This is a genomic window from Paenibacillus sp. SRL342, from assembly GCF_984798905.1.
In genome coordinates this window covers 5880508-5938178 of the sequence record NZ_OZ481790.1, presented here as the reverse complement: position 1 = coordinate 5938178, position 57671 = coordinate 5880508, and the positions used below count along the sequence as shown (strand labels likewise).

Here is a 57671-nt window from a genome sequence, read left to right as displayed (position 1 = left end):
ACAACGATCTGTTTTGCCAAGCATTTTGGTTAACTTCCCGCATTCCGGACAGTCGACTTGTACTGCACTGGTGGAGAGCATACCCGCCCAGAAATAAATGGCTAGACTGGCCATCATGGCAATCAGTCCGATGACGAGCCCTACAGCTGCGAAAACTTTGCCTGCATGTCCCCAGAAAACAATCCCGGCTGTTCCCAGTATCATTAGGCCCATACCTAGCATGGTCAGTAGTAATCCCCAAGTGCGAAAAGCATTAATTTTTGCTGATTTAAAAATCATGAAAAATGCTCCTATCGTATGAGTAGTATCGGACCTGGAAAAGAAGGAAACTTCAGTCTGGATGTAGAATTACATTATAACTGACTTGGCGCTTATCTGCCATGAAATGTATGGAGGGAATCGTGGAATTAAAGAACCTTGCTTTTTTGTCCGAACAGTCGGAAGAGACAGGGGCAGTTGGGGCTATCGCTTATTCCCACCCGGGAGAGCGATTCCACGGCTCCCTAATTCAAGATTTCGAATTATTAGTACTTGTTGTTCATAATGATGATCAATTGAAGTCGGCAGTGGGACATTACAGATATGGTGATCTTCGTTATCAGATGATCTATGCGAGCCGTCATGAATTAAAGAGTAGTGTAGTTACCGGGAATCATAATAATCTCACCCAGTGTCTGATTGAAGGTGAGATTATCTGGGAAGCGGACAGCGCCTTAAGTGATTTGCGAGAAGAACTGTCTACCTTTGGGGCAGAATTGCGTGAGCAGAAGTTGCTTCATGAATTCACCAGTTTCTTGAGAATGTACGTGGAGGCCAAACGTCATATTCAGGAAGGTCATGTTGTAGACGCCTATTACAATGTATTAGAGGCTCTGGGGAACTGGGCAAGAATTGTATTGATTGAACAGGGGATATACCCGGATCATGCCGTCTGGACACATGTGCAGAATCTGGATCGCGCTTTATGGAAACTATATCAAGAGCTTACCGTAAGCTCGGAGACGCTGGAGCAGCGAGTAGAGCTTGTCCTGCTTGCCTGTGAGTTTTCCGTAATGTCCAAAATGAGTGAATGCTCAGAATTGCTGCTGCGTGTGTTAAGAAGTCGCAAGGAGCCGTGGAGCATGAATGAGCTTGTTCATCATCCGCAGTTAAGATTTGTTCGAGAAGATCTGCCTTTGGTGATACGTAAGCTGGTCTTTCGTTCTATTGTAAAAGAATCGGCAGGATGGCCATCGATCGGAGGAGAGGGCCGGGAGATTCGGTATTGGATTGAGGCATAACCTTCTCCAGAAGCCTGACATTATATTGATCACATAAGGGAGGGGAAACCTTCCTTTTTTGTTTGTTTAATAATTTATAAAAAGATGTTGACTCTCATTCACGATATATGATACATTATATTTCGTTCCCCAAACGAGATTATCGCCAACAAATGATAATTTCTTCAGAGGAAAAGTGAAGAACTAAAGCTTCAAAAAAGAAATTAAAAAAAGTTCTTGACGAAAACAAACGAAATGTGTTACATTATTTAAGTCGCCGCCGAAACTTGGTTGAGACGAAAAAGAAGTAAAACAAATCGTGTTTGATCTTTGAAAACTGAACAACGAGTGAGTGAACATTCTGCTTGCAGAATGAACGCGAAAGTTGAGAAGGCCTTGGCTTGGATCGACTGGAGCACAAATGAGATTTTTAATCTCGTCAGATTCAAAATGAGCTTATCGCTCTTTTCAATACTTTATTGGAGAGTTTGATCCTGGCTCAGGACGAACGCTGGCGGCATGCCTAATACATGCAAGTCGAGCGGAGTATCAAGGAAGCTTGCTTCCTTGATACTTAGCGGCGGACGGGTGAGTAACACGTAGGCAACCTGCCCTCAAGTTTGGGACAACTACCGGAAACGGTAGCTAATACCGAATAATTGTTTTCTTCTCCTGAAGGGAACTGGAAAGACGGAGCAATCTGTCACTTGGGGATGGGCCTGCGGCGCATTAGCTAGTTGGTGGGGTAACGGCTCACCAAGGCGACGATGCGTAGCCGACCTGAGAGGGTGATCGGCCACACTGGGACTGAGACACGGCCCAGACTCCTACGGGAGGCAGCAGTAGGGAATCTTCCGCAATGGGCGAAAGCCTGACGGAGCAATGCCGCGTGAGTGATGAAGGTTTTCGGATCGTAAAGCTCTGTTGCCAGGGAAGAACGCTTGGGAGAGTAACTGCTCTCAAGGTGACGGTACCTGAGAAGAAAGCCCCGGCTAACTACGTGCCAGCAGCCGCGGTAATACGTAGGGGGCAAGCGTTGTCCGGAATTATTGGGCGTAAAGCGCGCGCAGGCGGTCATTTAAGTCTGGTGTTTAATCCCGGGGCTCAACCCCGGATCGCACTGGAAACTGGGTGACTTGAGTGCAGAAGAGGAGAGTGGAATTCCACGTGTAGCGGTGAAATGCGTAGATATGTGGAGGAACACCAGTGGCGAAGGCGACTCTCTGGGCTGTAACTGACGCTGAGGCGCGAAAGCGTGGGGAGCAAACAGGATTAGATACCCTGGTAGTCCACGCCGTAAACGATGAGTGCTAGGTGTTAGGGGTTTCGATACCCTTGGTGCCGAAGTTAACACATTAAGCACTCCGCCTGGGGAGTACGGTCGCAAGACTGAAACTCAAAGGAATTGACGGGGACCCGCACAAGCAGTGGAGTATGTGGTTTAATTCGAAGCAACGCGAAGAACCTTACCAGGTCTTGACATCCCTCTGACCGGTACAGAGATGTACCTTTCCTTCGGGACAGAGGAGACAGGTGGTGCATGGTTGTCGTCAGCTCGTGTCGTGAGATGTTGGGTTAAGTCCCGCAACGAGCGCAACCCTTATATTTAGTTGCCAGCACTTCGGGTGGGCACTCTAGATAGACTGCCGGTGACAAACCGGAGGAAGGTGGGGATGACGTCAAATCATCATGCCCCTTATGACCTGGGCTACACACGTACTACAATGGCCGGTACAACGGGCTGCGAAATCGCGAGATGGAGCCAATCCCAACAAAGCCGGTCTCAGTTCGGATTGCAGGCTGCAACTCGCCTGCATGAAGTCGGAATTGCTAGTAATCGCGGATCAGCATGCCGCGGTGAATACGTTCCCGGGTCTTGTACACACCGCCCGTCACACCACGAGAGTTTATAACACCCGAAGTCGGTGGGGTAACCGCAAGGAGCCAGCCGCCGAAGGTGGGATAGATGATTGGGGTGAAGTCGTAACAAGGTAGCCGTATCGGAAGGTGCGGCTGGATCACCTCCTTTCTATGGAGAATCGTTTCCTGCAACGGAAACATTCAAATACGCAGCTTAGCTGCAAAAACACTCACTCGTTGTTCGGTTTTGAGAGCTCAAACTCTCAAACAGCTTGCTTTTGCATGGAGCTTGTTCTTTGAAAACTAGATATCGAAACGAAACAAACGCGAATTAGAACATTCCTTTTTAGCTGAACTTGTGTTAAACAAGTTTCAATAAAAACGGTAGTCAAATTGCTTTTGTGATGGTATCGGGTGAGAGCGACTTTTGGCTTTGCGCAAGCAAAACAAGGGAAGCGAGCAGTCAAAACCGGAACAAAATGGTTAAGCTACTAAGAGCACACGGAGGATGCCTAGGCGCTAGGAGCCGATGAAGGACGTGGCGAACAACGAAACTGCCTCGGGGAGCTGTAAGCAAGCTTTGATCCGGGGGTGTCCGAATGGGGAAACCCAGCTGGGGTAATTTCCAGTTACTCATAACTGAATACATAGGTTATGTAGAGGCATACCAGGGGAACTGAAACATCTAAGTACCCTGAGGAAGAGAAAACAATAGTGATTCCGTCAGTAGCGGCGAGCGAACGCGGAGAAGCCCAAACCAAAGAGCTTGCTCTTTGGGGTTGTGGGACGTCTCACATGGAGTTACAAAGGAACCGGTTAAGCGAAGAGGTCTGGAAAGGCCCGCCAAAGAAGGTAAAAGCCCTGTAGTTGAAAGTTGGTTCCCTCCGAGACGGATCCCGAGTAGTGCGGGGCACGTGAAACCCCGTATGAATCCGGCAGGACCATCTGCCAAGGCTAAATACTTCCTAGCGACCGATAGTGAAGCAGTACCGTGAGGGAAAGGTGAAAAGCACCCCGGAAGGGGAGTGAAATAGAACCTGAAACCGTGTGCTTACAAAAAGTCAGAGCCCGTTTTAGGGGTGATGGCGTGCCTTTTGTAGAATGAACCGGCGAGTTACGTTCCCGTGCAAGGTTAAGGTGAAGAGCCGGAGCCGCAGCGAAAGCGAGTCTGAATAGGGCGACTTAGTACGTGGACGTAGACCCGAAACCGGGTGATCTACCCCTGTCCAGGGTGAAGGTGCGGTAACACGCACTGGAGGCCCGAACCCACGCATGTTGAAAAATGCGGGGATGAGGTGGGGGTAGCGGAGAAATTCCAATCGAACTCGGAGATAGCTGGTTCTCCCCGAAATAGCTTTAGGGCTAGCCTCGGAAAACAGAGTCGTGGAGGTAGAGCACTGATTGGGTGCGGGGCCCGCAAGGGTTACCAAGCTCAGTCAAACTCCGAATGCCATAGACTTACTTCCGGGAGTCAGACAGTGAGTGCTAAGATCCATTGTCAAAAGGGAAACAGCCCAGACCATCAGCTAAGGTCCCCAAGTGTGTGTTAAGTGGGAAAGGATGTGGAGTTGCACAGACAACCAGGATGTTGGCTTAGAAGCAGCCACCATTGAAAGAGTGCGTAATAGCTCACTGGTCGAGTGACTCTGCGCCGAAAATGTAACGGGGCTAAACACACCACCGAAGCTATGGCTTGATGCTTTGCATCAGGGGTAGGGGAGCGTTGTATAAGGGTTGAAGGTGTACCGTAAGGAGCGCTGGACATTATACAAGTGAGAATGCCGGTATGAGTAACGAAAAGATCAGTGAGAATCTGATCCGCCGAAAGCCTAAGGGTTCCTGAGGAAGGCTCGTCCGCTCAGGGTAAGTCGGGACCTAAGGCGAGGCCGAAAGGCGTAGTCGAAGGACAACAGGTCGAAATTCCTGTACCACCGTAAGCCGTTATGAGCAATGGGGGGACGCAGTAGGGTAGTGACGCGGACTGATGGATGTCCGTCTAAGCAGTGAGGCTGATGTGTAGGCAAATCCGCACATTGTAAGGCTGAGCTGTGATGGGGAGCGAAAATTATAGTAGCGAAGGTCATGATCTCACACTGCCAAGAAAAGCCTCTAGCCAGGTGATGGTGCCCGTACCGCAAACCGACACAGGTAGGCGAGAAGAGTATTCTAAGGCGCGCGGAAGAACTCTCGTTAAGGAACTCGGCAAAATGACCCCGTAACTTCGGGAGAAGGGGTGCCCCGGTAGTGTGAATAGCACGAGGGGGCCGCAGTGAAAAGGCCCAAGCGACTGTTTAGCAAAAACACAGGTCTGTGCGAAGCCGTAAGGCGAAGTATACGGGCTGACGCCTGCCCGGTGCTGGAAGGTTAAGGGGAGTGGTTAGGGAGTAATCCCGAAGCTGTGAACCGAAGCCCCAGTAAACGGCGGCCGTAACTATAACGGTCCTAAGGTAGCGAAATTCCTTGTCAGGTAAATTCTGACCCGCACGAATGGCGTAACGACTTGGGCGCTGTCTCAACGAGAGATCCGGTGAAATTTTAATACCTGTGAAGATGCAGGTTACCCGCGACAAGACGGAAAGACCCCATGGAGCTTTACTGCAGCTTGATATTGAATTTGGGTACGATCTGTACAGGATAGGTGGGAGCCTTTGAAGTGTGAGCGCCAGCTTGCATGGAGGCAACGTTGGGATACCACCCTGATCGTATCTAGGTTCTAACCTGGTACCGTAATCCGGTGCGGGGACAGTGTCAGGTGGGCAGTTTGACTGGGGCGGTCGCCTCCTAAAGAGTAACGGAGGCGCCCAAAGGTTCCCTCAGAATGGTTGGAAATCATTCGAAGAGTGCAAAGGCATAAGGGAGCTTGACTGCGAGACCTACAAGTCGAGCAGGGACGAAAGTCGGGCTTAGTGATCCGGTGGTACCGCATGGAAGGGCCATCGCTCAACGGATAAAAGCTACCCTGGGGATAACAGGCTTATCTCCCCCAAGAGTCCACATCGACGGGGAGGTTTGGCACCTCGATGTCGGCTCATCGCATCCTGGGGCTGAAGTAGGTCCCAAGGGTTGGGCTGTTCGCCCATTAAAGCGGTACGCGAGCTGGGTTCAGAACGTCGTGAGACAGTTCGGTCCCTATCTGTCGTGGGCGTAGGAAATTTGAGAGGAGCTGTCCTTAGTACGAGAGGACCGGGATGGACGTACCGCTGGTGTACCAGTTGTTCCGCCAGGAGCACCGCTGGGTAGCTATGTACGGACGGGATAAACGCTGAAAGCATCTAAGCGTGAAGCCCCCCTCAAGATGAGATTTCCCAGTATGTAAGACCCCTTGAAGACGACGAGGTAGATAGGCTGGGGGTGGAAGTGCAGCAATGCATGGAGCTGACCAGTACTAATCGGTCGAGGGCTTATCCAATAGCAAGTGATAATTCGCATGTTTCGTTTCGAATCTAGTTTTCAGAGAACGATCTCTGAAGCATATTCCCTGATAGCTCAGTTGGTAGAGCACTCGACTGTTAATCGAGTTGTCACAGGTTCGAGCCCTGTTCGGGGAGCCATATGGAGAGGTGTCCGAGCTGGCCGAAGGAGCACGATTGGAAATCGTGTAGGCGTCACAAGCGTCTCGAGGGTTCGAATCCCTCTCTCTCCGCCATAATATTAAGGCCCGTTGGTCAAGGGGTTAAGACACCTCCCTTTCACGGAGGTAACAGGGGTTCGAATCCCCTACGGGTCATAATAACTTCAAAAAAAGAAGTTGATTTTTACAACAAGATTATGATATGATCATAAATGTGTTGTTCGGAGGCTTAGCTCAGCTGGGAGAGCATCTGCCTTACAAGCAGAGGGTCGGGGGTTCGATCCCCTCAGCCTCCACCATATAAACTTTATAACGACGCGGGGTGGAGCAGCCCGGTAGCTCGTCGGGCTCATAACCCGAAGGCCGCAGGTTCAAATCCTGCCCCCGCAATTATACTTTCCTTTGAGAAAGTGATCTGGAACCGTGGTGTAGTTGGCCTAACATGCCTGCCTGTCACGCAGGAGATCGCGGGTTCGAATCCCGTCGGTTCCGCCATTTAATCTTTACATGAGGCAAACTGTTCACTACATCTGCTGTATGGCACTGGTGCCCTATATAAAGTGTAAGGAATTAAGATTAGACTTTATTATGGCTCGGTAGCTCAGTCGGTAGAGCAGAGGACTGAAAATCCTCGTGTCGGCGGTTCGATTCCGTCCCGAGCCACCATTTTTAAAACAATTTAATATGCCGGTGTAGCTCAACTGGTAGAGCAACTGACTTGTAATCAGTAGGTTGGGGGTTCAAGTCCTCTCGCCGGCACCATGTAATCCTGGAGGATTAGCGAAGTGGCCAAACGCATCAGACTGTAAATCTGCTCCCGTACGGGTTCGGTGGTTCGAATCCATCATCCTCCACCAGTTTTTAGGGGCATAGTTTAAAGGTAGAACAACGGTCTCCAAAACCGTTGGTGTGGGTTCAATTCCTGCTGCCCCTGCCAATTAACTTTTTAGAAAATAACCTTTTGTGGCGATCGTGGCGAAGTGGTTAACGCACCGGTTTGTGGATCCGGCATTCGGGGGTTCAATTCCCCTCGATCGCCCCTTTGTTTTTTTATTTTTTATTGGGGATTAGCCAAGCGGTAAGGCAACGGACTTTGACTCCGTCATGCATAGGTTCAAATCCTATATCCCCAGCCATTATGCGGACGTGGCTCAGCGGTAGAGCATCGCCTTGCCAAGGCGAGGGTCGCGGGTTCGATTCCCGTCGTCCGCTCCAAAATATGGCGCCATAGCCAAGTGGTAAGGCACAGCTCTGCAAAAGCTTTATCCCCAGTTCGAATCTGGGTGGCGCCTCCAGCATATGCCGGCGTGGCGGAATGGCAGACGCGCTCGACTCAAAATCGAGTGGGAAACCGTGGAGGTTCGAGTCCTCTCGCCGGTATATTGAATAGCCCTACATGTTGCTTATGCAATGTGTAGGGCTATTTTTATTTTATATAAATTGCTTTTTTGTATTGTAAGGATAGTTGGACGTTAATAAAGATTGACGTATGATTATATTCAGTATATTGTAGATAAGTAAAGTCTTTAATATAAAGGAGTGAAGTAGAGTGACTAATGGAAAAAATGTATCGGATACCGATCTCTTATTTGATCTTTCTGTATGGGAAGAGGCATGGAAGAATCGTCCGAGAAATTCAAAATATAAGAAGAATAGTACCCCCGTTAATACAGAAGAAGTTTTTGAGCGCTGGGCCAGGGATTATCATGCACAGTCGTTCACTGAAGAAGGAAAGCAGCATTCTGAGCGCATTATGGGCTGGATTGAGAATCAGGGTGTGGAATTCGCAGGGTTATCCATTTTGGACATTGGAGCCGCTTCAGGCATATTTACCATTCCTTTTGCGGAGAAGGGTGCAAGTGTGACCGCAGTTGAGCCTTCTGAGTTGCTTGTCTCCCTTATGAAAGAGACGATACCTTCAGCTCTGGAATCCAAAATCGAAATCGTAAACGAACGATATGAGGAAATCTCTATTCAGGATAAAGGCTGGGAGAAGAAATATGACTTTGCATTTGCATCCATGTGTCCGGCGATGTCGGATTGGGAAACGATCGAGCAGGCGATCAATTGTGCCCGGAAGTATGTGTATATAAGTACTATGGCGGGACAGAAGGAACACACACTAATGGATGAACTTAAGGATATACTGGGGGTAACTTCTTCATATAAGGCCGGTGATATGGGTTATATTCAACAATTGTTGTATTTGAAGGGGTATTCATACACCATGATCATTACGAGAGAAGTTAACTCATTTGAAGTACCGGTGGAAGATGTTGTAGAGAAGCTGCCAGAATGGCTTAATACGTATGAGTTACCATCGGATGAAGATTCTCTCAGATTGGCTGAGAAGTATATCCGAGATACATACAAGGATAGTACGGTGACCTTCTCACACGGAGCAAGGTTTGGTAAAATTCTAATTCAACTTGAGCAGCCCAATATGAAAACAGTTTGCACTAAGGATAAACGATAAATCGTATAAGCTGCGTACGGTCTGAGGATCAGGAATAGAGACGTGGCAACTTAGTCTTACGTCTGAGGTAACGCTAGCAAGCATTGCACCGCCACCACAAGAAGATGCACGTGTGAAACATATGAAGTTAAGATTATAGAAATGAAATTGTAAGTGAAGGGAGCAGATATGTGCTCCCTCTTTTTTTGAAGCGAATAATTAATTGACTATACTAAACAACATCTTCGGTTACTTGAAGATGTTAAGCTGCTTCATGAGACTGCACATGGCTAAAGCCAATCTTTATTCAAACATCGAGACAACGAAAAGCAAAACACAGACCTAGTTTTCAGAGAATGATCTCTGAAGCATATTCCATGATATTTCAGTTGGTAGAGCACTCGACGGTTAATCGAGTTGTCACAGGTCCGAGCCTTGTTCGGGGAACCATATGGAGAGGTGTCCAAGCTGGCCGAAGGAGTACGACTTACAATCGTGCTCCTTTTTCTAATTTCTGTTCGACACTTCTGCTTTTTGCTTACGCTCCCGATACTGACCGGGGGTGATTCCTTCCCATTTACGGAATGATCGGATAAAGTTTTGCGGATTGTTGTACCGAAGTCGTGCTGCGATATCTTTAACGGTTAGATCACTTTCGTCCAGCCATTTTTTAGCGATATTAAATCGGTACTTGGTCAGATATTCACTAAATGCACAGCCTGTCTCTTTGCGGAAGACACTACTTAAGTAGTTGGCATTGTAGTGAAGCTTCAAGGCACATTCCTCAAGCGTCAGATCCTTATCATAATCTTGATGAATCATGGCAATCATCTTCTCAGATATATGCTGATACTGGGCATACTGTCTTGCTTTAAAAACCTGGATGATGGGCAAGATGACTTGATGTTTAAACCAATCCTCAACTTCAGCAGCGTACTGCAAACTATGAAGTTCATGAAACATCGAGCCACGACCTTGGGAGATCTGTCCGAGTCGTATGCCGGATTCCTGAGTCATTTGCAAAATATGTGTGAGTAGCCTCGTAAGAGCCACCTCATACTCCTCGGGTGTAACCTCCATACCAAAGATCACTTCAAGCAGTTGTTGCAAAAGAGCAGAGGCCTGGACTTCGTCCGCATTTTGAATAGCTTGGATCAACGAATATTCCAATGATTCCGGGTAGGTCATGGACCAAGTGGGAGCGTAATGATCTATGTTCTCATATTGAAAAATAATGCCTGTTCCCAGCTTCATCCGATGCCTCAGTGCTTCCATGGCTTCTGTGTAAGCTTGAGGGATGTGATGTAGAGAGCTGTGCGGCTGGCTGAAACCTATACTGACTTGAAGAGCCAGAATCTTATCCATCTGTTGTTGTAACTGCTCTGTTAATACATATAGCTGCTGTGAAAAAATAAACTGATCCTGTTCAACGGTCCCAATCACCGTGACTACCGTATGTTCCAGCACAATGGGAAGCAATTGTTGGTTATGCACAACCGTTTCCTCCAATATATTTTGAATAGCGAATAATAAGAGGTCACGATCACTAGCTCTATATTTTGTATGATTAACAAGATCGGCCTGTAGTGTAATAACAGCAATTTGTTGCCATTCCCGAACCTGATGCGTGTAGCCATATTCATTCAGGGTGCCATGAAGAGTATGAACAGGGATCTTACCCTGGAACAGATTCATCATAAAATGATTGCGAATCTGCAATAGATGCACATTAAGTGTGTTCTCTAATTGGGAGCGAGAAGCAGATAATTGTGAGACCCCTGCTCTGATCTGTTCGAACTCATCAGAAAATGGTGGTGATTGCTGAGCTACCGTGTTTCCTTCTTTGGACAGGTGGTTGTCACCAAGTTGGGTTAAAAGTATACGAATCGGGACATGCATTCGCTTGGAGCCGAGCCAGGCGAGTAATAATGAAAGTAAAAGTAAGAAGATACTGATATACAAGGTGTGTAATCCGATATCGATATATTCTTGTGTCAGAATATTGGTAGGTGAGATTAGAATATAAGTCCATCCTTTTAAGGTAGAAGGGCTATACGTCAGAGAATAATGTGTATCGGCGATCTTAACTTCCCGTTTTTCAAAACCCGTTGAAAATGTGATGGGTGATAGCTTGGTTATGTTGGCTTCCGTATCCCGATCCTGTAATCCAATGGCAGACAACGGTTGTCCAATGTATACAGGATCGGGATGCACCAAGATACGTTGTTCCCGATTCAAAATGATCAGTCCTGAGGCAGCATTGCCTAAGGAGGCTTCGCCTAGTGTATTTTGCAAAGAACATGCAGGAATTCCCGCAATCAGGGCAGCATCGGAAGACGTATTCAGATTCGGAATAGATCTCGCAAGGGCAATATGATAGATACAGCCTGTACCGGGTGAACGCTCATCATTACTGAATACCGATGAAGGGGAGAGCTGCCATCCAGAAGTTAACGTATCCGAAATCAATTCCTTCATGGGAAGAGCCAGTGGAAAATCCGTATTACGATATAATCCGGCATGATCAATAAGCCAATTCTGAGATTGATTCACCAGAGTAATATCCAGCAAAGGTTCCCATGACCTCATATTCTGAAATTCGCTCTGCAGCTTGTCGGCAAGCAAAGGTCCTTTCCCTTCTAGTGAAGAAGAAGCAGACAGGGAACGAAGGGTTACTGGAGAGCGAACGGCCTGATCAAGCATATAACTGACTGTAGCGAGTTTGTGTTCTACGTTGGATTGCATTTGTTCCAGCAACTGTCTGTTGGCCTGCATACGATGCAGCTCAGTTTGGTTTGATGAATAGATAAATGCGGCAATTCCCGTTAACAAAATGGGCAGGGTGCTTAACAGGATTCCGAAGATGATCATTTTATGGAGATAGCTGATTGGTCGCACAGTTTCAGTTCCACCCCTGACATTAGAAATAGTAACACTTTCTATTTTAGTAAACGCTTACATATAGAACAATCTAAATTTTGTTTATTTGGATAAATAAGTAATTTTATGAGAGGGTATAGAAGTGGAGATAAGGGATTGCTGATAGATGATTTTGCAGAAAAGGTTAGAGAAACGGCTTGGACTGACTATCCAATACGGAATCATGAGAAACGAAATTGCAGTGTGAACGTAAATAGAGACATGGACATCATTCTCTCTACCTGGTGATATCGGGTGAAGTAGAGCCTGAATACGGGGAATAGAAGCTATCTGGAGTGCTATTCAGCTTAGGTGGAACGTTGGTCTTATATAGGGACAGTCAAAGGTCCAACTAGATCCCCGACCTGAGTCTAGGATGAAAAACCGTCCACGGTCTGTTTTGAAAAGTCGCGGAATCCCCTAGAATAAGGACATAAGGTTAAACAAGAAACACAGAAGCAAAAAACAAGAAACAAACGAACAAATGACTCAACACATTAAAACGAACGAATGGAAGGGCGGTGAACAACAATTATGAGATTGAATAAGGGAAATGGCTGGGCGATTGTATTGATTGCGCTGGGAGCACTACTCCTCTTCGGAAAGTTAACTCCACTTCTTGGACACTTAATGGGTTATCTGATTCCGGTCCTGATGATTGCACTGGGATATTACGGAGTTAAACGAGGGAATGTGATGCTTGGCTGGATTGTTCTCATCATCGGTATCATCTCACTGATGGGTAAACTGGCATGGTTGATCGGACCGATCATCGCGATCGGGTTAATCATCTTTGGTATCTCAATGCTAAGCAATAACCGCAGTCGTCGTGGTCGGTACTAAGCTTTCACGATTATGAAAAGGAGGGACAGAACATAATGAGTGTATTTCGTCGAATGCGGGATATTACCGTAGCCAATCTGAACGAACATTTGGAGCAAAGTCAGGATCCAGTCAAACTGATTGATCAGTTCCTGGTCTCGACCCGCCAAGACATCGGTGAAGCCGAGAAACTTCGTCATCAATATGCAAGCCATACCAGACAAATGAAACAACAAGCCGATCAGGCAGCAGGTATGGTGAACAAACGGGAAGAGCAGGCTTCCATGGCTCTGAAAGCAGGGGAAGAACATCTCGCTAAGCTGGCCTTGCAGGAGAAAATCCTCCACGAGGAAAAAATGGAACAGTACAATGAATTGTATGCACAAAGTTATGCGGCATTACAGGAGCTGGATGAACAGATCGACCAGCTGAAGGTTGAATATCAGAATGTATACAGCAAACGCCAATATTACTACGCTCGTATGCAGACGATTCAGTTACAACAACGTATGAACCAGAGAGGCAACCACAACGGTCAGAATGTACCCCGTATGTTTAACCGACTGGATGATCAAGTCTCTGATCTCGAATATGAAGCACAAAGTCTCCGCGATATCCGGCGGATGAATCAAGATGGTTCAGGAGTGACTGGCAGCATGTCATCCTCTACGCTGGATAAGGAACTGGAGCGCTTAAGACAGAAATTGAACAATGACAGAAAGGAGTAGTCACATGAGTAAATTATACCGCTCGGCGCGTAATCGAATGCTAACAGGTTTGATCGGCGGCATTTCTGAAAATCTCGGATTGAGTACCACGCTGCTACGTATCATCTTCTTCATCAGTATTTTCGCTACGGGAGGTACATCATTGTTGATCTACTTCATCGCTGCATTGGTCGTACCAAAGGAATCCAATCACGTTGATCCATATGCTTATGATTCCAACGTAAGAGGATATAAGTAAACGAAAGGAGCAAGCACATGAGCAAATTATACCGCTCAACGCGTGACCGGATGTTAACCGGCTTGTGCGGCGGAATTTCCGAAACCATCGGAATGGATTCCACCCTGCTGCGTATCATCTTTGTTATCAGTATCTTCGTAACTGGCGGCACGTCGTTGTTAATATACTTTATTGCAGCACTGGTGGTACCAAAAGAACCGTATCCGCCTTATGATCCATATGGCTACGGTCCGGGCCCAGGCCCTGGTCCTGGCAGAGGATACAACAACTATGATCACCAGCCACCAAGAGGTCCTTTTCAAAATAATCACAACCAACAAGGTCCTGGTAACTTCGGTCCCGGCCCTGGATACAACAGCAGACCCCAATCTGGTCCGCGTTCTTATGACAACAACGCCTACGGAGCAGGTGCACCGCAAGAAAGTGAACTTGATTCCATGATGAAAGATATCGAGAAAAAAGCACTGAAAAAAGAAGTTGAAGAGCTTCGCCAAAAATTATCTCGTTACGAGAAGGGAGAAAAGTAAAATGGGAGTATTTAAACGGATTAAGGATATGACGAAAGCATCGGTAAATGATATGTTGGATAAAGTAGAGGACCCGATTGTAATGTTGAACCAGTACTTGCGTGATATGGAGGCAGAGATTCATGAGGCAGAGGTAACTGTTGCCAAACAAATGGCAAATGAGCGTCGCATGAAACAACGTTTGGATGAAGCAGAGCGTACTTCGGTACAACGTGAGTCCCAAGCAGAAGCTGCTCTGTCTAACGGTCAGGAAGAAGTGGCACGCAAGTTGTTGGAAGAGAAAATCTACTTTGATCAAAAAATTACGGAGTACAGCGAACTGCATGCACAGTCCGAAGCACAAGCAAAAGATCTGTTGCAACAGTTGCATGATATGAAAGATGAGTTCTACAAAATGCGTAACAAACGTAATGAACTTGTATCCCGTGCACAAATGGCAAAAGCCAAAAAACAAATGTCTTCCATCAACAGCTTGCATTCGATCGAAAGTGGCGGCGCATCACTTGGATTCCACCGCATGGAAGAGAAAATCATGCAGCTGGAAGCTGAAGCTGACGTAGCTCGTGCACCTTATCGCAACACATCATCCACGTACACAAATCCTGTAGATGTGGAAAAACAGTTCAAAGTGGACCAGCAATTACAAGCCCTCAAGAACAAAATGGGCAATGGTTCCAAGAATGAAGCGAACGGAACTTCAAAAGAATAACTGTTCGCTTAGTGGACAATATGATATTCTATAAATCGTGTATAATGTACGGTTGGTAGAACAAAAGTTAAGCCATACAGGACTTCATTGCCTGGTATGGCTTTTCCGTTGAATAAAGAGAGATTAACTTACAGAGGAGGTGCGGCGGGGATGAATCAAAAGAGTAAATGGCTTGCAGTTGTCATTATGATTATTGGCACAATGATGTTATTGAATGACAATATTAATTTCCTGACCGCTGCCGCACTGATTCTGTTAACGGTTGGAATGCTTCAAGTCCGCAATGGGGATACCCGCAAAGGTCATCGGTATCTTGGCATTGGTGCGGCACTGTTATTGCTGGATAATTTAATGATTGTATTTTTGATTGTACTGGCATCGTTAGCTTACTTTTATTCAAAAAACAAAAAGATTCATCTGGACGAAGGCGTTATGAAGAAACAGAATTTCATGGCTCGGTACTACTGGGATCAATCATCCTGGACGTTACGTAGTATGAGTCTGTGGCATGCCATAGGTGAGGTTAACGCCGATCTATCTCTTTCGATTCCGGAGGAGAAACAAACAATTGTGCTGCTGCAAGGAGTTATGGGTAATGTTCGCCTTACGCTACCAGAAGATTATGGTGTGGAGATTGAAGCATCGGTTCTTTTCGGCCGGATTAATCTTCTTGGAGAACAAGATAGCGGTATGATGAACAAATTAGTATGGAGAACACCTGGATATGAATCCAGTGAACATAAAGCAAAATTTGTCATTTCTTATATAGTTGGCGACCTAAGCATCAGTAATCCGTAGTAATATAGATGAAGAGAAGGAGGAGACCCCGATGAAGACAAAACGACATACCGACATGGTAACCCGAAGTATGGGTGAAGGGATCCTCCTGGTTTTCATTGTGCTCGCTGTTATTTTGTATGTATTGTATACATATGGTTATCTTGCTCCGTTTACAGGCTGGCGCCATCTGATTCAATCGGGTCTGGCCTTATTGCTGCTTCTGATTGGAATCGGTGCGGTCTTTGGGTTCTATCAGAGTTACCGGGTTAAACGCCGGCTTGAACTGCTGCGGGAAACACTTCTACTGTGGGAGAAGGGCTCTCTATCACGCACTGTACCTGATCTGGGCGATGATGATGTGGGTCGTCTAAGTGACCAACTCGGACGAATCGGCAAAAAGTGGGAAGATCAGGTATCTTCGCTCCAGCGATTGTCTACTCATAATGCACAGCTTGCTGAACAAGCCAGAATTACGGCTATTGTGGAAGAGCGGCAGCGTTTGGCACGGGAACTGCATGATGCGGTATCGCAGCAATTGTTCGCGATATCCATGACAGCAACGGCCGTTGGACGGAAGATGGAGAAGGATTTTGAACGTGCTCAGCGGCAGGTGGCTTTGATTGAGGAGATGGCTTCGGTAGCTCAGTCCGAGATGCGTGCGCTACTGTTACATCTGCGGCCAGTCTATCTGGAGGGTAAACATCTCGAACAAGGTCTGCGTGATCTGGTGATGGAACTGAAAACCAAAGTACCCATGGACATTGTGTTCGAAATGGACGAAGACATTGATCTGATCAAAGGCATCGAAAATCATCTGTTTCGAATCGTCCAGGAGGCTATGTCCAATACATTACGACATGCAAAAGCGGAAAAAATGGAGATACGGATCCAGCGCCGTACTGATGCGATCCGGGTATTGATTCGTGATGATGGGCAAGGCTTTGATCTGGATGAGAATAAACAAGCTTCCTACGGTCTGGCTAACATGCGTGAACGTGTTACGGAGATTGGCGGAGCCATACAATTTGTAACAGCGCCTGGTAAGGGAACGCGGATTGAGATTACGATACCTTTGATGAACGATGAAAGCGAGGAAGAACATGTCAATGGAACCGGAAGTCGAAACGGAGACGGAAACGTCGATCAAAGTATTGCTCGTGGATGATCATGAGATGGTACGTATTGGTCTTGCAGCGGTACTGGATACCGAAGATGGAATTGAAGTTGTTGGTGAAGCAGGTAGTGGAGAAGAAGGCATTCGGCTCGCACAGGAATATAAGCCTGATGTTGTTCTGATGGACCTGGTTATGGAAGGAATGGATGGCATTGAGGCTACTCGTCAGGTACTTAAAATGTATCCGGAGTGCAAAGTCATTGTATTGACCAGTTACCTGGATGATGAAAAAATGTATCCTGTCATTGAAGCAGGCGCATTCAGTTATCTGTTGAAAACATCAAGAGCCAATGAAGTGGCAGATGCGATTCGCGCAGCCGCTCGCGGACAATCCGTTCTGGAGTCACAGGTGGCTTCGAAAATGATGAATCGGTTCCGGCAGCCACAGGCAGCAGCTCCTTTGCATGATGAGTTGACAGACCGTGAAATGGATGTGCTCCGGTTGCTCGCCAAAGGTAAATCGAATCAGGACATCGCTGATGATCTGATCATTGGTATCAAGACGGTCAAATTCCATGTTACCAACCTACTGGCAAAATTGGGCGTAGACGACCGTACACAGGCTGCGATCTATGCTTATAAAAACGGACTTGCAGAGTAATAACAAGAACTATATGCTATAACATCATTAAGCCAAAGAACCGTGCATTAATGTGCGGAAGTTATAGAGAATGGAAAGCTCCGATCTGCCATGCATGTGGCGGGTGGGGCTTTTTTGTTGTGTTCAGAAGAAGTATAGGTAATGTGGGAAAGGGGCATGCTGTTGATAGATTCATAGAATGCAAGAAAGAGCGGGGGATTCGAATGTTAAATCGTTGGATAACAGCAGGTATATTGGCAATAGCAATCATTATTCTTATCGGTGTGACACAGGTATACGCAGAGAAAAACGAACCCAAAGCAGCCCAACTGGAACAGTTAATCGATACTGCTGACAGCATGATTGATAATGTTGATCGTCTGGTTATTAAATGGCAAGGAGAAGGCAAGGGAGATGCACAAGCGCAGGCCGTGTTACTGGCAAGTCACTTGGGGCTTGAACCACCTGTGCGGGTACGCCAGACGGGCCATGATGTGTATCGCAGTGAGATGGTTGTCAATGAGGCTACTGGAGCAACAGGGATGTTGGTTAATGTCGTCGAGACAGGAGATAACGGCTACTACGCCATCGTACAACTTTCAGGGGATGCCCACACGGATCGGAAGGCATTAATGACAGTACATGAACAGATCGGCCAACTGCTTGTAGATTCAGGCATGAAGGCAACCTGGAATATGTCTGTGCAAGGTACAGCAGGTACTGCTACTGAACATGATGCGAGTCAGCAATTGGAACTGATCGAAGAACAGCTGTCCATAAAGGTGGATATCACCTCCGTCGAACGTTATACAGATGCAGGCACTGCAAGTGTCTCTTATAAGGCGGCTGAGCTGCCATTGTCGATCAAGAGTGGCTCGCATATGTTGAATATGCAACTGGCAGTTCACCAAGTTGGGGAAGAGGTCGATAATCGAATTACAGTGGGGTTTCCGGTGATTACGATTGAATATTAAGGGATGAATTTTTCATGAATTGGGACCCAATATTGAGAATCTTTATCAGAAAAATGAGTTTGAAATAGTGCATCCATTCAGTTGATATGCTAAAATGGCATCACATCCAAGAAGGAACTTGCTGGTAATTGACAGTTGTATGTCGTGCATATATAACACCATTACATAGCTCGGGGAGAGCATGAAGGTTATCTTCCCGGAAGAAAGAGGAGCCCATGGTTGAAAAACAATTGCAAGATGAAGTACAGACACCAGGCGCAGTATTTTTCATTTTTGGAGCAACGGGTGATTTGGCCCGCCGGAAGCTGTTTCCGGCTATCTACAGTCTTTACCGCGAAGGCAAGCTTGCAGAAGACTTTGCGGTTATTGGCGTAGCACGTCGTCCGAGGTCCCCAGAAGAATTCCGGGAAGACATCTATGAATCCATTAAGGAATTCTGCCGTTATCCAGCGGGGGAACCTGATGAGTGGAACGCTTTTGTCGAGCATTTTGAATACAAAGCACTGGATATCAATAATGTGGAAGGGTTCAAAGAGCTGCGTGCGCAGACGGAGCATCTGGAATCAAAGTTTAACACGCCGGGGAACCGGCTGTTCTATCTGGCACTGGCGCCTGAGCTGTTTGGCAGTGTCTCGTACAGTTTGCGGGACGGCGGTATGCTGGACAGTCAGGGGTGGAACCGTTTGGTGATCGAAAAACCATTTGGTTATGATCTGCAATCCGCTGAACATCTGAATGAGCAGATTCGTGAGGTATTCCGTGAAGAGGAAATCTATCGGATTGATCATTATCTGGGCAAGGAGATGGTGCAAAATATCGAAGTGATCCGCTTCGGGAATGCTTTTTTTGAACCGCTCTGGAATAACAAACATATTGCCAACGTTCAGATTACGCTCGGTGAAACAGTAGGCGTGGAAGAACGTGGCGGTTATTATGATCACTCCGGTGCACTGCGTGATATGGGGCAGAATCATATGCTTCAGATGCTGACGATGATTGCGATGGAGCCACCAAGTCGCCTGTTCCCGGAGGATATTCGGGATGAGAAGGTGAAGGTATTGCGCTCATTGCGAGCCTTTACTTCGGATGATGAAGTGAGCAACAACGTTGTGCGGGGACAGTATTCCGAAGGGGAGTACCGTGGCAAGCAGCTTCCGGGGTATCGCCAGGAAGACAAGGTTGATCCACAGTCGAATACGGAGACTTATTTTGCAGCACGTGTATTCGTGGATAATTTCCGCTGGGCGGGTGTTCCATTCTACATTCGGACAGGCAAGCGTCTTCCGGTGAAAACAACCGAGATCGTAGTTGAGTTCAAGTCGATGCCAAACAACGTGTACCTTGGGAAAAAGTATAAGCTCGAACCGAACCTGCTGGTTATTCGGGTGAATCCGATGGAAGGCATATATATCAAAATCAATGCCAAGAAACCAGGCTCAGATTCCGAGATTCAGCCACTCGCAATGGATTTCTGTCAGAGCTGCATGATTGGAATTAACTCGCCTGAAGCATATGAACGTCTGCTGCACGATGCTGCAGAGGGGGATTCTACGTACTTTACCCGTTGGGATGAAGTGGCAACAGCCTGGTCCTTTGTGGATCGGATTGCAGCAGCCTGGGGACAGAATCAGGGAGAGCTTCATACGTACCCTGCTGGAACATGGGGGCCAGAAGCGACAGATAAGCTACTGGAGCAGGACGGATTCCACTGGTGGCCGGTGAATGGTCAGGACGAGGACAGCGTGATCTGGCAAGTGAATGGTTAGGGTAAGGGCATTAACAATATACACAAGATGACTGAGCCTGGGGAAATCGCAAATTTTGCGGTGTACCCAGGCTTTTTAGCGGGGGAAAGGTAGGTATCCATCATAAGGAAACAAGTAATTTAAATTAAGTTGTTGACAAAAAGTAAGTATGTAACTTATACTCAACACATGAGTTAAAGAGTTACGCAAATGACAAACTTCATTCGGGCAAACGTTTCGGATAAGTTATCATTCATGAGATAAAATGTAAACCAGTTGAAGGGGTTTGCGACAAAGAGAATCATGAAAAAAATATGCATAATATCTTTAATCTAAGAATACTATTTTGTATATATCGAATGGAGGAAAAAGAAAATGATGTTGGATGTAGGGTTGTTGTTGATTCGTTTGGTGATTGGATTGTCGTTCATGGCGCATGGGGCTCAAAAGCTGTTTGGTTGGTTCGGAGGTTACGGGATCAAGGGTACAGGCGGCTGGTTTGAGTCGATGGGCATGAAGCCTGGTGCATTGGTGGCGTTACTGGCTGGACTTGCGGAATTCGGTGGCGGATTGCTGTTGGCTCTGGGTCTGCTTACACCAGTAGGTGGCATTCTGATTGCATTGACGATGGTCATTGCGATTGTGAAAGTCCATGGTGCGAACGGTTACTGGTCCACACAGAACGGATTCGAATATAATCTCGCGATTCTGGTGATTGGTGTAGCGCTGGCCCTGACGGGTGGCGGACAATACGCGCTGGATGCATTGATTTTCTAAACCCGAAAAATAAAAATGAATGAGGAGTGCCTGGATGCCATGGAAAATGGCTGAAGGGTGCTTTTTTTTGCAAGTGAAAAGAGAAGAATCTGCGGTAGTAATCGGTTATTTTCAGTACAGATTATGGTACAATAGGAGAGTTGGGTTAAGAAGCAGTTCACGGTATGCATGAAAGCACAGATTTGAGGAGGATGAACTCCATTGTAAATGTGTAAAATTAATCTAGTGAGTAAATACCTAGTACGTAAAAACTCGTGTACAATCAACCGGCCTCGCCGGATTGCATAAAGATTGAATGATGGACCGGCCATGCCGGATTAACGTGAATGAACGGACGAAAGGGATTAAACCTATGAGCAAAGCTGCAAATGAAATTCTTCAACAGGAAGTGGACAAACGCCGGACGTTTGCCATTATCTCTCACCCGGATGCGGGTAAAACTACATTGACCGAGAAACTGTTGCTGTTCGGGGGCGCGATTCGCCTTGCGGGAACGGTAAAGGCTCGGAAAGCCAGCAAACACGCAACAAGTGACTGGATGGAAATTGAGAAACAACGGGGGATCTCGGTTACCTCTTCCGTAATGCAATTTGATTATCTGGATCATCGCGTTAACATTCTGGATACACCGGGTCACCAGGATTTCAGTGAAGATACGTATCGTACACTGACGGCTGCCGATAGCGCGGTGATGTTGATTGACGTGGCAAAAGGTGTCGAGGCCCAAACAATCAAGTTGTTCCAGGTGTGTGCGAAGCGTGGCATTCCAATCTTTACGTTTATCAACAAACTCGACCGTGAGGGTAAAAGCCCATTTGACCTGATGGAAGAACTTGAAAATGTACTGGGTATTCGTTCGGTTCCGATGAACTGGCCTATTGGTACAGGTCGCGAGCTGTGCGGTGTCTATGACCGGATGAAAAATCAGGTGGAATTGTTCCAAGGGGACGATCACTCGACGATTAAAGTACAAAAGGTAGACGGCTACAAAGATCCAATTATCCGTGAGATGGCAGGAGAATACCTGCATGATCAATTGTGTCAGGATCTGGAGTTGCTGGATATCGCGGGCGACCAATTCGACATGGAGAAAGTTCAACGCGGCGAACTGACCCCTATTTTCTTCGGTAGTGCGATCAACAATTTCGGCGTACAGACCTTCTTGGAGAATTTCCTTGAACTGGCACCGAAGCCTGAACCACGTCGCAGTACGGCAGGAGAGATTCAGCCAACGAATGAGAAATTCAGCGGTTATGTGTTCAAGATTCAAGCGAATATGAACCCGGCACACCGGGATCGTATTGCGTTCCTGCGAATTGTATCAGGCAAGTTCCAACGTGGAATGAGTGTGAAGCATACTCGTGTGGGCAAAGAGATCAAGCTGTCACAGCCACAGCAATTCCTGGCACAAGACAGGGATATTGTGGAAGAAGCGTATGCTGGCGATATTATCGGTTTGTTCGATCCGGGTATCTTCCGGATTGGTGATTCACTGAGTCAAGGCAGCGAGGTGGTCTTTGAGGAGTTGCCAACGTTCTCACCAGAGATTTTCGCCAAAGTTACTGTGAAAAATGCGTTAAAACATAAACAGTACCAAAAAGGAATTGATCAGTTGACGGAGGAAGGAACCATTCAGGTGTTCCAGACGGCAAGTTTCGACGAGACAATCCTCGGCGTAATTGGTCAACTTCAATTCGAGGTATTTGAATACCGGATGAAAGGCGAGTACGGGGTAGACGTGCAATTGCAGCGCATGCCTTATCAGTTCGCTCGCTGGATTGTGGACGAGAATCTGGACCCAAGCAAATTCCGGATTAACTCTGCACTTGTAAAAGATAAAAAAGGGAATTATGTGGTGCTCTTCGAAAATGAGTACGCAATGAGAACGGCTATGGATAAAAATCCTACAGCTGAATTCCTGGAGACTGCGCCTTAAGTAAAGACAAAAGTATTTCGTGGGATTGTTAAAAGGTTAGTTAAACGTGACAAGCTCATGTGATGAGATAGAGCTTGTTAAAAATAAGATCCCTCCGCCGATTGGCGGAGGGATCTATTGCTATACACCTTACCTGGAGGCGGGTATGATCCAGCCGAATAAGGGAAAGCTTTCTTTTGCAGACAGAACAAACGTAATGATGGTTACCTTACCCTCCAATGCTTCGATTAACGAAGCGGTTGAACGGGAATGGTGTGCAGATGCTCCTGCGCGATTTGAATGAGTTCTTCCTGCTTGGCAGGTTCTGTGTTCTTCCAGATCATCTCGAAAATGGCGCCAAGTCCAGGTAATGCAGCTTCCGGTCCATCTACTGAACCTTCAATCATCTCCCGGAGCTGATCATCACTCTTGTCATGAACTTTATGAACAATCGCTTCACGCAGGCTTAATGTAATGGGCATCGCAATTCCCTCCTCGTATATTCGGCTGCTCTAATACTGTTCCCTGGGAAGCGCGAGCGCATTCAAGTTTATCGGGCTTTGTGGTATACTACGAAGGATTATTTACGTTAGCATGGGTATCCGTAATGATGCGTCATGCTGAAGTGCAGCGGGAGGTTAAGACCCTAATGGCCAAGAAACAGTATGCCGTAATTGGGATGGGACGGTTCGGATCAAGTGTTGCCAATGCACTGAGTGGCATGGGATTCGATGTGCTGGCAATTGATGCGGACGAGCAGCGGACTCAGGAAATGTCCAATGTGGTGACCCATGCGGTATCGGCAGATTCAACAGATGAAGAAGCGCTGCGTGCGCTGGGCATACGAAATTTCGACGTTGTCGTTGTGGCGATTGGTGAAGATATTCAGGCGAGCATTCTGACAACCCTGATATTAAAAGATATGGGAGTACCAGTGCTGATCGTAAAAGCTCAAAATGAGCTTCATGGTAAGGTATTGCAGAAGATTGGTGCAGATAAAGTCATCTATCCTGAGCGGGATATGGGACTGCGCGTAGCCCATCATCTGACCTCGCCTAATATACTGGATTACATCGAGTTATCTGAGGATTACAGCATTTTGGAGATGAGAGCCTCCGAGCAAATGATCGGTAAGAACCTGATGGAATTAAATATCCGTGCACGTTTCGGTTGTAACGTGATGGCGATTCGCAGTGGGAATTCGATGAACATCTCCCCGTACGCGGAGGACCGGATCGAGGCTGGAGATGTGCTGATCATTGTGGGTCACAAGGATCATTTGACGAAAATGGAGCTTGCGTATCCGAAGTGATGGATGCAGATGGGAAGGATGGAAAGATGGATATTGTATCACCGCAAAATACACGTGTAAAAGAATGGGCACAGTTGCTGGAGAAAAAGCATCGTACCCGTCAACATAAATATATCATTGAGGGCATTCATCTGGTACAGGAAGCATTACGTGCCGGAGCAGATCTTGAGTGTATTGTGTACGATGGAGAGCAAGGCGTACCGAATGAGCTTGCCGGGCTTGAAAACCCGCTTCAGCGTGTGGAGTGGGTCAGTGTATCTCCTGCGGTTATCGCCAAATGTACGGATACAATGACTCCACAGCCTGTATTCGCGATTGTGCGTAAAGGCAGTGAGCCACTGGAAAGCCTGATCGCAGGAGCGCGAGGGCTTGTTGTGGTGCTTGATGGGGTACAGGACCCAGGTAATGTAGGGACAATCATCCGTAGTGCGGATGCAGCTGGAGCCGCTGGGGTCGTACTTGGCGCGGGCTGTGCTGATGTATATAATCCGAAGACGATTCGTTCGACGATGGGCTCGCTGTTCCATCTGCCCATTGTGGAGGGCCAGTTGGAATCCTTGCTTCCCGAAGCGAAGGCTGCGGGCGTGAAGCTGGTTAGTACTTCTTTGCAGGCAGAGCATTCATGTTATAGTTATGATTTTACGCAGTCGGTATGGCTTGTCATTGGTAACGAAGGTAAAGGTATTTCAGACGCTACGGCGCGTTTGGTAGATGATGCGATTACGATTCCGATGCAGGGACAGGCTGAGTCACTTAATGCGGCAATGGCGGCGACGATTTTACTGTTTGAGGCGATGAGACAGCGGATATTTAACAAATAAATAATTCCTGTCTAATTGTATTTTTACCGTCCCTAACAAAAATTAACTGTCCCAAACCACCAAAGACTGGAGCTTGGTTGCCGCTTTTTCCCCAACCATTTCTCCAGTCTTTTATTTTCAATTGAACTCTTTTCAATTGAATTCATAAGTTGAACATGATCTTACTATTTCCATATAATTGAAGAAAACTAGAGGCCATTAGAAATGATACTAAAACTTTGGAAATGACTTAACAGTGCGTAGAATAATCGTAAGTTCATTATAGTTATTAGATCTGGATAGAAATATCATTTCAATATTTTTTCTCCATACCCAAACAGCAGTTGGGAGGAAAATAGCAAATAAGATGAGAAATATTGGATCAGACTATCGATGTTAGTGTGGTTAAACCTATTGTTTCTCAAAAAGTAATAAACTTCATCACACCGTAATGCAAAAAGAATTTCTTTATCATATGTAAGTTTTGATTTTCCAACGAGGTATGCTAGTTCCTTATATTCTGTTCGGATGTATTTTCGTGAAGATTGAATTGTGGCTAAGTGAGATAAAAGAGTAATCGTGCCTAGGCATACTAAGAAGATTCCGTAAAAGTAACCAGGTGAGTAATCCCATACTAACAATAAAACAATACAAAGTAGAAGTTGTGCCATGAGTAACGAACAAGATAATACAAATACTACCTCAAATCTACGGGCGCGCATATTAAAAAGTTTATTCCGTAGAGTTAATTCCTCGAAACAGATTTTATAGATTTGATGTTTTAATTTTTGATCAGCTACAGAATGTCTATTCATTAAATCACTCCTCTATATAGATTTTATCGGAGCGTCCCTTGGATTCTTTTAATGTTCAAGATTATTATTAAATGAATCATTTTTATAAATCGCCCGTCTAAAGAAGTATAGACTGCTTTCCATCCGGTTTTTCCTGTTTTTTTTAAAATTTAGGCGGCTACTAAAATGGCTTGTTTGGCGGCTTTCAGTCGATCACTTGCCAGCCGCGTGGCGTTGTAAATCAGTTGACTACAGACTGAAGGTGTTACTGCCAGTACTTCGTGAATACGTGAAAGGAAATCCTAATGCGCGACCTAAAGAACCGCTTAAGGTTCAAAGGATAACAAAATCTTTTTTCTCAAGAAGCGTCAATAATGCATCAGTTACATGGTTCGGACACTCTACCTCATTAATCCAACTGGATGGCAAATTATTATTGTTAGACGCGATTCAATTGGATATTTAAGCCGGACTATATGACAACAAAGGCTGGTGGCCATGGCATATGTTTCCTGAAGAAACGGTACAAGCTTATATTGAAATCCGGGGTAACCTAATACTCCCTATCACTGGGGGTCTTTACATTGGCGATCCATGATTGGGATGAACCCATTGAAGTGCTCTCAAAGCTGCTGATGAAAAGAAACGTAGCAATTGCTACAACTCGTTTAGCGGCTTTTTTTTATCTTTACAAGTTAGTTTCCCGAGCCAAGGACAAGAACTTGTACCGATTACGAATTAGTCATAAATCTAATCTTTATTAAACCTTTAAATTTATCAAAATAATGGGCAACTTTGTTTAATGACAGTTTAGCATCTCAGTCAATCTAAAAAGGATTTTACCTGATGGCTAATTTATTCCTTAGAATTCCTTTATAAAAAGCTTGCGATAATAAATGATTTGTCATAAACTGTTGATATATCAACGTTGATACATCAACAATAAAATCAAAAGTTACGGAGCAGTGAATTTAAGATTGCTCGTAATAAAAGGAGAATAACAAATGACAAAGACAGCATTAGTAACTGGTGCGAATAAAGGTATTGGATATGAGATTGCAAAACTGTTGTTAGAATCGGGGTATCGTGTTTTAGTTGGGGCACGCGATCAGGAGCGAGGAGAAACGGCAGTAGCTTCGCTCCAAGCACTTGGGGATGCACATTTGATATTGTTAGACGTTGCTGACTTACACAGTGTTGGTAATGCTGTGAAAACGATTACTGAGAATCATCCCGAGTTGTCACTCTTGGTAAACAATGCTGGTATTCCAGGAGATATGCATAAAGTGGGATGGGAATTTTCGGTAGAGGATCTGCAAGCAACCCATCAGGTTAACTTTATTGGTCCTTTTGCACTTTCAAAAGGCTTGCTTCCCCTATTGATTGCCAATAAAGGCACGATTCAAAATATCAGTATACCAATTGAGCCGTTGCCTTACTTCAATGCATTTGCCTATACAACATCCAAGGCTCCTTTGAATGTCATGACAAAGTCTTGGGGAATGAGTTTTGAGAAGGAGAATATACCTGTAGAGATTTTTACAGTGATGCCAGGGGCGGTTTCAACAGATTTGAATGGGCGTATGACAGGGGATTATGTGAAAACACCTGTTCAAGCTGCGGAATTAATCGTTAACTTTGTTCTGGATGAAGAGAATCACAATGGACAGGTTATTAATTACGACGGTACTTTATCAGTATACTGAGTTTACTTATCTATATTAATCTAATTCCAAACTTAAAAGCCCTTCTCCACTGGAGAGAGGGCTTTTAGGTATGGATGATACGATGGGAAGAACTATAACTAATAGAATATCGAGAAACCTCTCACTTACAAAAACGTTGTGTCTACGAGCCGAATTGCTTGTAAAATGAGAATTTAAGTTGTATATTGACAATACATTGCAAGCCGTTAGCAATAAATATGATTAAGAAAGATGTGATGGTTTTGAGTAAAGATTGGTCACAGGAGTCCACGTTATTATACGAGATGTATCGTGTGAATAACGCCATAAATACTACATTTGATACCTATATCAGCATCAGCCAATCTCGCTTTGAAATACTCGCATTGATATATAAAGAAATCGAAATCAGTCAAGGTGACTTACAAAAAAAAGTGACACTTGATAAGGCTGCTGTTGCTAGACATCTCAAACAGCTTGAAGACCATAAAATTGTGTCTAGAAGAAAAAAAGATGAGGATAACCGAATTATTTTAGTTCAATTAACTGATTACGGAAGAGAATTAATTGAAACTTCACAAAAGGAAAAAGAACATTTTGCACAGGAACTGTTAACTGATATTAGTGATACTGAGCTTACTTTGCTAAGAAAAATATTAGTTCAATTAAATAAGAATGTTGAACAAATGAAGGAAAAGTAATTTTCATATTTATTAATAAAAACACTGCCATCTTGATGATAAGATGGGCTGTGTTTTTATTATATATAGTGGTTCAATATTTGACCCTTCCCAATAACCGCATCATATTTAAAAGATGATTCATCAAAAATTACTACTTTAAAATGTTTTTTTTGATCGCTTTTATCTTCTCGTCAGTAAACACACCTGATTTAAGTAGATCTAAAATAGAAAGAACACCGCCACTAGAACCCCAGCTTCCATCTTCAATGACTTGAAAACTTACCCACCAGCTAGGAGAAGGTTCCGGAACCTCAAGAATGGTGGTGAGACTACGTAGAATATTTTCAATTACTTCTTTACGCACCTCGTTTGACCAGTCTCCATCCATTACCAACACATTGATCGTAATGACATCACGCTCAGGCTGATCCGACAAAAGCTTACCTCCAATAGCCATGTAATCTTTTGCACGCTCTGTGAAATGGACTTGAAAGCCTTCTCTTGCAGGGGGACAAAATTGTCCAACTTCTGGGACTAATACGGCATCAGTTAGAGCTTCAGCCAGAAGAACACGTTGTTTCTCGGAAATCCGTCCAGTAGGGAAATTAACATTAATAATAGTCATAAAAATACACTCCTTCAATGTGTTACAGAATATAAATAAGTCAGACTTGTTTACATTTGCCGGCAAATCAACTATAAACACTTTTAAAAACCTTGTCAATTAAAGTTATTAAATTAATATATATTATAATAATATATAACTCAATAATGCTAAATCACCTGGAATACGATATAATACAATTTGATTAAGAATAAGTGCAGCAACTGGATTTAGGAGGAACTGAAATGGCAAATCGATCGGGGAGAGCCAACACCAAGTTTGCTGTGTTAGGCATACTCGCCCTTGGACCACATACCGGTTACGATATTAAACAGCATATGGATCAAAGCACGAGTTATTTTTGGAATGAGAATTATGGGCAGATATATCCCAGTTTGGCAGAACTATTGGACAATTCTGATATTAATTTGGAAGTTATTCGTCAAGACGGAAAACCTGATAAAAAACTTTACAGAATAACGGATCAGGGAAGAGAGACATTGTCTCAATGGCTATCCCAGCCAAAAGATTATGTGGTGGATCTCAAAAAAAACGAGTTATTATTACGAGTTTTTTTTGGTAGTAATGGTTCATCTGAGAAGATCATCATGCATATAGAGGCATATCAACGTAAACTTGAAGAAAATTTAAAAGTATTTGAAGAACTAGAAAAATGGCTTCTTAATATGGAGCATAAGGATAATAACTACAAATATTGGATGATTACAAATCAATATGGAAAGAATCATTTCACCAGTTTAATCCAGTGGTGTAAAGATAGTATTATTATTCTTAAATCATGATGATTGGATCTAGATCAAGATCAAGATCAAGATACACTCTTGGAATAGTTCTTGGAACCTTCTCGGGTTAATCCATGATTCTATGGGGTGTATTTTTTATGTATTACACATAAATTTATTTCTCTTGCAACTGATCCTATCTTGTTATATATTTGTTGATATATCAACGTTGATTCATCAACAAATATAACACAGTTTGGGGAGGTTTATATAGTGAGCATTATTGAAGATAAGAAAAATGAGATTTTAAGCGCGTACCAATTTAGACATGCCTGCAAAGTTTTTGATACTAATCAAAAGATTTCGGATGAAAACTTTCACTTCATTCTGGAGACGGGTAGATTGTCGCCCAGTTCATTCGGTCTAGAGCCGTGGAGATTTGTTGTGGTTCAAGAACAAGAATTGCGTGAGAAGTTAAAACCGGTTGCTGGAGGTGCTCAAAGACAGCTACCTACATCAAGCCACTTGCTATTTATTTTGGCTAGAAGAGAAAGCGAGTTGAAATTTGATTCCGAATATGTAACTAAGTTAATGAAAGAAGTTCAGAAGATGCCCGAAGAAGTTGTTAAATTTGTTTCCAACATGTACAGAATGTTTACTGAAATAGAGCTTGGAAATAACGAACAACTTATTTATGAATGGGCATGCAAGCAAAGCTATATTGCAATGGGGAATATGATGACAGCAGCAGCTCAAATCGGAATCGATTCCTGTCCAGTAGAAGGTATTGATCGTGAGAAAGTGGCTTCCATATTCCATGATGAAGGAATTATGAACAAACAAGAATTTGGCGTAGCGTGTCTGGTTGCTTTTGGCTATCGTTCTGAAGAACCACACCGTCAAAAAACAAGACAAAGTATAGAGGAGATTGTTGTGTGGAGATAACTCTACATAATTAAGCAGTAATACATTCTTGGACAAAATAACTATCACTTTGTTGACTTAGAAAAACCAATTTTGAATGATATAGACGAAAAAAATGGAAATCTAATCAAATTATTTGATTCTTCCTCATAGCTTTTTTACAATTTTCTTTGAGTAAACTAAGGCTGCTTTTAAAAGCAGCTCTTTTTATGTTGTAAATTTAATCATTGGATCAAAGAATGGCGAAGTGGATTCAGTGTTAAGGAGAATTGAATCTAAAATAGCACGTAACTTCTCCAGATGTAATTTTGTATAGCCGTGCACGTGATAAAATCAAGGATATGATATGAATATTATTCAGTCAGTGGAATAATCTCATTTTATAGTATAGAAGAGATATGTTTATCTTATAATAAGATATAAAAAATATAAAATTATGATATAGAAACACGTTATTTCACGTGATTTTAGTCTCAATTGATGATATAACTCACATCCAATTTCAAATTAACTGTCCCCCAACCACCAAAGGCTGGAAGCTGGTTGCCGCTTTTCCCAACCATTTCCCCAGTCTTTTTGTCTTTGTCTTTGTCTTTGAAGCACCATAGCAGGGATTTTCCATTCAAATCCCGAATAGGTGATATAGTTTCTATTTCTTAAGCTGATGGGCAGGTGTATAAATTGGAAATGAATAATGGAAAAGGAAACACTCACTTTAGGGAATTTATGACTTGGGCCGGGGAAAAGGGCTGGGACATAATGAGTAAATCCGGTTCGCAGTCACATTTAAACAGCAACGTTACTTCAAGATATAAAGGACTTCCAGATGAATATTTAGAATTTCTAAATGTAGTTGAAAAATGCGTTGCACCGGATGAACAAACCTGGTTTATTTGTGAGGCTGAGTTCAACAATAGCACGGAGACCGCATTCCAATGGAATGAATTTGAAATGCTTAGTTTGGAGGCAGCAGAGGGGGATGCTATTTGGCAGTCAGAGATAACGGCCTGGTGGGATCATCACTTGCCGATCGTAATGTCTGTGAAGGATGGATATGCCTTCTATGCCATTGACTTAACAACCGACAGAGGAGCTATTGTCCGTGGATGTGAGCCTGAATTTGAAGAGGTTGAAAAGGTATCCGATTCGTTTGGAGAATTTCTGGCATGGATCATGTCGAATTCAGATTAGCGTAACTAGGAAAGGTTGATGGTTATACTTGTGGCCAGCAAGCCTGACATTAGATTATTCAACGAAAGAAAAGTTAATTCTACTTAATTTGAAGGAGTGAAACGATATAGGAATTCTTGATTTATGATATAAATGGTTTATATAGCGTGATTTTATTCTCATTTAAGTATGTTCCAAGCATATGTTCTACATATAAAATAATTCTTTACTGTTCGTTCTAGAAATGATATGCTAACAGCAAGTTAGTTCTAACTGCTTTTTTTTGCACAATAAAGAACGATCGTTCTCAAAAGTGAATTTACACTAATCTAAAGAATATGAGGGAGAGAATATGATGAAATACACAGTGATTACGGGAGCAAGTTCAGGAATTGGATATGAAACAGCATTGGCATTTGCAGCACGGGGCAAAAATTTGATTTTGGTAGCTAGAAGATTGGATAAGCTTGAAGAGCTTAAATCGACTATCCAGGGTATCGATCCTAAAGTGAATGTTATCGTACACACAAGCGACCTGTCTGTTACCGCAGAGGCGTACACGCTATATAACGATTTGAAGGAATATGAAATTGAGACTTGGATCAATAATGCGGGGCTGGGAGAAGGTTCGTTCATTGCTGAACAGAATTTGGATAAAGTGGAGACCATGCTACGTGTTAACATCGAATCTTTGACCATTCTCTCTACATTGTATGTGCGAGATTATGCAAATGTCGAAGGTACTCAGTTGATTAACGTCTCCTCCGCACTCGGATATGCCATTGCTGTAGGTAGTGTTGCTTATTCTGCATCGAAATACTACGTTAGCGCCTTTACAGAAGGTCTTGCCAAAGAACTGGAACTGAAGGGTGCAAAACTAAAAGCGAAGGTGCTTGCACCAGCGATCACGGAAACAGAGTTTGTACAAAAATCAATTGATGCTGAAGGATTTGATTACAAAGCGAATATGTCCAAATATCACACAGCTAAAGAAATGGCAGGCTTCATGATCGATCTGTATGATCACCACGAAGTGGTTGTAGGCATTGTAGACCAGAACTATGATTTTCAGCTGACAGGCGCAATCTACCCGGTCATTTCAGAATTGAATTAATACAGCAGAATCTAGAGGATACATCTACAAAATCTCAAATAAGAAGAGGAGTACATCCAAATGGAAAAGATATGGAGTAAAACGAAGATTGGTAACATGGAATTGTCTCATCGACTAGCGATGGCACCTATGACACGCAGTAGAGCACAAGAAGATGGTACACCTGGAGAGTTAGCGGCACTTTATTATGCTCAGCGTGCAACGATGGGACTTCTGATTACAGAAGGAACACAGCCTTCAGATGATGGACAGGGTTACTTGTGGTCACCTGGCATTTACACCGATAAGCATATTGAAGGATGGAAAAAGGTAACCGATGCGGTGCATGAAGCTGGCGGATATGTATATATCCAATTAATGCATGCGGGTCGCATGTCCCATCCGGACAATACCCCGCATCATCGTCAACCGGTTGCTCCGTCAGCAATCGCACCGGGTGTAGAAATGTTCACAGCTAAAGGAATGCAGGATATCCCTGTACCCCGGGAATTGAGTCGGGAGGATATTCAAACGACCATCGCCGATTTCCGAAAAGCAGCAGCCGCAGCGATCGAAGCAGGGGCAGATGGCGTTGAAATTCATGGAGCCAATGGTTACTTGATCAATCAATTTTTGGGAGAGAATTCGAATACACGCACAGATGAGTATGGCGGATCTATAGAAAAACGTGCTCGCTTTGCGATGGAAGTAACCAAAGCCATCGTGGAGGAAATAGGGTCAGAACGAACAGGCTTCCGTATCTCACCAGGGACACCGCTGGGTGGAATTCAAGATGGCGAACAAGGCCCTGAACTCTATCGCTATCTTGTAAAAGAATTGGCTCAATTGGATTTGGCTTACCTTCATGTTATGCATCTTGGAGATGAGAACCTACTTCAAGACATTCGTTCGATCTGGCAAAATCCATTGTTGGTCAATCGGGCTGGAAGAACGTTGGATGATCTTAGTGTAGATCTAGATCGTGGTCTCGCTGATCTGGTACCGGTTGGTGTATGGTCCTTAGCTAATCCAGATTTGGTAGAACGACTTCAACAAGGTGCGCCACTGAATGAAGCAGATCCGACAACATTCTTTGGTTTGGGAAGTAAGGGCTACACGGATTATCCTACGTTGGAAGAATTAAAGTCGCAAGAGGGGCTACACTAGCACAAGTATGGAGCATGGCGTACAACTGAATACTGCGCGCCATGTTCCTAACATAAGTTGAACTACTCATTTACACGATAACAGCGATTGGAAGGTTGTTCTGTCATCGTAGTGTCAGTGTAAATAATCTTTAGTTCAACTTTTATAGTCTATAAGTAAAGGAAGAGGAAAAATGATGAGAGCAGCTCAAATACAGAAATATTCCAAAAAAATCCAAGTGGGAATCAATAATATTGAGATACCTCAGATTCATAGCCGTGAGGTCCTTGTCAAAGTGAAAGCTGCGGGTGTAAATCCGCTGGATATCTTGAATATGAATGGCAGTGTTCGGATGATTGCCGACTATACGTTACCTTTAACTTTAGGGAATGAATTATCGGGTGTCATTGAAGCCGTTGGTGATGATGTTTTGAATTTTAAAGTAGGTGATAAGGTTTATACCAGGTTGCCTCTGAATAAAATTGGTGCTTTTGCTGAATATGCAGCTGTACATGAGGATGCCTTATCCATGATGCCTGAAAATCTATCTTTTATCGAAGCTGCTGCGATACCTCTTACAGCCTTGACCGCGTATCAAGCATTGCATGATGTACTCCGAGCTGAACCGAATAAAAAGTTGTTTATTCCTGGTGGAACGGGTGGATTCGGTGCAATGGCTATCCCGATTGCCAAGTCCATGGGATTAACGGTTATCACAAGTGGCAGTGAGAGGGGCAGAGCACGTACTCTATCCATTGGAGCAGATCAATTCATTGATTATAAGACTGAGCAGTATGCTGACATTCTGTCCGATATCGATTATGTGATCGACACCTTGGGTGCGGATGAGATCAAAGCTGAACTGAGTATTTTGAAACCACAGGGGAAATTAGTCTCTTTGAAGGCAGGACCCAATTATCGTTTTGCAGTGGACAGTCAATTCCCGTTGTGGAAAAGAGCATTGTTTGGTCTCGTAGGTGCACGCCTGGATTCCATGGCACGTAAGACTCAAGCTGAATACCGTTTTTTATTTGTGCATTCCAGTGGGATTCAGTTGCAAGAAATCACAGCTCTTGTAGAAAAAGAAGACATTAAACCTTCGATCGATTCTACGTATACGTTTGATGACATTGAAAAGGCATTGATCAAAGTATCAACGGGTCACTCGCAGGGCAAAGTCATTGTTACCTTTTAAAGGCTCGTTAAGATCATACTCATGTTATTTAATGTTCGTTTTCTGAACAGGAGGGAAGCCAATGGCGAGAAGCAAAGAGTTCGAAGAGTCTGTTGTACTGGATAAAGCGATGAGACTTTTTTGGGAACAAGGCTATGAGAAGACGTCTATGACAGATCTGGTCAATCATATGGGAATTCATCGTAAAAGCTTGTATGACACATTTGGCGACAAACACACCTTGTTCCTAAAGTCAGTAGATCTGTATGATCACAAAATCAGCTCCGCTCTTGCAACAGGCGTAAAGCGTTCTAAAACGGCAACGGAAGCACTTCAGTTTATATTTCTTTCTTTAATTCATGGAGATGAGCATCCAGCATCAGGCTGCTTCATTGTTAATTCGACGGTCGAATTGGCGGCACGCGACGACGAGATGAACAACCGATCAACGGAGATGTTTGCAAATACGGAGAAACTAATCAAGGACATTATTGTGTGGGGACAGCAAGAAGGTGAATTCACAACGGAGTACAACGGCGAAGTATTGGCGGAATATCTGCATAATGTAAGCATTGGGTTAAGGGTGATGGCCAAAACTTCGATAACCAAAGAAAAACTTCTTCGTATAGCGACGCTATCCATGGATCTCATACGGAGGTAGTCTATTTTTTTCACTATTATAGAACGTTCGTTCAAATATTGATGTTCCAGATGAAACACATTTTATAGAAAAGAGAGGCAGGCAACAACATGAGAAAGACAGTTCTAATCACAGGGGTATCAGGTGGGATCGGTAAAGAGTTAGCAGATCGGTTTGCCAAAGGTGGACATCATATTGTGCTGGTAGCACGAAGTGAGGGTAAAATACAGGATCTAGCTCAGGAGTATCGGAAAAAGTATGGCATTCAGGCGACGGTTATTGCCAAAGATGTAGCGGCACCTGGGGTACCACAGGAGATTTATCATGAGCTGAAGGAAAAGGGCATTGTTGTTGACTATCTTGTCAACAATGCAGGCTTCGGTCTGTTCGGGACGTTTATGGAAACGGATATGGAACAAGAAGTTAATATGATTGACGTGAATATCAAGGCTTTAACCGTCATGACCAAGCTATTCTTGCCGGATATGATCCAACGTAGGCAAGGCGGAGTGATGAATGTGGCTTCATTGGTAGGTTTTTTCCCTGGACCGATGATGTCGGTATATTATGCGACGAAAGCGTATGTGCTATCGTTCACTGAGGCTTTGGAGAATGAAGTAAGCGGAACTGGTGTTACGGTGACAGCACTGTGCCCAGGGCTGACATCTACCGGATTTGTGGATCGTTCGGGTATGGGTGTCTCGAAGATGTTGCAGGGCCCGATCATGGAAGCAGGACAGGTAGCGGAAGAAGGATATCAAGGCTTCTTGCGTGGCAAGACATTAATTATGCCAGGGACTCGTAACCGCTTCATTGCATTTATGCCGCGCTTGTTACCGCGTAAGATGATGACTCGCATGATTAGATCCTCACAGGACAAGACAGGACATTAAACATTTATAGAGGATAAATCAGATCTTACCCAATTCGATCGTTTCACGTTGTCCTTCATCGTCCCTTTTACGACAAACATACACAAAAACAGGAGGGAAACTGAAGGGCACAAATTGAATTTTCTCAATCTCGAATAGTTCAGCTAATCGTTTCTTCATATGAAGGGAGTACTGGTATAACACTAACGTGCCTTCAGGTCGGAGCGCTGTATGGATCTGTGAAAGGATGTTACGTCTCATTTCTCTGGAGAAATTAAAAAATGGCAGTCCACAAATGATATTATCCAATTGATGGATATGTTCTTGATGCATCTTTTTCACTAAATAGGATGCATTCGAATGGTACATGAATTCAGGATATGTTTTCTTCAGAATATTCCTCATTTTCGGGTCTCTTTCAAATAAAAAAACGGTAGCAGATTGGGGTAATTCAGCTCTCATAAGACGTGTGATGGCACCTGTTCCAGGCCCCAGCTCAGCAATGGTTCGAATTTCATCCCATCGTACAGACTGGACTATTTTTCGGGCTAGAAATTTGGAACTGGGCAGGAGACTACCTACTCGTTTGGGGTTCTTCAGAAATCCTTGCAGGAAAAGAAGTGGTTCGGATGTTTTCATTGCTGTATCCTCCATGACTGAATTCGCTGATGGTTTACTGGATGTTGTTGGAAGGCAGGCTTATCTGGAACGTAAATATGTTATGCGTATGCTGAAGTTTCAAGGTACCCTGATGTAACTCTGCAATGTTTCTTGCAATCGAAAGACCCAGACCAGACCCCGTTTGAATGCCTTCACTGCTTCTTGAATAATCTACCTTATAAAAACGATCAAACAGTTTATCTTTTTGCTCTATTGTGAGTGGCATACCTTTATTTTCGACTTCAATGGTAATGTGTTCATGACGCATACTCATTCGAATGTGGATCGTACCCGGTTTGAAGGAATACTTTAGGGCATTCATGAGAAGATTATCGATGGCGCGAGCAATCTTATCACTATCTACGATGGCCATGATTGGAGCATCGCCAATCTCTTTTACAATATGAATACTATTTTCCTGAGCCAATGGTTCAAATTCAAACAGTAACTGATCCAAGAGTTGATGTAGGTCAACCTTTTTCATATCCAGTTGGGTATCTACTGAGGTTAAGCGTGTGTATTCAAATAAATCATCGAGCAGCTTCTTTAAATGCGTTGCTTTGTTATAGGTGTTCTGTATGAAGCGGTCATACTCTGCTTTGTCTTGAAAAGATTCTGTTCTAAGAAGCTCGATATACCCGATTATGCTGGTAAGTGGTGTGCGCAGGTCATGTGAGATGCCCGTAATCATGTCCATCTTGGATTTTTCCAACTCGCGCTCCTTGATCATCTGTAGCCGCAACTGCTCAGTCATGTGATTGATGTTGGAAGCGACTCGTCCAAGTTCATCTTGTCGATTGACGGGTACACGGTAGTCCAGATTGCCCTCCGAAATGAATTGAAGCCCTTGCTCTAATGTAATGAGATCTCTCACAATTTTTCGTGTGGAAAACAAAAAAATTAACGTGAAAATTACGATGATGATTGGTGTTAAAACATAAGGGAAAATGTAGAGAAGCGAAGGCCAATTAAATCTTTCACTAATTTTTGCGGCAGCTATGATCAACATATTATTTACACCCACAGAGCCAACAAACGAAATCAATAAACTGATCAACATTTGATATAGGATGTTAATCTGTATCTTTTTTTTAAAATGTGGTAATCGTTTAATCAATTTTATAGCCCACTCCTCATACCGTTTTAATATACTGAGGTTCCCGTGGATTCATTTCCAATTTCTCACGCAGGTTACGAATATGAACCATCACCGTATTATCCGAATACCCGAAAGGTTCTTTCCATACAGTTTCGTATATCTTCTCGGAGCTAAATACTTGTCCAGGTTGGCTGGCAAGCAACACCAGAATAGAAAACTCCAGAGGCGTAAGCGAAATGTCATTTTCTTTGAGCTTCACGGAATGTTTACTTGTATCAATGACAAGGTCCTTGATCAGAATAAGTGAATTGAATTCTGCTTTGCCAATCAGTGTTTGACGTCGCAGCTGAGCCTTAACGCGAGCAAGTAACTCTAGCGGATTAAACGGTTTGACCATGTAATCATCAGCCCCGGTAGTCAGGCCCGTGATTTTATCAATGTCTTCTTCCTTGGCGGATAGCATTATAATCGGAGTGGCTGATACTTCTCTTATTTTGAAGCAGGCTTTGATTCCGTCCATAATGGGCATCATGACATCCAGAATAACGAGTTGGACCGATGTTGTTTTGATAATATTTAGCGCTTCCTCACCATTGGTTGCTTCAATGACCTGATATCCTTCGTTACGTAAATAGACATGAATGACATCCCGGATATCGGGTTCATCATCAACAACGAGAACGGTACTCATGATTCAACACTCCTTAAAAATTAGAATAACATCAGTGTAAACGATAGTCCGGAATGTTTAAATTGTTTCCTTTTTGCGACAGACATAAACGAACGCAGAAGGTATGTTCAAAGGCACGAATTCTATTTTTTCGATGATAAAGTGTTCGGATAATGTTTTTTTCATTTGGAGTGAATATTGAAAGGCGATGAATAACCCTCCAGGTTTGAGTGCCTTATGGATCTGGTCTACCAACGTATTTCTTAATTCAGGCTCAAAGTTGAAAAACGGCAATCCGCTAAAAATGTAATCCAGTTGCTGAACGCCCTCTTGATTCATGGATTCTACCAATCGAGCGGCGTCTGGATAACAGGAGAACTCCGGGTATGCCGTCTGAAGAGTATTCCTCATCGTTTCGTTCATCTCAAACAATAGGACTTTGGTGGAATTCTGTACTTGTTGATGAATATAGCGAGTGATCGGACCTGTACCCGATCCAAGCTCGGCGACTGCTTTTGCCTCTAACCAAGAGGCTTGCTTCACCATTTTGCTGGCGAGAAACCGGGAACTTGGTATGATACTGCCGACATGTTTAGGGCTTTGCAGAAAACTTTTCAAAAATAGTACAGGTTCATTGGAATTCATAGGGGTTCCTCCATAATGTGATGGTATGTTATCAGACCCAGTTAGAAATGGAATAATTGAAGCGTAGATAGGATGGGACCGCCGAAGTAGATTCCCGCTGTAAAATACGTTATGGTCCATAACAAAGCACTGGAATAGGAGATAAGAGCAAATTTTCTATACTGTACGCCATTGAGTCCCATCACCAAAGGGAGAACATAGCGCACGATTGGAATGAACAAACCGATGCACATTGCCCAATTGCCACTCTTATTCAGAATCATTTCAGCTTTAACGAAGTGTTTATGATGTTGAGATTTGTGATTTATCATTTGGAATTGGAATACCGAAAGGTCCTAATGAGAAGGCAAAATAAAAAATCAGATAACCATACTGATGAAGTAGCTCTAAGATCGTATTACTGATCATTGTTTTGCCTCCTCTCTTGTTGATATAGCAATCTTAATGAAAAAAACTAAGGAATTAATGAGCAAAATTCTGAAGAAAATCTAAAGAATACATAAGCAAAGCCAAACAACTTACGTTTAAGAAAAAAAAGCCTTGCCAACTTAATGGCAAGACTTGAATAGATGGAACTATTCAGGAACGGTGATCAAGTGGGACGAATTTCTGAGTATCAAATAAAGTTTGTCTCAAAAAGGAACGTATAAGCGAGCTCGAGTTGATTACCTATATCTTTATCTGCAAGGATGAGGATGAGCATCAAAGAAGAGCCGAGACGTCATAATGACGACTCAGCTCTTTTTTTATGCCCAAGGGGATCAGACTTCTATGAAATCAGTTTATTGTAGGAAGTAGAACCATCTGAATTTGGTACCAGCAACCAAAAACAAAACAATCCATCCCCATAAAAACAACAAACGTAGAGGTCGTGGAATCAGTAAATATTCTGAGTACAATTTGCTGAAAAGTTTCATTACAGTAGTGACCACCCCTGTTAAGTTACTCCCTATATCCGCTTTCGAAAGAAAAAGAAGTAAGTCGATATGATAACCAAAACTCCAATAAGTCTATATACCGTGGCGTAGGCCTCAAGGTGGGTTCTGGCGATTACTAATCCGATGATCGAAATAGATAATAGCAAAAGAGCAAAGGTAATCTTATAACTCAGGTTCAAAACCTCCAGTTATATCAAAATTAGGTATATTATATCATGATAAACACCAGAGGTCTTTTTTGTATCAGATTCAGCTATACCTACTCATTCAATAAATAAATCGAACGATATGATGCTGGCGTGCCAATATATAGTGTAAGGAGGAAGGGGATGGCTAATGAGTGAGCAGGATGAGTACATAGAACTTGTAACGTTAATACGTACTGGGCGTGAAGAAGCATATGGAGAATTATATGAGAAAACAGTGACGGGGATATATCGAACTGTGCGTTTTCTCATCAAGGACGAGTCTGACGCGGAGGACGTGGTACAGGAGATTTACATTCAGGCGTATCGGTCATTAGAGCGATATGATGCGGAGCGTGCTTTTCGTCCCTGGTTGATGGGGGTGACGATGCGACAGGTTCAGAGTTATCGGCGCAAAAGGTTGATGCAGTTTCGGTTTAACAAGCGGATCGAAAAATCTGACGTTGGTATGGAATATGATTTTTCCACTGATTTGATCAACAAACTGGCCAATCGTCCTCTGCTGGAACAGGTGCGCCGTTTGCCGTACAAGCTGCAGCAGGTGGTCACACTTCATTATTTGAATGAATATACGCAAGAGGAGATTGCTGACATATTGGAGATTCCGCTTGGAACCGTAAAATCGCGTATACATGCGGCGCTGGCGAAGTTGAGACAGAAAGAGAAGATGAATCCAAGATTGCGGGGAAAGGTGGAGGATCTGCATGAAACTCGATGAACAGTTGCGAAAAGCCTACCAGGAAGAGACCAAAGACTGGTCCGTTCCTGCTAGAATTAAACATAAAATGATGGATGGTATTCGAAATGATTCACACATCAGAAGAAATCGAAAAAAATGGCTGGTCACTGGGCTATTGGCTGTTGTACTCATTGTTCCCACCGGAGCCTATGCAGGGTACACCTATCTCGCAGACGGAATATATGGTTCACAGGAGAATATCGCTGCTATGGGGGGAACAGCTGAGGATTACCTGAGGTTGGAAACAAAGCTGCAGACGGCCAAGGCCCATTTCAGCGAAGAAGAATTTGTTCAATATATGGACCTGCTGAAGCAAATGGGGCAAATGGCCGTGAAGTATGCCGATTCTCAGGGCAGTATGCATCCAGAGCAGTGGAGTACAGTGGAGCAGGAACGATATAACATTCTTGTAGCTGAGTTGGAACCGTTTTTTGAGAAGCTGGAAGCTGTGAGTGTAGGGTCCTCCAAAAAACGGATGGACGACCAACAATTCTGGACGGAACAATTGGAACAGGCAGAAAAGACATTTACCAAGGAACAATATCGTGAGTTCAAGTCTGTCTATGAACAAATGAAAAAATACCAAGTTATGGTGATGGACAAGGATGGAAGTATCCATGAGGAACGCTTGTCAGCGGAGCAGAAGGATGATTTAAGGCAGCTAGAGAGACGCCTAATTCCCTATTTGAAACGGTTGGAGCTCAATGTGCGTTGAGTTGAGTGAACTGTGAAAGAGGAGCAGAAGCGGAGAAGAGATTCTTTCGCTTCTTTCTTTATGTTGTGAACCATTATTTCCTCCCCTGCACATTCAGCCGATATTGATGCGGTGTTGTGCCTGTGGCAGTACGGAATACCTTGCAAAAGTAGGAGGGACTCGTCATACCGACACGGTGACCGATTTCGGGAACCGTAAGCGAGGAACGGGTGAGCAGCACGCACGCATGACGAATGCGGGTAGCTTGAGCATAAGCGACAATCGTGGTGCCGGTCGCTTTTTTGAACAAATGAGACAGATGATAGGGAGATAGGTGAAGTGTATCTGCGATATGCTCCAAACGGAAAGGCTGTGAATAATGCTGCTCAATCCATTGCATGATGGCTTCGGCATGAGGGTGAAGAATACCTGAATTGAATGTTGCGCCCGTATGTGAAGGACGATTTGTAACATCTTTCCATAAGTAGCGAAGTTGCGTAAGTGTATCGAGCACAAAGAGACACGTATCCTCCTCAGCTTCATGAGGTAGCAGATCTGGATAAGTCTTATCGAATTGTTCCATTCGTTGAATGAGTGGGGAAGTGGTAGCAAGTCGGATGGGCTGAATGGGAGATTGCTCTCTCAACAGATCCTGTATGAAACGGTGAGTCGCGATAAAATGCGACCAGTGTGCCTTCAACAGATCAAGTTCAACCATGAGTACATTTCGAATGAAAGGCTGTTGTCGGGATACTTGAATCTGGACGTGGTGCAATTGAAAAGGTCGAAAAATCATGAGCATACCGGGTTCAAGGGAGAACACCTGGCCTTCTGTTATCAACTGACCGTATCCCTTATGTATGTACGTAATTTCCATTTGTGAATGAGCATGGAACACCTCGCGAAACGATGTGTTGGAAGTGCGACGATATGCCAAATTAAAATATTTTTCTGGAATGAAAGACATCATGAACTCCTCCCTCAACATGCGCAAGATAGTTTTATTTTAGCACATGATGAACGCATAAAAGTGCTTTATTATTGTGTATTGTGAAGGGAATAAGGGAGGTATGCAACGATGTTAACAGTGGCAATTATCGGAGCAGGTGCAATTAGTGGAGCACATATCTCAGCATATTTGGCGTTCCCTGAGCGATGTCAGATTGTTGCTGTCGTCGATATCTACGTGGAAAAAGCACAGAAGCGAATTAATGAATATGGTCTGGAAGGTGCACAAGCAGTCACGGATTACACAGAGTTACTTGCCCAAAACATTGATCTGGTATCAGTCTGTACACCACCGTACACGCATGCTCCCATTGCGTGTGATTTCATGCAAGCAGGTGCACATGTGTTGGTCGAAAAACCGATGGCATCTTCCCTGGAGGAAGCGGATCTGATGTTGAGAGCAGCGCAAGAAAGTGGCAAGTTGCTATCTGTAGTAGCACAGAATAGGTTTACGACACCAATGATGAAGCTAAAAGGTGTGCTGGACAGTAAACGGATGGGACCGATTGTACATGTGCAGGTTGATTCGTTCTGGTGGAGGGGCCACAATTATTATGATCTGTGGTGGCGCGGGACATGGGAAAAAGAAGGCGGAGGCTGTACGCTTAATCATGCGGTGCATCATATTGATGCCATGCTGTGGATGATGGGACCTCCAGTGGAATTACAGGCGATGATGGCAAATACGGCACATGATAATGCCGAAGTCGAGGATATATCCATGGCCATGCTTCGCTTCCAGGAAGGGGCGCTTGGCATAATTACCAGTTCCGTCGTACATCACGGAGAGGAGCAACAGTTAATTTTTCAGGGCAAGGAAGCCCGGGTATCTGCACCTTGGAAAGTGGTTGCTTCTACCGCGAGGAATAACGGATTTCCGGAACCGAATCGAGAGTTGGAACACCAGATTCAGAAACTCGCTGACGAATTACCGGATGTTACTCATGTCGGTCACGCTGGGCAAGTTGAGAATGTGTTAAACGCTATTGAAACAGGATCACCCCTTCTAGTGGATGGGAAAAGTGGCCGAAATACGCTTGAATTGATTGTGGGTATTTACAAATCTGCAAGCACGGGGGAAAAGGTTGTTTTCCCACTAGGAGCGGAAGACGCATTTTACACAAGAGAAGGAATTATGAAACATGCCGTACACTTTTATGAAAAAAAGACGACGGTGGACAACTTCGAGGATTCGAGTATTACGCTGGGTAGCAAGTTGGATTCGTGATATTCGAATAAAAATCGCAGAAAAAGATGCCAACTCACGTCTAGTGATTTTGGCATCTTTTACTTTTAAATGATTAAGAATAACACCCCGTCCCAAAATATTCTATTTCGGAGTGAGTTAATCATCTATTAGAGACAATATTAAAGACATGAATAATATGACGTTTATACGTGTGTTTTGCATTTCCCGTTGGTAATCCCTATTTCGCCTTTAAATTAAGGGATGCTACAACCACTTATCAGCCCAACGTTCCACGGCGCTTAGCGCTCTCCCCAGTTCCGTGCCTTTTCGTGACAACATATATTCAGTTCGAACTGGACGTTCCGTGACCACATGGCGAACCACAAGTCCCTCTTCCTCCAATTCCTTCATTCGTTCATTTAACACACGTTTGCTCAAGTCAGGGATATAAGCGTGAATCTCACTGAAGCGTTTGGGTTCCTCCATCAACGCATGGATAATGAGGGCTACCCATTTTCGGCCAATGATCTGATAAGATTGTTCCACTTTTGTACATATTTGCTTGGCATTCTCATCATCGCTCATGATTGTACTCCTTTGGTTTAGTATTGCTTGTAATATCATTAGTATACTTATTGTAACCTACTTGTCCACAGGCCATATGTGTAAAATGTCACATGCCAATTGTTCTTAATCTTACCACATAAAGCGTTATCATCAAATAAAAACCCTATAAACACTGGAGTTCACAGGTTCGACACGATTATTGACGAATTGTGACGACAGGTGTAATATGGGTAACGTTAATTCAAATGGTTACAATTTATAACCTAAACACAGGTTGTGGAGAGAAGGAATGTTCCATGGTTGAATTCAGGCGTGTTATATAAACGGAGGCAAGGCGGGGAATACACCCACTTATTCCGTCTTTTGTCATGCTTGGATTTGAACATTTTGCAACATCATATACTATACTGCACAGATCACAGGAGGCACTCCAATGGATGCAATGACATTTGTCCTGTTCGGGGCAACAGGCGATTTAGCCAAACGCAAGATTTACCCTGCATTATATAACTTGTACATGGATCAGAAAATGCCGAAATCTTTCTCCGTTATCGGATTGGGACGACGTGAATTGTCGGATACGGACTTCCAGGCGAATGTTGAAAAGTCACTGCATGAATTCTCACGTCAGACGCCGGAAGAAGCATCTCAGGTTCGTGATTTCATTGGCGCTTTCCGTTATTGTTCTTTAAATAATACGAAGCTTGAAGATTACACCAAATTGTTGGAACTGGTTCAACAGCGTGAACAAGAGCTTAACATTCCCGAAAACCGCATGTTCTACATGTCGGTGGCACCGGAATTCTTTGAGCCAATCGCATTGAACATTCAAGAAAGTGGCCTGGGTAACACCAAAGGCTGGAAGAAACTGATTATCGAAAAACCATTCGGACACGACCTGCAATCAGCTCGTGATTTGAACGAAAAACTGAGCAATACCTTCGCGGAAGAAGAAATCTATCGCATTGACCATTTCCTCGGTAAACCGATGGTTCAAAATATTGAGACGCTCACCTATGCAAATCCGGTGATTCAAGCGTTGTGGTCTAACCGTTATATTGCCAATGTACAGATTACGGCAAGTGAGACGGTGGGTGTTGAAGAACGTGCCGCGTATTACGACCAAAGTGGTGCTCTTCGTGACATGTTCCAAAACCATATGCTTCAGTTGCTGATGATGATTGGTTTGCATTTACCAAAACGTTGCACGCCGGAAGAAATTCAATTTAAAAAGCAAAAAATTGCTGAAGCACTTCGTCCGTTGACAAAAGAAAATATCGCTTCTGAAGTTGTTCGTGCGCAATATGCAGCAGGTGAGCTGCAAGGTTCCTCGGTTGTTGGATATCTGGACGAGCCTGGCATTCCAGCCGGATCTCAGAATGAGACGTATGTTGCCGCGAGACTTTGGATCGATGATCCATTCTGGAGCGAAGTTCCATTTTATATCCGTACAGGTAAACGCCTGGCTGAGAAATCCACCAGAATCGTTGTTGAATTCAAGGCACCACTGAAGACAGGTCATGAATCCGAAAATACAACGGAACCGAACCTGCTGACGATTGAAATTGGTCCTGGAGAAAGCATCTCGCTTCAATTAAATGCGAAGAATCCATTGAACCATGGTGAAGTGGAACCAATGCATATGACATTCAACTCAGGTAAACGTAACATCCCTGAAGCTTACGAGAATCTGATCTTTGATGCGATGCGTGGAGATTCCACCTTCTTTGCACACTGGAACGAAGTGGAGCTGGCATGGCAATGGGTACAACCGATTCAGGAAGCATTCGAAGCGGGCAGCGTGCCACTGGATACGTACAGTGCAGGTTCGCATGGACCTGAGTCAGCAGATCGCCTGACGGCAGCAGACGGTTACCGTTGGTGGTAAGTGAAACGAAAGAGTGAGCATAAGAGAACACAATAGTAAAAAAACAGTACATTCCATTGTGCTCACCAATGAACATTTTGCCTTTTCAAAAGACCACCTTCCGCTCAGCGGGATATAGAAAACGAAATGCTCCTATTCGTCTAGAGCCTGTACTCCAGAGCGAGTTGGGTCGTATGTTGCAATTCAATTCTGATATAAAAACAGTATTAATTACGAATCATACCGTTCCAATTTTGCATAAGTCCTTCTGGTTATGTTTGCCAGAAGGCCGTGAAAATTTTTGAATATAGATTAGCGGTTCAGTTTTGAAAATGGGTTGGCTTGAACGCTGAGAATGTAGTGTAGGGGGACGAAATCGATTCTGTAGAAGCAAAGCGTTCGCCTGTATCCCCGGATTTTCTCCTATATAGGAGATTCAAAAAATCTGGGGATAACAGCGATCAAAAGAACGATTCGTGACCGGAACGGTTACTTCACCAAACGTTAAGCACTTATTTTAAATTTTGAACGCAAATGAAATTTAAACATTGTTCATAACAGGAGGATTTTGAAATGAAACTTGGACTTGTCGGATTAGGAAAAATGGGATTGAACCTGGGTAGAAACTTGATTGATCACAAACACGAAGTGGTTGCTTTTGACCTGAACGCTGATGCAGTAAATGAAATGAAAGAATATGGCGCTGAAGGCGTATCTTCTTACGCAGAGATGGTGGCTTCGCTCGAATCCCCACGTGTATTGTGGATCATGGTTCCCCACAACGTAGTAGACGCTGTGCTGGCTGAAGTTAGCCCATTGTTGTCCAAAGGGGACATCATTATTGAAGCGGGTAACTCCCACTACAAAGAATCCATCCGTCGCTACGAAGAGATGAAAACTAAAGGCATTCACTACATGGATGCAGGTACATCTGGCGGTATGGAAGGCGCGCGTAATGGAGCATGTTATATGATCGGTGGAGACCCGGAAGCTTGGGCAATCGTTGAACCGGCATTTAAAGATACTTCCGTAGAGAACGGCTACCTGTATGCGGGTAAAGCGGGCAGCGGTCACTTCCTCAAAATGGTTCACAATGGTATCGAGTACGGTATGATGGCATCCATCGGTGAAGGTTTTGACGTATTGGAGAAAAGTGGATTTGATTTCGACTTCGAACAAGTGGCTCGCGTATGGAACAACGGTTCCGTTATTCGCTCTTGGTTGATGGAGCTGACAGAACGTGCCTTCTCCAAAGATGCAAACCTCGATGAAATTAAAGGCGTAATGCACTCTTCCGGTGAAGGACGTTGGACGGTAGAAACGGCATTTGACCTTCAAACCGCTACACCGGTTATCGCGTTGTCCTTGCTGATGCGTTATCGTTCACTGGAAACAGATACATTCACAGGTAAAGTGGTAGCAGCATTGCGTAATGAATTTGGCGGTCACGCAGTAGAGAAAAATTAATTTTATATATAACTGTTAACATATGATGAACATCGGGTAATGACTTATATCGTGTTTACGAATTCATCAAGTGGAGGGAACATATCATGAAATTTTTCTTGGATACAGGGAATGTGGAAGAAATCAAACGGATCGAACGTCTGGGTCTGGTGGATGGAGTCACGACTAACCCGTCTTTGATTGCCAAAGAAGGTCGCGTATTTAAAGAAGTCATTCAGGAGATCTGTAACGTTGTTAAAGGGCCGGTCAGTGCTGAAGTCATCGGTCTCAAAGCCGAGGATATGTTGAAGGAAGCTTATGAAATTGCAGAATGGGCACCGAATGTAGTCATTAAATTGCCGATGACCGAAGATGGGCTGTACGCTTGTCATGAGTTGACGCAAAAAGGGATTAAAACCAATGTAACGCTGATTTTCTCCGCAGCACAGGGTCTGATGGCGGCGAAAGCCGGTGCAACCTACATCAGTCCATTCGTTGGTCGTCTGGATGATATTGCGGTGGATGGTATGAAATTGATTCGTGATCTGCGTCTGATTCTGGACATGTATGATCTGCCTTCCGAGATTATCGCAGCAAGCATTCGCAATATCAAACATGTAGAGGAGGCAGCCCTTTCCGGTGCGCATATTGCCACCATTCCGGGTTCGCTTCTGCCGACACTTTGGAAACACCCACTGACGGACAGCGGGATTGAACGTTTCCTGAAAGACTGGGAATCTGTTCCGAAATAAAAGGATAGACATGGCCTGAATCTTTGGGTGGTCTAAACGTAAAGCCTTTTGCCTTGCAGAGTAAACTGCAGGCGAAAGGCTTTTTTAGTCTCTGTTTATGTAGTTTCCGATTTGAGGTTAGTTTAAACAATGAGGAGTACTTGTCCCTTTCATGTTGTTGTTACTTTCTATCCAGTGTCCACGTACTGTCCTTCTTTTTCGGGACAACGGTGCATAAGGTTAACATATAGCCTATAGCTCATCCCGTAGGGGAGGGACACTTCGATGATGAGAAGAAAATGGCGAAGCCGGAGACGCCGTAAGCCGCCAAGCGGCAAACGCAAAATGTGGTTGATCATTCTATTGGTCACCGCGTTTTGTTTGATGCAGGGCTTTGCTTATGTGGATAAAAAGATGAAGCCCCCCATCATGCACTTGGCCAAGATCAGAGTGAAGCAGATTGCGACTGAAGCGATCAACAAGGCGATTACAGCACAGGTTGCAGATGGCAAAACCAACGAAGGACTGATTGACTGGAAGACGGATACCGCCGGGAAAGTGTCCGGTTTCATGCTGAACTACAATGAGCATATGCAAATTACTGCAAGTACGATGAATATTGTGCAATCCACGCTGCAGAATGTACACATGTTAAAAGAAAAAATCCCGCTGGGGCAGGCGCTGGGCAGTCCGGTGTTGGCTTCATTTGGCCCGAGTATACCGGTTCGTATTGAGCCCCAAGGCGCTGTCAAAGTGGACCTGAACACCCGTCAGCAAAATGCGGGGATTAACATGATCTTGGTGGAAGTGTACATTCACATTATTGCTGAGGTCGCGGTCGTGGTGCCATTCGACATGGAGCCCGAAACGGTTGATACGGAAATTCCGATTTCCTACCTTCTGGTTGTCGGGGATGTGCCAATGTATTATTACGATAATCAGGGCAAGCCAGTGGGCACTAACGGCAGTAACGCCCCAGCTATTGCGCTGCCATCAGGTCATACGGGTGTATCAAGCGGTAATGGAGTAACTACGAATCCGCCTAGCCAGAACCAGCAACAGACGCCGTCAGACCCTTTGCAAGGGAATGAACTTGAAATTGAACCGGATGATCTGCCTGATGTGAATGGGGGATTGCAGCTCAATAAGGACGCGCACCCATGATACACACAATTTGAATTGTAAAACAAAGAAAGGGGCCTCTATTAAAGAGGTCCCTTTTTCGAATGCTTATCGTACTCTGAGCAGAAGAGAATCGACTTAATCCCGCCAATTTACAGGTTTGGGTCAAGACATGAGTTGTACTCAGAATGCTTCCACGTACGGAGCATATCCTCGTTTCACTTACTTTTCTTGCTCTTTTGTTTGCGTTCATCCTGTTCCCAATGTTTCAGCTGTGGATAAGGATCGAACGACCATTCGTGCAGTCCGCTGTCCCGGTAGATCCCATAGTGCAGATGAGGAGGGAATTTGCCCTGTGTCCCAGGTTTCCCGTAACCCGAACTGCCAACCCAACCTACGACCTGACCGGGGATAACCACTTCACCGATGCGTGCACTTTTGTCAAAACCCGATAGGTGGGCGTAGTAATGATAATGGTTGTTCAAATCCCGAATTCCGATGCGCCAGCCGCCAAACGGGTTCCAGCCTTTGATCTCCACGACTCCGTAACAGGTACTGCGCACAGGCAGGCCATGCGGAGCGAAAATATCTGTTCCCTCATGAATGCGATAACCGCCCCAGCTTCTTTTCGTTCCCCAGGTACTGCGATAGGAGTAGTTGGTTCCGAGCGGGACCGGAAAGGCATGTCCGAATAGATCCAGATTGTCAAAATGCTCATATAACTTCGCGAATTGCTGTATCCGTTGCACAGCACGGGAGTTGTGATAATATTCCCACAAGGCAATGTTGAAGTCCTCTTGCTTGTTTCCGTAACCTTGAATAACAGAAGCCATGCTGTACAGCACATCCTGATCATTGTTGGCATCTGCTTTACCGTCTCCTGAACCATCACGTCCATATCCTTTGAAAAAAAGAATGGATTCCGGATGTTGATCCGTCTCATCGGGATTTAACCATCCTCTCCAGGCCGGAGGGGTCATGAAGATACCTGTAAGCCGTTCTGGATGCTTGCGATCCTTTGGGTGTGCACGAGTAATCGTTCGTTCATACTGATCAATTGCGGCAAGCCTGTACCAGGGAATCTGTGTCATCTGACCAATGGTTTCATATAAATGGCGACGTGCAGCAAAAATTTCTGCGGGTTTTAACTCGGCAGCCTGTGGTTTGGGAGCGGCCTCGGCGGGTTCACTGTAAACTTCAACAGGCAAGAATGGGAGAAGCAGAGTACCTGCAAGTAATGTTTTGATCCAAAAGCGGTATGTGTGCCTGAAGGTCAAGCGTTGTTGCACTGGGAAGCAGCCCCTTTCCATTAGAATGATACAAGGTACCCGATGAACCAAGCTAAAGGTTAGCGTTCTTCAAAAGTTCTCATTTTATCCATGTAAGCTCTTGGGGGGAATCGAATTATACAAATTGTCCATATCGGGCATGAATGCACAAGATGTGACAAATGGGGGTTTTTCCAGCGCTTTCATGGTATAATATGTTCCGAGCAACAGCCTAACTTCAGTAGAAAGAAGGTTTATGCATTGGCTAAACGTGTTAAAGAACCGAAGCCGGATTGGATTCGGATCAAATTGACAACCGGCGATAACTATCAGGAAATGAAAACGATGATGCGTTCCAAAACGCTGCATACGGTATGTGAGGAAGCGCGGTGTCCGAATATTTATGAATGCTGGGCCAATCGAACGGCCACTTTTATGATTTTGGGCGATATTTGCACAAGGGCATGCCGTTTTTGCGCGGTGAATACAGGCTTGCCAACGGAGCTTGATTTGCAGGAACCAGAACGTGTGGCGGAAGCAGCAGAGCAGATGAATCTGCAACACTGCGTAATTACAAGTGTAGCCCGTGACGATCTGAAAGATGGTGGAGCTACGATTTTTGCAGAGACGGTGAAGGCCGTACGGCGACGGTTGCCATTGTGCAGCGTTGAAGTACTCATTCCAGATTTTCTGGGCGATCGGGAATCTTTGCAGATTGTAATGGATGCCAAACCGGACATTCTGAATCACAATATTGAGACGGTTGAGCGGTTGTCAGACAAAGTGCGTGCCAAGGCAAAATATAAACGTTCACTGGAATTGCTTGCTCGTGCCAAAGAAATGCAACCTAACATCCCTACGAAATCAAGTATTATGCTTGGTGTAGGTGAGGAATATAATGAAATTTTATCAACAATGGATGATCTTCGTGCGGTGAACTGTGATATTATGACGATTGGTCAATATTTGCAGCCATCGGAGAAACATCTGTATGTTGAAAAGTATTATCCGCCAGAGGAGTTTGCTGCATTAAAACAGGAAGGATTAAAACGTGGATTCAGCCACGTCGAATCTGGCCCTATGGTACGCAGCTCCTACCATGCGCATGAACAGGTGAAATCGGCTACCAAACATGCTGAACAGGCGGCAACACACGCGTGATGGAGGATACCGGATTGGAAGAAGAAAAAAACACAGAACAGATTCAGGACCAACTTCAGGAACAGATCCAGGAGCCGGCTCAGGAATCGGTTGTTGAGTCAGTTGAAGAAAAGCCCAAAGAACCGGTCATTGTACAGATCGGCGGCAAAAATTATGGAATCGTCCAGAACCACAAAGAAGGCTGGAATCCAGAGGTTTTCCGTGATCGTTACAGTGAAGTGCTGGAGCGTTATGATTATATTATCGGGGACTGGGGTTATAGCCAGTTGAGGTTAAAAGGGTTTTACCGTGATAACCATCCAAAAGCGACAAAGGATTCCACAATCGCCAGTATGGTGGATTATATCAATGAATATTGTAACTTTGGCTGTGCGTACTTTGTGCTTCAGAAGAGCAAAGATCAACCTCAAGCCAAAGCAAAAAGCGGTTCCTGAGAAGGACCGCTTTTTTGGTGTGTTTATTTTAGTCAAGAAATGCCGTGCGAACCCGGTTCCAGAATGGATAAGGGCGGAAACGTGCGAAACTGACCTTGTGACTGGATACCTGACAACGGACGGAGATCAGATCCTCCACCATCACATTCACATGATCAATGGTCATCAGTAACCGCTGATCCTTGCGGGAGAAAATATCACAATGATGATGCTTGGGCAAAATAACCGGTGAACCAAGTGTCCGATAGACCCGGTTATTAATCGATGCAATCTCCGCAATCTGAATGGCCTCGATGGTTGGATGAACCATGGCACCCCCAAGGGCCTTGTTGTATGCCGTACTGCCTGATGGTGTGGATACACAGATGCCATCCCCACGGAACATCTCAAATGTCACATCGTTAATATCGACCTGGGCCACGACGGTACCGTCTACACCTTTTAACGTAAATTCATTAAGGGCGATGTAAGAGGAATTCCCTGACTTTTTCCGGATCTCAAGCTCCAATAGCGGGTATTGTACAATGCGTGGTTTGAGACGCTCCGGATCTCCCTTGCCACTCATCAGCCTGACTAATTCCCGTAATTCTTCCTTCTTCCAATCGGCGTAAAAGCCGAGATGGCCTGTATGAACCCCAACAAAAGCAATATCCGGAATACGGTCGATGAAATTGTGAAATGCCTGTAGCATCGTACCATCGCCCCCGATGGAGATAACAATCTCCGGCGATTCTGCATCCAGCTTGAACCCTTCTTCCTTCGCCAGCGCATGAAACTGCTGACTGAGATCAATCGATAACTGGTCTCCGCGGTCTTGAACATAGTATCTCAAGATGAAAGCTCCTTTGTGGTCATTATACTACCGATGATAATCAATTCCGCGGAAGAACACAACGTTTGGGCGCATATTCCGTTAAATATAGATGAATCGTTGACTTATTTTTTGGCATGTCGTCTAGGCTTGAGAATGGAACTTAATATCGCAAGGAATAACAACAACACGATGAGGCTTACAAAAACAATCATTCCGGATAAGAAAATCAGTCCCCAGTCCGGTGTATACGTTGATAACGATGGGATGAAACCGGGCTCCATAAGAACGGGTGAAGAGGAACGCCCCATCATGGGTGTCCACAACAGCAGGACCAGCACAGGTGCGATTAGGGCATGAATTGCTCTGGCAAATAGAAATGGACCGTATCTCATGGGTGTGTTGCTAAGAACACTCATGATCTGTGCATGGACGGATAATCCGCCCCAGGAGAGAACAAAGGCTGCAGCTGCTACTTTATAGACGAGTGGGATGGATGCCCCGGCACTCCCAGCCTCTTTGTTCCCCAGCGTTACTTCAAACAGCCCACCGACCAAGCTAGGAGATAGGGATGGAGGCAGTCCGCTATGTCGTAACAATTGCTCGGTTATCCCGTATAATCCGCCAAGCCAACCGGTCTGTACAAGCAGCTCCATCATGACCGAGAAGAATACAACCAGCCCTCCTACGATAATAATAAGGCGAAGGGATGAGGAGACTGCCTGGCGCAGCAGTTCACCGAATGCCCGTCCGTCAGCCTTTCTTGCTTCATGCATCGCATAGATGGCCCGGACCAGTCTGTTTCTAGGTATCTCCTCCGATGGAGATCCAGAAGAGATGTCTGGCTGTGAGCCTTTTGCTGTACCCCCGTAAAAACGCATGAGCATACCCACCAGAAAAGCTGCAGCGTAATGGCTCGCAACCAATACTGGAGCAATGGCGACATTATGGAAGAACCCAACCGATACCGCTCCAATCATGAAGATCGGATCGGATGATGTAGTGAAGGCAACGAGCCGTTCTCCTTCTTCCCGGGTAACCAGCTTTTGTTCCCATAACTGAGCGGTCAGTTTCGCCCCTGTAGGATAACCGGATGCACAGCTCACGGCAAATACAAAACCACCGCTTCCGGGAACACGAAACAATGGACGCATCAGTGGATTCAGCAAGGTACCTAGAAAATGAACAATGCCAAAGCCGAGCAGCAGCTCGGACAGCACCAAAAAAGGAAAAAGGGAGGGAAACAATACGTCCCACCAGATGGACAGTCCGCGTACACCCGCATGCCAGGTTTCCGCTGGATACAAGACCATTAACACACAAAGGATCAGGAGAGCGAGTGTGACCAGGACATGGGTGAGTCGTTGTGAAGCAGCCATGAATTCTTCTCCTTTATTTTTGGAATGGTCGATGTGCGGAAGTCTGTGATGTTATTGCCATCAATATATGAAAAAAAGTGGACAAACAGTACAAAATTATACGTAGAAAGCGCTTGCAAAAGTGGCTGTGTTTTTGAGTGATGTGTGCTAAAATGAGAAAAACGCCTGAACGTCACCTAATTGTCTCCAAGGTGGAATTCAATTCGGATGGAGTGATGATCATGAGTCTTGTCACCGGAATCCTGGTCTGTGCTTTTGTATATGTGATACGTGCCTCGCTTGTACGCTCTGAGGAAGAGGACTGGCGGAGTTATTAATGAAATATCTAGTGCGCCAACCCAAGCGGTTGGCGTTTTTTTGTGCTATTTTTGAAAAGGGTCCTATATACAGATGGCAGGTTACATGTCCTGATGATTTCATGTTATATAGGACTTTTTGGTTTTTTTTGATAGAATGGAGATAAAGGCTTTTGTGGCCTGGATATTGTTACTGTTTTCACAATGTTCACGGAACGTGTAATATATGGCAAAATTCGACATCAGAAAGGGGAATCAGACGAATGAATCCCAGTTTGAGTATTTATGACAATCTTGGCGGTGAGAAAGGTGTTCGCGCACTGGTCGAGGCCTTTTATCCGATCGTTCAGCAGAATGAGCAGCTGGCTCCGCTTTTCCCGGAAGATATTCAGCCGGTCATCGACAAGCAGTATATGTTTTTGTCTCAGTTTTTTGGGGGCCCAGGGCTGTTTTCCGAGGCGTTTGGACATCCGATGATGCGTGCCCGTCATATGCATTTTGAAGTGACGGTTGAACGGGCTGAGGCTTGGCTTGCATGTATGGATCAAGCCTTAACACAGATTGGTGTGGAGGAGCCCTTGCATTCGTTTATCCTGCAGCGTTTATCCGGGCCTGCACATCATTTTGTGAATACACCATAGTTCCGAATATGATTACGAGCGTACGGGAGAGGGATGGAAAAGATTGGAATTAGAGCCGCTGTATAAGGTGAAAGTCACCTGCCATTATTGCGAAACCGAGTATGAAACCTCACGGGTAAGACCGAGTTTGAAAAGGCCATACCGGACGGATTCGGATTTTTGTGCTTACTACAAGCTGGAGAATCCAGATTTTTATGTGGTTCGCATCTGTCCTCAGTGCGGGTTTGCCACGACGGAGAACGCAACGGAGCATTTAAATGATGCTCAGCGCAAGGCTTTTAAGGAACAGATCGGTAACCGCTGGGTTAAACGTGATTATAGCGGAGCACGAACACTGGAACAGGCGTTGGCAACGTACAAGCTTGCCTTGCTGTGCGCACAGGTTATCCAGGAGAAAGATCGTGTCGTCGCTGGTCTGTTGCATCATATAGCTTGGTTGTATCGTTATATGGAGGACCATGCACAGGAACATCGTTTTCTTGAATTTAGCCTGGAAGCCTATGTGAAGGTGTTCGAACGTGAAGGAACGGGTGGCAATGAAGCCAAACTGTTGTATTTGCTCGGGGAATTGAACCGCAGGGTAGGACGGTTTAATGAAGCAGTGCAATGGTTCAGCAAGGTCATTCATGACAAGCGGATCACAGATGCGGCCATGATTCGTGCTTCAAGGGAACAGTGGGCCGTGCTGCGTGAGCAGATGATTTCAAGTAAGTTGGAACTCCCTGAAGAGATGCTGGAAACAGACAAAGAGGCTGCGAAGCGCAGCCCCCTCTAAGTTGATCTTACATTAGTTACGGACAGGACGGCTGGATAACAAATAGTCACTGTCGTTGTCGATCACGGTCATGCTTGTATTACAGCAGGGAAATACCAGTAATTTCTTTTTGCCTTCGCGAATGAGCACAAGCTCTTTTGGTTTGAGGGGGAGCAGCACGTTGCTTGCATGACAGTAGGGACATTGCTGTACATAGATGTCTCCCATCACAATATCGTAAGGCCAGCTGTTCTCAAACGGAATCATTCTTGTTCGCCTTCTGGTGCGGAAGGTTTGGAGGTTTCTTGTTTGGCGAGTTCCGCAATCTTCTGCATCAGGATATGTTGGGGCATGTGCATCAGGTGCTCCAAAGGTACGCCCAGGGATTCTGCTAATTTGACGGCTGTATCAGCCGATACTTGTAAAGGTTTCATACGTTTACCTCCTGAAAGTTACTATAAGTATTTCTCTAGTATAGAGATATGGCACACAGAAAACCAGTTTTTAATTCAATCCTAACCATCCAATTTATAGAGAGAGGTGCCTTATTAAATGAAAACGCCATTACACCCCGTATGGGATCTGGAGTCCATTTTTAGTGGAGGTTCTTCCTCCGAGACATTCGCTGCGTATCTGATTGAACTGGAAGAGGATGTACGTAAACTGCAACATC

56 protein-coding genes, 15 tRNA genes and 2 rRNA genes (2 of these 73 only partly in view) are annotated in these 57671 nt (G+C 44.6%); 56 read left to right on the top strand and 17 right to left on the bottom strand.

All coding sequences use genetic code 11. The annotated features are described in order from the left end of the window. Positions 1-279, bottom strand: the 5' portion of a protein-coding gene (locus AC4E8D_RS26270) for a DUF2614 family zinc ribbon-containing protein (protein WP_221820841.1). Its footprint begins 102 nt before the window's first position; 279 of the gene's 381 nt are visible here — the first part of the coding sequence; it begins with the start codon at positions 277-279; its stop codon lies beyond the left edge, outside the window. A 122-nt stretch (positions 280-401) separates the two neighbouring features. On the opposite strand from AC4E8D_RS26270, the gene AC4E8D_RS26265 reads away from it, so the two are divergent. The 19 genes from AC4E8D_RS26265 (at position 402) to AC4E8D_RS26175 (ending at position 9166) form a co-directional block, all read left to right on the top strand. Beyond that, positions 402-1280, top strand: a complete 879-nt coding sequence (locus AC4E8D_RS26265; protein WP_036607052.1) for a nucleotidyltransferase-like protein — start codon at positions 402-404, stop codon at positions 1278-1280. Positions 1281-1735: 455 nt separating this feature from the next. Next, positions 1736-3288: ribosomal RNA gene (locus tag AC4E8D_RS26260) — 16S ribosomal RNA — on the top strand. Between the two features lie 312 nt (positions 3289-3600). Beyond that, a 23S ribosomal RNA gene (locus tag AC4E8D_RS26255) occupies positions 3601-6528 on the top strand. The 16S and 23S rRNA genes sit together here with 15 tRNA genes alongside, the layout of an rRNA operon. 66 nt (positions 6529-6594) lie before the next feature. After that, positions 6595-6670, top strand: a tRNA-Asn gene (locus AC4E8D_RS26250). A gap of 3 nt (positions 6671-6673) precedes the next feature. Continuing rightward, a tRNA-Ser gene (locus tag AC4E8D_RS26245) sits at positions 6674-6765 on the top strand. A gap of 9 nt (positions 6766-6774) precedes the next feature. Further along, positions 6775-6846: transfer RNA gene (locus AC4E8D_RS26240), tRNA-Glu, on the top strand. Positions 6847-6913: 67 nt separating this feature from the next. Beyond that, positions 6914-6989 (top strand) — tRNA-Val (locus tag AC4E8D_RS26235). A 17-nt stretch (positions 6990-7006) separates the two neighbouring features. After that, positions 7007-7080: transfer RNA gene (locus tag AC4E8D_RS26230), tRNA-Met, on the top strand. Positions 7081-7107: 27 nt separating this feature from the next. Next, positions 7108-7185, top strand: a tRNA-Asp gene (locus AC4E8D_RS26225). Between the two features lie 95 nt (positions 7186-7280). Then, positions 7281-7356: transfer RNA gene (locus tag AC4E8D_RS26220), tRNA-Phe, on the top strand. A gap of 20 nt (positions 7357-7376) precedes the next feature. Beyond that, positions 7377-7452: transfer RNA gene (locus tag AC4E8D_RS26215), tRNA-Thr, on the top strand. A 9-nt stretch (positions 7453-7461) separates the two neighbouring features. After that, positions 7462-7547: transfer RNA gene (locus AC4E8D_RS26210), tRNA-Tyr, on the top strand. Between the two features lie 6 nt (positions 7548-7553). Beyond that, positions 7554-7627 (top strand) — tRNA-Trp (locus tag AC4E8D_RS26205). A 29-nt stretch (positions 7628-7656) separates the two neighbouring features. Next, a tRNA-His gene (locus AC4E8D_RS26200) sits at positions 7657-7729 on the top strand. Positions 7730-7751: 22 nt separating this feature from the next. Next, positions 7752-7826, top strand: a tRNA-Gln gene (locus tag AC4E8D_RS26195). Between the two features lie 4 nt (positions 7827-7830). Continuing rightward, a tRNA-Gly gene (locus tag AC4E8D_RS26190) sits at positions 7831-7905 on the top strand. Between the two features lie 6 nt (positions 7906-7911). Further along, positions 7912-7985, top strand: a tRNA-Cys gene (locus tag AC4E8D_RS26185). A gap of 6 nt (positions 7986-7991) precedes the next feature. Next, positions 7992-8070: transfer RNA gene (locus tag AC4E8D_RS26180), tRNA-Leu, on the top strand. 169 nt (positions 8071-8239) lie between these two features. Further along, complete coding sequence (locus tag AC4E8D_RS26175; protein ID WP_490205376.1) at positions 8240-9166, top strand: class I SAM-dependent methyltransferase; 927 nt, start codon at positions 8240-8242, stop codon at positions 9164-9166. Between the two features lie 486 nt (positions 9167-9652). On the opposite strand, the gene AC4E8D_RS26170 is transcribed toward AC4E8D_RS26175, so the two are convergent. After that, entirely contained in the window at positions 9653-12043 is a 2391-nt protein-coding gene (locus AC4E8D_RS26170) for a helix-turn-helix domain-containing protein (RefSeq protein ID WP_221823664.1), read from the bottom strand. A gap of 555 nt (positions 12044-12598) precedes the next feature. Here AC4E8D_RS26170 and AC4E8D_RS26165 point away from each other — a divergent pair. From AC4E8D_RS26165 to AC4E8D_RS26110, 12 genes are all read left to right on the top strand, one after another. Next, entirely contained in the window at positions 12599-12907 is a 309-nt protein-coding gene (locus AC4E8D_RS26165; RefSeq protein ID WP_017692311.1) for a LiaF transmembrane domain-containing protein, read from the top strand. A 35-nt stretch (positions 12908-12942) separates the two neighbouring features. After that, positions 12943-13614, top strand: a complete 672-nt coding sequence (locus AC4E8D_RS26160; protein WP_017692312.1) for a PspA/IM30 family protein — start codon at positions 12943-12945, stop codon at positions 13612-13614. A gap of 4 nt (positions 13615-13618) precedes the next feature. Next, a complete protein-coding gene (locus AC4E8D_RS26155) occupies positions 13619-13852 on the top strand; it encodes a PspC domain-containing protein (protein WP_017692313.1) in 234 nt (77 codons plus the stop codon). Positions 13853-13869: 17 nt separating this feature from the next. Next, positions 13870-14379, top strand: a complete 510-nt coding sequence (locus AC4E8D_RS26150; RefSeq protein ID WP_091037976.1) for a PspC domain-containing protein — start codon at positions 13870-13872, stop codon at positions 14377-14379. Between the two features lies 1 nt (position 14380). Further along, positions 14381-15088 carry a PspA/IM30 family protein gene (locus AC4E8D_RS26145; RefSeq protein WP_017692315.1) on the top strand — a complete coding sequence of 236 codons (708 nt, stop codon included), beginning with the start codon at positions 14381-14383 and terminating at the stop codon, positions 15086-15088. 150 nt (positions 15089-15238) lie between these two features. Beyond that, complete coding sequence (liaF, locus tag AC4E8D_RS26140; RefSeq protein ID WP_091020935.1) at positions 15239-15886, top strand: cell wall-active antibiotics response protein LiaF; 648 nt, start codon at positions 15239-15241, stop codon at positions 15884-15886. A gap of 31 nt (positions 15887-15917) precedes the next feature. Further along, positions 15918-17033 (top strand): sensor histidine kinase, encoded by a 1116-nt coding sequence (locus tag AC4E8D_RS26135; RefSeq protein WP_221823661.1) that lies wholly within the window; start codon positions 15918-15920, stop codon positions 17031-17033. Next, the gene (locus tag AC4E8D_RS26130) at positions 16975-17643 is read left to right on the top strand and encodes a response regulator transcription factor (RefSeq protein WP_091020933.1); all 669 of its coding nucleotides are present in this window, start codon (positions 16975-16977) and stop codon (positions 17641-17643) included. Before AC4E8D_RS26135 ends, AC4E8D_RS26130 begins: the two co-directional genes overlap by 59 nt. A 203-nt stretch (positions 17644-17846) precedes the next feature. Next, entirely contained in the window at positions 17847-18596 is a 750-nt protein-coding gene (locus AC4E8D_RS26125) for a YwmB family TATA-box binding protein (RefSeq protein ID WP_221823659.1), read from the top strand. Positions 18597-18811: 215 nt separating this feature from the next. Beyond that, a complete protein-coding gene (zwf, locus tag AC4E8D_RS26120; RefSeq protein ID WP_221823657.1) occupies positions 18812-20362 on the top strand; it encodes a glucose-6-phosphate dehydrogenase in 1551 nt (516 codons plus the stop codon). Between the two features lie 357 nt (positions 20363-20719). Next, the gene (locus AC4E8D_RS26115) at positions 20720-21118 is read left to right on the top strand and encodes a DoxX family protein (RefSeq protein ID WP_024634146.1); all 399 of its coding nucleotides are present in this window, start codon (positions 20720-20722) and stop codon (positions 21116-21118) included. A 352-nt stretch (positions 21119-21470) separates the two neighbouring features. Then, positions 21471-23054, top strand: a complete 1584-nt coding sequence (locus AC4E8D_RS26110; RefSeq protein ID WP_221823680.1) for a peptide chain release factor 3 — start codon at positions 21471-21473, stop codon at positions 23052-23054. 227 nt (positions 23055-23281) lie between these two features. Here the strand turns inward: AC4E8D_RS26110 and sspI are convergent, their stop codons facing one another. Beyond that, a complete protein-coding gene (gene sspI / locus AC4E8D_RS26105) occupies positions 23282-23515 on the bottom strand; it encodes a small acid-soluble spore protein SspI (protein ID WP_036673259.1) in 234 nt (77 codons plus the stop codon). Positions 23516-23643: 128 nt separating this feature from the next. Between sspI and AC4E8D_RS26100 the strand changes: the two genes are divergently transcribed. The 4 genes from AC4E8D_RS26100 to AC4E8D_RS26085 all read left to right on the top strand — a co-directional run bounded on the left by AC4E8D_RS26100 (position 23644) and on the right by AC4E8D_RS26085 (position 28325). Next, a complete protein-coding gene (locus tag AC4E8D_RS26100) occupies positions 23644-24345 on the top strand; it encodes a potassium channel family protein (RefSeq protein ID WP_076211287.1) in 702 nt (233 codons plus the stop codon). Between the two features lie 26 nt (positions 24346-24371). After that, positions 24372-25166 carry a TrmH family RNA methyltransferase gene (locus AC4E8D_RS26095; protein ID WP_221823656.1) on the top strand — a complete coding sequence of 265 codons (795 nt, stop codon included), beginning with the start codon at positions 24372-24374 and terminating at the stop codon, positions 25164-25166. Positions 25167-26943: 1777 nt separating this feature from the next. Further along, positions 26944-27645 (top strand): SDR family NAD(P)-dependent oxidoreductase, encoded by a 702-nt coding sequence (locus AC4E8D_RS26090; RefSeq protein ID WP_339305601.1) that lies wholly within the window; start codon positions 26944-26946, stop codon positions 27643-27645. Between the two features lie 218 nt (positions 27646-27863). After that, positions 27864-28325, top strand: a complete 462-nt coding sequence (locus AC4E8D_RS26085) for a MarR family winged helix-turn-helix transcriptional regulator (RefSeq protein WP_339305599.1) — start codon at positions 27864-27866, stop codon at positions 28323-28325. A gap of 133 nt (positions 28326-28458) precedes the next feature. On the opposite strand, the gene AC4E8D_RS26080 is transcribed toward AC4E8D_RS26085, so the two are convergent. Next, positions 28459-28932: a tautomerase family protein gene (locus tag AC4E8D_RS26080; protein WP_221823652.1), complete on the bottom strand. Its 474-nt coding sequence runs from the start codon at positions 28930-28932 to the stop codon at positions 28459-28461. A 224-nt stretch (positions 28933-29156) separates the two neighbouring features. On the opposite strand from AC4E8D_RS26080, the gene AC4E8D_RS26075 reads away from it, so the two are divergent. The 8 genes from AC4E8D_RS26075 to AC4E8D_RS26040 all read left to right on the top strand — a co-directional run bounded on the left by AC4E8D_RS26075 (position 29157) and on the right by AC4E8D_RS26040 (position 36694). Continuing rightward, positions 29157-29714: a PadR family transcriptional regulator gene (locus AC4E8D_RS26075; protein WP_221823650.1), complete on the top strand. Its 558-nt coding sequence runs from the start codon at positions 29157-29159 to the stop codon at positions 29712-29714. Positions 29715-29936: 222 nt separating this feature from the next. Beyond that, on the top strand, positions 29937-30599 hold the full coding sequence (locus tag AC4E8D_RS26070; RefSeq protein ID WP_221823676.1) for an NAD(P)H-dependent oxidoreductase: 663 nt from the start codon (positions 29937-29939) through the stop codon (positions 30597-30599). A 666-nt stretch (positions 30600-31265) separates the two neighbouring features. After that, entirely contained in the window at positions 31266-31769 is a 504-nt protein-coding gene (locus AC4E8D_RS26065) for an SMI1/KNR4 family protein (protein ID WP_221823648.1), read from the top strand. A 334-nt stretch (positions 31770-32103) separates the two neighbouring features. Next, positions 32104-32862, top strand: a complete 759-nt coding sequence (locus tag AC4E8D_RS26060; RefSeq protein WP_221823674.1) for an SDR family NAD(P)-dependent oxidoreductase — start codon at positions 32104-32106, stop codon at positions 32860-32862. Between the two features lie 60 nt (positions 32863-32922). Beyond that, positions 32923-34008 (top strand): alkene reductase, encoded by a 1086-nt coding sequence (locus AC4E8D_RS26055; protein ID WP_221823646.1) that lies wholly within the window; start codon positions 32923-32925, stop codon positions 34006-34008. A 175-nt stretch (positions 34009-34183) separates the two neighbouring features. Further along, the gene (locus AC4E8D_RS26050) at positions 34184-35182 is read left to right on the top strand and encodes an NADP-dependent oxidoreductase (protein ID WP_221823672.1); all 999 of its coding nucleotides are present in this window, start codon (positions 34184-34186) and stop codon (positions 35180-35182) included. Between the two features lie 61 nt (positions 35183-35243). Next, positions 35244-35822: a TetR/AcrR family transcriptional regulator gene (locus tag AC4E8D_RS26045; RefSeq protein WP_221823644.1), complete on the top strand. Its 579-nt coding sequence runs from the start codon at positions 35244-35246 to the stop codon at positions 35820-35822. An 89-nt stretch (positions 35823-35911) separates the two neighbouring features. Further along, a complete protein-coding gene (locus AC4E8D_RS26040; RefSeq protein ID WP_221823642.1) occupies positions 35912-36694 on the top strand; it encodes an SDR family NAD(P)-dependent oxidoreductase in 783 nt (260 codons plus the stop codon). Between the two features lie 18 nt (positions 36695-36712). Here AC4E8D_RS26040 and AC4E8D_RS26035 read toward each other — a convergent pair whose 3' ends face one another. From AC4E8D_RS26035 to AC4E8D_RS26010, 6 genes are all read right to left on the bottom strand, one after another. Further along, on the bottom strand, positions 36713-37312 hold the full coding sequence (locus tag AC4E8D_RS26035) for a class I SAM-dependent methyltransferase (RefSeq protein ID WP_221823640.1): 600 nt from the start codon (positions 37310-37312) through the stop codon (positions 36713-36715). A 34-nt stretch (positions 37313-37346) separates the two neighbouring features. Continuing rightward, positions 37347-38393, bottom strand: a complete 1047-nt coding sequence (locus AC4E8D_RS26030; RefSeq protein ID WP_490206511.1) for a sensor histidine kinase — start codon at positions 38391-38393, stop codon at positions 37347-37349. A gap of 73 nt (positions 38394-38466) precedes the next feature. Then, positions 38467-39123, bottom strand: coding sequence for a response regulator transcription factor (locus AC4E8D_RS26025; protein WP_490205375.1), 657 nt, complete (start codon positions 39121-39123; stop codon positions 38467-38469). 57 nt (positions 39124-39180) lie between these two features. After that, a complete protein-coding gene (locus AC4E8D_RS26020) occupies positions 39181-39747 on the bottom strand; it encodes a class I SAM-dependent methyltransferase (RefSeq protein ID WP_221823634.1) in 567 nt (188 codons plus the stop codon). 41 nt (positions 39748-39788) lie between these two features. Then, a complete protein-coding gene (locus tag AC4E8D_RS26015; protein WP_260632924.1) occupies positions 39789-40010 on the bottom strand; it encodes a DedA family protein in 222 nt (73 codons plus the stop codon). A gap of 19 nt (positions 40011-40029) precedes the next feature. Further along, positions 40030-40155 carry a hypothetical protein gene (locus tag AC4E8D_RS26010; protein WP_260632923.1) on the bottom strand — a complete coding sequence of 42 codons (126 nt, stop codon included), beginning with the start codon at positions 40153-40155 and terminating at the stop codon, positions 40030-40032. An 866-nt stretch (positions 40156-41021) separates the two neighbouring features. On the opposite strand from AC4E8D_RS26010, the gene AC4E8D_RS26005 reads away from it, so the two are divergent. Both AC4E8D_RS26005 and AC4E8D_RS26000 read left to right on the top strand, forming a co-directional pair. After that, the gene (locus tag AC4E8D_RS26005) at positions 41022-41609 is read left to right on the top strand and encodes a sigma-70 family RNA polymerase sigma factor (protein WP_221823633.1); all 588 of its coding nucleotides are present in this window, start codon (positions 41022-41024) and stop codon (positions 41607-41609) included. Further along, complete coding sequence (locus AC4E8D_RS26000; RefSeq protein WP_221823631.1) at positions 41596-42345, top strand: DUF3600 domain-containing protein; 750 nt, start codon at positions 41596-41598, stop codon at positions 42343-42345. Before AC4E8D_RS26005 ends, AC4E8D_RS26000 begins: the two co-directional genes overlap by 14 nt. Positions 42346-42418: 73 nt before the next feature. On the opposite strand, the gene AC4E8D_RS25995 is transcribed toward AC4E8D_RS26000, so the two are convergent. Next, a complete protein-coding gene (locus AC4E8D_RS25995) occupies positions 42419-43294 on the bottom strand; it encodes an AraC family transcriptional regulator (RefSeq protein ID WP_221823629.1) in 876 nt (291 codons plus the stop codon). A 108-nt stretch (positions 43295-43402) separates the two neighbouring features. Here AC4E8D_RS25995 and AC4E8D_RS25990 point away from each other — a divergent pair, with 108 nt between their 5' ends. Continuing rightward, positions 43403-44560: a Gfo/Idh/MocA family protein gene (locus AC4E8D_RS25990; protein WP_221823627.1), complete on the top strand. Its 1158-nt coding sequence runs from the start codon at positions 43403-43405 to the stop codon at positions 44558-44560. Positions 44561-44785: 225 nt separating this feature from the next. Here AC4E8D_RS25990 and AC4E8D_RS25985 read toward each other — a convergent pair whose 3' ends face one another. Next, positions 44786-45106, bottom strand: coding sequence for a winged helix-turn-helix transcriptional regulator (locus tag AC4E8D_RS25985; protein WP_036605715.1), 321 nt, complete (start codon positions 45104-45106; stop codon positions 44786-44788). A gap of 415 nt (positions 45107-45521) precedes the next feature. Here AC4E8D_RS25985 and zwf (AC4E8D_RS25980) point away from each other — a divergent pair, with 415 nt between their 5' ends. The 4 genes from zwf (AC4E8D_RS25980) to yunB all read left to right on the top strand — a co-directional run bounded on the left by zwf (AC4E8D_RS25980) (position 45522) and on the right by yunB (position 50296). Continuing rightward, on the top strand, positions 45522-46976 hold the full coding sequence (zwf, locus tag AC4E8D_RS25980; protein ID WP_036605716.1) for a glucose-6-phosphate dehydrogenase: 1455 nt from the start codon (positions 45522-45524) through the stop codon (positions 46974-46976). A 552-nt stretch (positions 46977-47528) separates the two neighbouring features. Beyond that, entirely contained in the window at positions 47529-48422 is an 894-nt protein-coding gene (gene gnd, locus AC4E8D_RS25975) for a phosphogluconate dehydrogenase (NAD(+)-dependent, decarboxylating) (RefSeq protein WP_076211001.1), read from the top strand. A gap of 86 nt (positions 48423-48508) precedes the next feature. After that, entirely contained in the window at positions 48509-49153 is a 645-nt protein-coding gene (fsa, locus tag AC4E8D_RS25970) for a fructose-6-phosphate aldolase (RefSeq protein WP_221823625.1), read from the top strand. A gap of 264 nt (positions 49154-49417) precedes the next feature. Continuing rightward, positions 49418-50296, top strand: coding sequence for a sporulation protein YunB (gene yunB / locus AC4E8D_RS25965; protein WP_221823623.1), 879 nt, complete (start codon positions 49418-49420; stop codon positions 50294-50296). 176 nt (positions 50297-50472) lie between these two features. On the opposite strand, the gene AC4E8D_RS25960 is transcribed toward yunB, so the two are convergent. After that, complete coding sequence (locus tag AC4E8D_RS25960; RefSeq protein WP_339305590.1) at positions 50473-51543, bottom strand: M23 family metallopeptidase; 1071 nt, start codon at positions 51541-51543, stop codon at positions 50473-50475. A 240-nt stretch (positions 51544-51783) separates the two neighbouring features. On the opposite strand from AC4E8D_RS25960, the gene lipA reads away from it, so the two are divergent. Both lipA and AC4E8D_RS25950 read left to right on the top strand, forming a co-directional pair. Next, positions 51784-52683 carry a lipoyl synthase gene (gene lipA / locus AC4E8D_RS25955; protein ID WP_017692371.1) on the top strand — a complete coding sequence of 300 codons (900 nt, stop codon included), beginning with the start codon at positions 51784-51786 and terminating at the stop codon, positions 52681-52683. Between the two features lie 14 nt (positions 52684-52697). Next, positions 52698-53117, top strand: coding sequence for a YutD family protein (locus AC4E8D_RS25950; RefSeq protein WP_490205374.1), 420 nt, complete (start codon positions 52698-52700; stop codon positions 53115-53117). A gap of 28 nt (positions 53118-53145) precedes the next feature. On the opposite strand, the gene AC4E8D_RS25945 is transcribed toward AC4E8D_RS25950, so the two are convergent. Next, positions 53146-53949, bottom strand: coding sequence for an NAD kinase (locus tag AC4E8D_RS25945; protein WP_036673293.1), 804 nt, complete (start codon positions 53947-53949; stop codon positions 53146-53148). Positions 53950-54053: 104 nt separating this feature from the next. Beyond that, positions 54054-55307, bottom strand: a complete 1254-nt coding sequence (gene ylbJ / locus AC4E8D_RS25940) for a sporulation integral membrane protein YlbJ (protein ID WP_339305587.1) — start codon at positions 55305-55307, stop codon at positions 54054-54056. Positions 55308-55459: 152 nt separating this feature from the next. Between ylbJ and AC4E8D_RS25935 the strand changes: the two genes are divergently transcribed. The 3 genes from AC4E8D_RS25935 to AC4E8D_RS25925 all read left to right on the top strand — a co-directional run bounded on the left by AC4E8D_RS25935 (position 55460) and on the right by AC4E8D_RS25925 (position 57019). After that, positions 55460-55624, top strand: a complete 165-nt coding sequence (locus AC4E8D_RS25935) for a hypothetical protein (RefSeq protein ID WP_155984997.1) — start codon at positions 55460-55462, stop codon at positions 55622-55624. A gap of 242 nt (positions 55625-55866) precedes the next feature. Continuing rightward, positions 55867-56244 carry a globin domain-containing protein gene (locus AC4E8D_RS25930; RefSeq protein WP_036605723.1) on the top strand — a complete coding sequence of 126 codons (378 nt, stop codon included), beginning with the start codon at positions 55867-55869 and terminating at the stop codon, positions 56242-56244. A 43-nt stretch (positions 56245-56287) separates the two neighbouring features. Continuing rightward, a complete protein-coding gene (locus tag AC4E8D_RS25925; RefSeq protein WP_076254604.1) occupies positions 56288-57019 on the top strand; it encodes a DUF2225 domain-containing protein in 732 nt (243 codons plus the stop codon). Between the two features lie 12 nt (positions 57020-57031). Here AC4E8D_RS25925 and AC4E8D_RS25920 read toward each other — a convergent pair whose 3' ends face one another. Beyond that, on the bottom strand, positions 57032-57265 hold the full coding sequence (locus AC4E8D_RS25920) for a hypothetical protein (RefSeq protein WP_017692378.1): 234 nt from the start codon (positions 57263-57265) through the stop codon (positions 57032-57034). Then, entirely contained in the window at positions 57262-57432 is a 171-nt protein-coding gene (locus AC4E8D_RS25915; protein ID WP_074096390.1) for a YycC family protein, read from the bottom strand. Before AC4E8D_RS25915 ends, AC4E8D_RS25920 begins: the two co-directional genes overlap by 4 nt. A 118-nt stretch (positions 57433-57550) precedes the next feature. On the opposite strand from AC4E8D_RS25915, the gene AC4E8D_RS25910 reads away from it, so the two are divergent. Next, positions 57551-57671 carry the start of a M3 family oligoendopeptidase gene (locus AC4E8D_RS25910; protein WP_339305584.1) on the top strand. It continues 1679 nt past the right edge of the window, so only the first 121 of its 1800 coding nucleotides appear in the window; the start codon lies at positions 57551-57553; its stop codon lies off the right edge, out of view.

Excerpts from the sequence above, each read along its gene's own strand:
- zwf (WP_221823657.1), top strand. The coding sequence starts at position 18,812 with ATGGTTGAAAAACAATTGCAAGATGAAGTACAGACACCAGGCGCAGTA.
- ylbJ (WP_339305587.1), bottom strand. The coding sequence starts at position 55,307 with ATGGCTGCTTCACAACGACTCACCCATGTCCTGGTCACACTCGCTCTC.
- AC4E8D_RS26055 (WP_221823646.1), top strand. The coding sequence starts at position 32,923 with ATGGAAAAGATATGGAGTAAAACGAAGATTGGTAACATGGAATTGTCT.
- AC4E8D_RS26160 (WP_017692312.1), top strand. The coding sequence starts at position 12,943 with ATGAGTGTATTTCGTCGAATGCGGGATATTACCGTAGCCAATCTGAAC.
- AC4E8D_RS26015 (WP_260632924.1), bottom strand. The coding sequence starts at position 40,010 with ATGATTCTGAATAAGAGTGGCAATTGGGCAATGTGCATCGGTTTGTTC.
- AC4E8D_RS25930 (WP_036605723.1), top strand. The coding sequence starts at position 55,867 with ATGAATCCCAGTTTGAGTATTTATGACAATCTTGGCGGTGAGAAAGGT.
- liaF (WP_091020935.1), top strand. The coding sequence starts at position 15,239 with ATGAATCAAAAGAGTAAATGGCTTGCAGTTGTCATTATGATTATTGGC.
- AC4E8D_RS26125 (WP_221823659.1), top strand. The coding sequence starts at position 17,847 with ATGTTAAATCGTTGGATAACAGCAGGTATATTGGCAATAGCAATCATT.
- AC4E8D_RS26040 (WP_221823642.1), top strand. The coding sequence starts at position 35,912 with ATGAGAAAGACAGTTCTAATCACAGGGGTATCAGGTGGGATCGGTAAA.
- AC4E8D_RS25995 (WP_221823629.1), bottom strand. The coding sequence starts at position 43,294 with ATGATGTCTTTCATTCCAGAAAAATATTTTAATTTGGCATATCGTCGC.
- AC4E8D_RS26085 (WP_339305599.1), top strand. The coding sequence starts at position 27,864 with ATGATTAAGAAAGATGTGATGGTTTTGAGTAAAGATTGGTCACAGGAG.
- AC4E8D_RS25915 (WP_074096390.1), bottom strand. The coding sequence starts at position 57,432 with ATGAAACCTTTACAAGTATCGGCTGATACAGCCGTCAAATTAGCAGAA.
- zwf (WP_036605716.1), top strand. The coding sequence starts at position 45,522 with ATGGATGCAATGACATTTGTCCTGTTCGGGGCAACAGGCGATTTAGCC.
- AC4E8D_RS25935 (WP_155984997.1), top strand. The coding sequence starts at position 55,460 with ATGAGAAAAACGCCTGAACGTCACCTAATTGTCTCCAAGGTGGAATTC.
- AC4E8D_RS26135 (WP_221823661.1), top strand. The coding sequence starts at position 15,918 with ATGAAGACAAAACGACATACCGACATGGTAACCCGAAGTATGGGTGAA.
- AC4E8D_RS25985 (WP_036605715.1), bottom strand. The coding sequence starts at position 45,106 with ATGAGCGATGATGAGAATGCCAAGCAAATATGTACAAAAGTGGAACAA.
- AC4E8D_RS26080 (WP_221823652.1), bottom strand. The coding sequence starts at position 28,932 with ATGACTATTATTAATGTTAATTTCCCTACTGGACGGATTTCCGAGAAA.
- AC4E8D_RS26130 (WP_091020933.1), top strand. The coding sequence starts at position 16,975 with ATGGAACCGGAAGTCGAAACGGAGACGGAAACGTCGATCAAAGTATTG.
- AC4E8D_RS26155 (WP_017692313.1), top strand. The coding sequence starts at position 13,619 with ATGAGTAAATTATACCGCTCGGCGCGTAATCGAATGCTAACAGGTTTG.
- fsa (WP_221823625.1), top strand. The coding sequence starts at position 48,509 with ATGAAATTTTTCTTGGATACAGGGAATGTGGAAGAAATCAAACGGATC.
- AC4E8D_RS26045 (WP_221823644.1), top strand. The coding sequence starts at position 35,244 with ATGGCGAGAAGCAAAGAGTTCGAAGAGTCTGTTGTACTGGATAAAGCG.
- yunB (WP_221823623.1), top strand. The coding sequence starts at position 49,418 with ATGATGAGAAGAAAATGGCGAAGCCGGAGACGCCGTAAGCCGCCAAGC.
- AC4E8D_RS26005 (WP_221823633.1), top strand. The coding sequence starts at position 41,022 with ATGAGTGAGCAGGATGAGTACATAGAACTTGTAACGTTAATACGTACT.
- AC4E8D_RS26030 (WP_490206511.1), bottom strand. The coding sequence starts at position 38,393 with ATGTTGATCAGTTTATTGATTTCGTTTGTTGGCTCTGTGGGTGTAAAT.
- AC4E8D_RS26150 (WP_091037976.1), top strand. The coding sequence starts at position 13,870 with ATGAGCAAATTATACCGCTCAACGCGTGACCGGATGTTAACCGGCTTG.
- AC4E8D_RS26000 (WP_221823631.1), top strand. The coding sequence starts at position 41,596 with ATGAAACTCGATGAACAGTTGCGAAAAGCCTACCAGGAAGAGACCAAA.
- AC4E8D_RS26145 (WP_017692315.1), top strand. The coding sequence starts at position 14,381 with ATGGGAGTATTTAAACGGATTAAGGATATGACGAAAGCATCGGTAAAT.
- AC4E8D_RS26165 (WP_017692311.1), top strand. The coding sequence starts at position 12,599 with ATGAGATTGAATAAGGGAAATGGCTGGGCGATTGTATTGATTGCGCTG.
- AC4E8D_RS26010 (WP_260632923.1), bottom strand. The coding sequence starts at position 40,155 with ATGATCAGTAATACGATCTTAGAGCTACTTCATCAGTATGGTTATCTG.
- AC4E8D_RS25920 (WP_017692378.1), bottom strand. The coding sequence starts at position 57,265 with ATGATTCCGTTTGAGAACAGCTGGCCTTACGATATTGTGATGGGAGAC.
- AC4E8D_RS26025 (WP_490205375.1), bottom strand. The coding sequence starts at position 39,123 with ATGAGTACCGTTCTCGTTGTTGATGATGAACCCGATATCCGGGATGTC.
- AC4E8D_RS26075 (WP_221823650.1), top strand. The coding sequence starts at position 29,157 with ATGGCAAATCGATCGGGGAGAGCCAACACCAAGTTTGCTGTGTTAGGC.
- AC4E8D_RS26100 (WP_076211287.1), top strand. The coding sequence starts at position 23,644 with ATGCGTCATGCTGAAGTGCAGCGGGAGGTTAAGACCCTAATGGCCAAG.
- gnd (WP_076211001.1), top strand. The coding sequence starts at position 47,529 with ATGAAACTTGGACTTGTCGGATTAGGAAAAATGGGATTGAACCTGGGT.
- AC4E8D_RS26060 (WP_221823674.1), top strand. The coding sequence starts at position 32,104 with ATGAAATACACAGTGATTACGGGAGCAAGTTCAGGAATTGGATATGAA.
- AC4E8D_RS26050 (WP_221823672.1), top strand. The coding sequence starts at position 34,184 with ATGAGAGCAGCTCAAATACAGAAATATTCCAAAAAAATCCAAGTGGGA.
- AC4E8D_RS26090 (WP_339305601.1), top strand. The coding sequence starts at position 26,944 with ATGACAAAGACAGCATTAGTAACTGGTGCGAATAAAGGTATTGGATAT.
- AC4E8D_RS26115 (WP_024634146.1), top strand. The coding sequence starts at position 20,720 with ATGTTGGATGTAGGGTTGTTGTTGATTCGTTTGGTGATTGGATTGTCG.
- AC4E8D_RS25990 (WP_221823627.1), top strand. The coding sequence starts at position 43,403 with ATGTTAACAGTGGCAATTATCGGAGCAGGTGCAATTAGTGGAGCACAT.
- AC4E8D_RS26035 (WP_221823640.1), bottom strand. The coding sequence starts at position 37,312 with ATGAAAACATCCGAACCACTTCTTTTCCTGCAAGGATTTCTGAAGAAC.
- AC4E8D_RS26110 (WP_221823680.1), top strand. The coding sequence starts at position 21,471 with ATGAGCAAAGCTGCAAATGAAATTCTTCAACAGGAAGTGGACAAACGC.
- sspI (WP_036673259.1), bottom strand. The coding sequence starts at position 23,515 with ATGCCCATTACATTAAGCCTGCGTGAAGCGATTGTTCATAAAGTTCAT.
- AC4E8D_RS26095 (WP_221823656.1), top strand. The coding sequence starts at position 24,372 with ATGGATATTGTATCACCGCAAAATACACGTGTAAAAGAATGGGCACAG.
- AC4E8D_RS26020 (WP_221823634.1), bottom strand. The coding sequence starts at position 39,747 with ATGAATTCCAATGAACCTGTACTATTTTTGAAAAGTTTTCTGCAAAGC.
- AC4E8D_RS26065 (WP_221823648.1), top strand. The coding sequence starts at position 31,266 with ATGAATAATGGAAAAGGAAACACTCACTTTAGGGAATTTATGACTTGG.